General features: G+C 71.3%; 51 protein-coding genes and 1 pseudogene (2 of these 52 only partly in view). 13 read left to right on the top strand and 39 right to left on the bottom strand.

Annotated elements, in window-relative coordinates; translation table 11 throughout:
• The 3 genes from hrcA to IF64_RS0104730 form a co-directional block, all read right to left on the bottom strand.
• Window positions 1-149, bottom strand: the 5' portion of a protein-coding gene (gene hrcA, locus IF64_RS0104720) for a heat-inducible transcriptional repressor HrcA (RefSeq protein ID WP_030530760.1). Its footprint begins 877 nt before the window's first position; the window shows 149 of its 1026 coding nt (coding positions 1-149); its start codon is at window positions 147-149; its stop codon lies off the left edge, out of view.
• 100 nt (window positions 150-249) lie between these two features.
• A complete protein-coding gene (locus tag IF64_RS0104725) occupies window positions 250-1764 on the bottom strand; it encodes a CoA-acylating methylmalonate-semialdehyde dehydrogenase (protein ID WP_030530761.1) in 1515 nt (504 codons plus the stop codon).
• Window positions 1765-1900: 136 nt separating this feature from the next.
• Entirely contained in the window at window positions 1901-3202 is a 1302-nt protein-coding gene (locus tag IF64_RS0104730) for an aspartate aminotransferase family protein (protein ID WP_030530762.1), read from the bottom strand.
• Between the two features lie 106 nt (window positions 3203-3308).
• Between IF64_RS0104730 and IF64_RS0104735 the strand changes: the two genes are divergently transcribed.
• The 6 genes from IF64_RS0104735 to IF64_RS0104760 all read left to right on the top strand — a co-directional run bounded on the left by IF64_RS0104735 (window position 3309) and on the right by IF64_RS0104760 (window position 10546).
• Window positions 3309-4988 (top strand): PucR family transcriptional regulator, encoded by a 1680-nt coding sequence (locus IF64_RS0104735; protein ID WP_030530763.1) that lies wholly within the window; start codon window positions 3309-3311, stop codon window positions 4986-4988.
• A gap of 36 nt (window positions 4989-5024) precedes the next feature.
• On the top strand, window positions 5025-5420 hold the full coding sequence (locus tag IF64_RS0104740) for an SSI family serine proteinase inhibitor (RefSeq protein ID WP_030530764.1): 396 nt from the start codon (window positions 5025-5027) through the stop codon (window positions 5418-5420).
• 308 nt (window positions 5421-5728) lie between these two features.
• On the top strand, window positions 5729-7315 hold the full coding sequence (locus tag IF64_RS0104745) for an NCS1 family nucleobase:cation symporter-1 (RefSeq protein ID WP_030530765.1): 1587 nt from the start codon (window positions 5729-5731) through the stop codon (window positions 7313-7315).
• Window positions 7266-8108 carry a nitrilase-related carbon-nitrogen hydrolase gene (locus IF64_RS0104750; RefSeq protein WP_030530766.1) on the top strand — a complete coding sequence of 281 codons (843 nt, stop codon included), beginning with the start codon at window positions 7266-7268 and terminating at the stop codon, window positions 8106-8108. Before IF64_RS0104745 ends, IF64_RS0104750 begins: the two co-directional genes overlap by 50 nt.
• A 16-nt stretch (window positions 8109-8124) precedes the next feature.
• Complete coding sequence (hydA, locus tag IF64_RS0104755; RefSeq protein WP_030530767.1) at window positions 8125-9537, top strand: dihydropyrimidinase; 1413 nt, start codon at window positions 8125-8127, stop codon at window positions 9535-9537.
• 10 nt (window positions 9538-9547) lie between these two features.
• Window positions 9548-10546, top strand: a complete 999-nt coding sequence (locus IF64_RS0104760; RefSeq protein ID WP_030530768.1) for a TIGR03842 family LLM class F420-dependent oxidoreductase — start codon at window positions 9548-9550, stop codon at window positions 10544-10546.
• 173 nt (window positions 10547-10719) lie between these two features.
• On the opposite strand, the gene IF64_RS0104770 is transcribed toward IF64_RS0104760, so the two are convergent.
• The 8 genes and pseudogenes from IF64_RS0104770 to IF64_RS0104805 form a co-directional block, all read right to left on the bottom strand.
• Complete coding sequence (locus tag IF64_RS0104770) at window positions 10720-11667, bottom strand: D-2-hydroxyacid dehydrogenase family protein (protein WP_030530769.1); 948 nt, start codon at window positions 11665-11667, stop codon at window positions 10720-10722.
• A gap of 35 nt (window positions 11668-11702) precedes the next feature.
• Complete coding sequence (locus IF64_RS0104775; protein ID WP_030530770.1) at window positions 11703-12902, bottom strand: endonuclease/exonuclease/phosphatase family protein; 1200 nt, start codon at window positions 12900-12902, stop codon at window positions 11703-11705.
• 113 nt (window positions 12903-13015) lie between these two features.
• Window positions 13016-13867 carry a shikimate dehydrogenase gene (locus IF64_RS0104780; RefSeq protein ID WP_084705647.1) on the bottom strand — a complete coding sequence of 284 codons (852 nt, stop codon included), beginning with the start codon at window positions 13865-13867 and terminating at the stop codon, window positions 13016-13018.
• Window positions 13857-15518: an endolytic transglycosylase MltG gene (gene mltG / locus IF64_RS0104785; RefSeq protein WP_051757468.1), complete on the bottom strand. Its 1662-nt coding sequence runs from the start codon at window positions 15516-15518 to the stop codon at window positions 13857-13859. Before mltG ends, IF64_RS0104780 begins: the two co-directional genes overlap by 11 nt.
• Before the next feature lie 632 nt (window positions 15519-16150).
• Entirely contained in the window at window positions 16151-16642 is a 492-nt protein-coding gene (gene ruvX, locus IF64_RS0104790; protein ID WP_030530773.1) for a Holliday junction resolvase RuvX, read from the bottom strand.
• Window positions 16639-19302 (bottom strand): alanine--tRNA ligase, encoded by a 2664-nt coding sequence (gene alaS / locus IF64_RS0104795; RefSeq protein ID WP_030530774.1) that lies wholly within the window; start codon window positions 19300-19302, stop codon window positions 16639-16641. Before alaS ends, ruvX begins: the two co-directional genes overlap by 4 nt.
• A 309-nt stretch (window positions 19303-19611) precedes the next feature.
• A pseudogene (locus IF64_RS27860) lies at window positions 19612-19884 on the bottom strand (hypothetical protein); the annotation flags it as partial.
• The gene (locus IF64_RS0104805; protein WP_030530776.1) at window positions 19881-20285 is read right to left on the bottom strand and encodes a DUF948 domain-containing protein; all 405 of its coding nucleotides are present in this window, start codon (window positions 20283-20285) and stop codon (window positions 19881-19883) included. The gene IF64_RS0104805 and the pseudogene IF64_RS27860, both read right to left, overlap by 4 nt.
• Window positions 20286-20672: 387 nt before the next feature.
• Here IF64_RS0104805 and IF64_RS0104810 point away from each other — a divergent pair, with 387 nt between their 5' ends.
• Window positions 20673-22766, top strand: a complete 2094-nt coding sequence (locus IF64_RS0104810; protein ID WP_030530777.1) for a phosphocholine-specific phospholipase C — start codon at window positions 20673-20675, stop codon at window positions 22764-22766.
• On the opposite strand, the gene IF64_RS0104815 is transcribed toward IF64_RS0104810, so the two are convergent.
• From IF64_RS0104815 to IF64_RS0104835, 5 genes are all read right to left on the bottom strand, one after another.
• Complete coding sequence (locus IF64_RS0104815) at window positions 22767-24137, bottom strand: replication-associated recombination protein A (RefSeq protein ID WP_030530778.1); 1371 nt, start codon at window positions 24135-24137, stop codon at window positions 22767-22769. It abuts the gene before it with no gap.
• Window positions 24138-24184: 47 nt separating this feature from the next.
• On the bottom strand, window positions 24185-25117 hold the full coding sequence (locus IF64_RS0104820; RefSeq protein WP_246134725.1) for an SGNH/GDSL hydrolase family protein: 933 nt from the start codon (window positions 25115-25117) through the stop codon (window positions 24185-24187).
• A 124-nt stretch (window positions 25118-25241) separates the two neighbouring features.
• Window positions 25242-26549 (bottom strand): hypothetical protein, encoded by a 1308-nt coding sequence (locus IF64_RS0104825; RefSeq protein ID WP_030530780.1) that lies wholly within the window; start codon window positions 26547-26549, stop codon window positions 25242-25244.
• A gap of 150 nt (window positions 26550-26699) precedes the next feature.
• Window positions 26700-28538 (bottom strand): aspartate--tRNA ligase, encoded by a 1839-nt coding sequence (gene aspS, locus IF64_RS0104830; RefSeq protein ID WP_048807888.1) that lies wholly within the window; start codon window positions 28536-28538, stop codon window positions 26700-26702.
• A 186-nt stretch (window positions 28539-28724) separates the two neighbouring features.
• On the bottom strand, window positions 28725-29789 hold the full coding sequence (locus tag IF64_RS0104835; RefSeq protein WP_211252525.1) for an Rv2578c family radical SAM protein: 1065 nt from the start codon (window positions 29787-29789) through the stop codon (window positions 28725-28727).
• 834 nt (window positions 29790-30623) lie between these two features.
• Here IF64_RS0104835 and IF64_RS25185 point away from each other — a divergent pair.
• Window positions 30624-31877 carry a YibE/F family protein gene (locus tag IF64_RS25185; RefSeq protein ID WP_084705649.1) on the top strand — a complete coding sequence of 418 codons (1254 nt, stop codon included), beginning with the start codon at window positions 30624-30626 and terminating at the stop codon, window positions 31875-31877.
• 213 nt (window positions 31878-32090) lie between these two features.
• Entirely contained in the window at window positions 32091-32426 is a 336-nt protein-coding gene (locus IF64_RS27610; protein ID WP_211252526.1) for a hypothetical protein, read from the top strand.
• A 52-nt stretch (window positions 32427-32478) separates the two neighbouring features.
• On the opposite strand, the gene IF64_RS0104850 is transcribed toward IF64_RS27610, so the two are convergent.
• Both IF64_RS0104850 and IF64_RS0104855 read right to left on the bottom strand, forming a co-directional pair.
• A complete protein-coding gene (locus IF64_RS0104850) occupies window positions 32479-33090 on the bottom strand; it encodes a hypothetical protein (protein ID WP_051757487.1) in 612 nt (203 codons plus the stop codon).
• A gap of 164 nt (window positions 33091-33254) precedes the next feature.
• The gene (locus IF64_RS0104855; protein ID WP_030530786.1) at window positions 33255-33944 is read right to left on the bottom strand and encodes an MBL fold metallo-hydrolase; all 690 of its coding nucleotides are present in this window, start codon (window positions 33942-33944) and stop codon (window positions 33255-33257) included.
• Window positions 33945-34058: 114 nt separating this feature from the next.
• Between IF64_RS0104855 and IF64_RS0104860 the strand changes: the two genes are divergently transcribed.
• Window positions 34059-34829: a peptidylprolyl isomerase gene (locus tag IF64_RS0104860; RefSeq protein WP_030530787.1), complete on the top strand. Its 771-nt coding sequence runs from the start codon at window positions 34059-34061 to the stop codon at window positions 34827-34829.
• 7 nt (window positions 34830-34836) lie between these two features.
• Here the strand turns inward: IF64_RS0104860 and IF64_RS0104865 are convergent, their stop codons facing one another.
• From IF64_RS0104865 to IF64_RS0104930, 14 genes are all read right to left on the bottom strand, one after another.
• Window positions 34837-35610 carry an enoyl-CoA hydratase/isomerase family protein gene (locus IF64_RS0104865; RefSeq protein WP_030530788.1) on the bottom strand — a complete coding sequence of 258 codons (774 nt, stop codon included), beginning with the start codon at window positions 35608-35610 and terminating at the stop codon, window positions 34837-34839.
• A 30-nt stretch (window positions 35611-35640) separates the two neighbouring features.
• The gene (locus tag IF64_RS0104870) at window positions 35641-37923 is read right to left on the bottom strand and encodes a RelA/SpoT family protein (RefSeq protein WP_051757488.1); all 2283 of its coding nucleotides are present in this window, start codon (window positions 37921-37923) and stop codon (window positions 35641-35643) included.
• A 547-nt stretch (window positions 37924-38470) separates the two neighbouring features.
• Window positions 38471-38986 carry an adenine phosphoribosyltransferase gene (locus tag IF64_RS0104875; RefSeq protein ID WP_030530790.1) on the bottom strand — a complete coding sequence of 172 codons (516 nt, stop codon included), beginning with the start codon at window positions 38984-38986 and terminating at the stop codon, window positions 38471-38473.
• On the bottom strand, window positions 38983-40281 hold the full coding sequence (gene secF / locus IF64_RS0104880; protein ID WP_030530791.1) for a protein translocase subunit SecF: 1299 nt from the start codon (window positions 40279-40281) through the stop codon (window positions 38983-38985). Before secF ends, IF64_RS0104875 begins: the two co-directional genes overlap by 4 nt.
• A gap of 1 nt (window position 40282) precedes the next feature.
• Window positions 40283-42076: a protein translocase subunit SecD gene (gene secD / locus IF64_RS0104885; RefSeq protein ID WP_030530792.1), complete on the bottom strand. Its 1794-nt coding sequence runs from the start codon at window positions 42074-42076 to the stop codon at window positions 40283-40285.
• 267 nt (window positions 42077-42343) lie between these two features.
• Window positions 42344-42748 carry a preprotein translocase subunit YajC gene (gene yajC, locus IF64_RS0104890; protein WP_030530793.1) on the bottom strand — a complete coding sequence of 135 codons (405 nt, stop codon included), beginning with the start codon at window positions 42746-42748 and terminating at the stop codon, window positions 42344-42346.
• 177 nt (window positions 42749-42925) lie between these two features.
• Window positions 42926-44020, bottom strand: coding sequence for a Holliday junction branch migration DNA helicase RuvB (ruvB, locus tag IF64_RS0104895; RefSeq protein ID WP_030530794.1), 1095 nt, complete (start codon window positions 44018-44020; stop codon window positions 42926-42928).
• 9 nt (window positions 44021-44029) lie between these two features.
• The gene (ruvA, locus tag IF64_RS0104900) at window positions 44030-44629 is read right to left on the bottom strand and encodes a Holliday junction branch migration protein RuvA (RefSeq protein WP_030530795.1); all 600 of its coding nucleotides are present in this window, start codon (window positions 44627-44629) and stop codon (window positions 44030-44032) included.
• The gene (gene ruvC, locus IF64_RS0104905; RefSeq protein WP_036875796.1) at window positions 44626-45249 is read right to left on the bottom strand and encodes a crossover junction endodeoxyribonuclease RuvC; all 624 of its coding nucleotides are present in this window, start codon (window positions 45247-45249) and stop codon (window positions 44626-44628) included. Before ruvC ends, ruvA begins: the two co-directional genes overlap by 4 nt.
• A gap of 150 nt (window positions 45250-45399) precedes the next feature.
• A complete protein-coding gene (locus tag IF64_RS0104910) occupies window positions 45400-45936 on the bottom strand; it encodes a DUF4262 domain-containing protein (RefSeq protein ID WP_030530797.1) in 537 nt (178 codons plus the stop codon).
• Window positions 45937-46099: 163 nt separating this feature from the next.
• Window positions 46100-46852 (bottom strand): YebC/PmpR family DNA-binding transcriptional regulator, encoded by a 753-nt coding sequence (locus IF64_RS0104915; RefSeq protein ID WP_030530798.1) that lies wholly within the window; start codon window positions 46850-46852, stop codon window positions 46100-46102.
• Complete coding sequence (gene pdxT / locus IF64_RS0104920; RefSeq protein ID WP_084705650.1) at window positions 46849-47568, bottom strand: pyridoxal 5'-phosphate synthase glutaminase subunit PdxT; 720 nt, start codon at window positions 47566-47568, stop codon at window positions 46849-46851. The genes IF64_RS0104915 and pdxT overlap by 4 nt, the downstream gene beginning before the upstream one ends.
• A 133-nt stretch (window positions 47569-47701) precedes the next feature.
• A complete protein-coding gene (locus IF64_RS0104925) occupies window positions 47702-48025 on the bottom strand; it encodes an AzlD domain-containing protein (protein WP_425468435.1) in 324 nt (107 codons plus the stop codon).
• A complete protein-coding gene (locus IF64_RS0104930; RefSeq protein WP_030530801.1) occupies window positions 48022-48774 on the bottom strand; it encodes an AzlC family ABC transporter permease in 753 nt (250 codons plus the stop codon). The genes IF64_RS0104925 and IF64_RS0104930 overlap by 4 nt, the downstream gene beginning before the upstream one ends.
• Before the next feature lie 156 nt (window positions 48775-48930).
• On the opposite strand from IF64_RS0104930, the gene IF64_RS0104935 reads away from it, so the two are divergent.
• Window positions 48931-49458, top strand: coding sequence for a helix-turn-helix domain-containing protein (locus IF64_RS0104935; RefSeq protein WP_030530802.1), 528 nt, complete (start codon window positions 48931-48933; stop codon window positions 49456-49458).
• Window positions 49459-49510: 52 nt separating this feature from the next.
• Here IF64_RS0104935 and pdxS read toward each other — a convergent pair whose 3' ends face one another.
• Window positions 49511-50422: a pyridoxal 5'-phosphate synthase lyase subunit PdxS gene (gene pdxS / locus IF64_RS0104940; RefSeq protein WP_030530803.1), complete on the bottom strand. Its 912-nt coding sequence runs from the start codon at window positions 50420-50422 to the stop codon at window positions 49511-49513.
• A gap of 197 nt (window positions 50423-50619) precedes the next feature.
• On the opposite strand from pdxS, the gene IF64_RS0104945 reads away from it, so the two are divergent.
• Complete coding sequence (locus IF64_RS0104945; RefSeq protein WP_030530804.1) at window positions 50620-52731, top strand: elongation factor G-like protein EF-G2; 2112 nt, start codon at window positions 50620-50622, stop codon at window positions 52729-52731.
• Window positions 52732-52740: 9 nt separating this feature from the next.
• On the opposite strand, the gene IF64_RS0104950 is transcribed toward IF64_RS0104945, so the two are convergent.
• The 6 genes from IF64_RS0104950 to IF64_RS0104975 form a co-directional block, all read right to left on the bottom strand.
• On the bottom strand, window positions 52741-53166 hold the full coding sequence (locus IF64_RS0104950; protein ID WP_036875798.1) for an XdhC family protein: 426 nt from the start codon (window positions 53164-53166) through the stop codon (window positions 52741-52743).
• Window positions 53167-53373: 207 nt separating this feature from the next.
• On the bottom strand, window positions 53374-53907 hold the full coding sequence (locus IF64_RS0104955) for a hypothetical protein (RefSeq protein ID WP_030530806.1): 534 nt from the start codon (window positions 53905-53907) through the stop codon (window positions 53374-53376).
• Complete coding sequence (locus tag IF64_RS0104960) at window positions 53904-55043, bottom strand: glycosyltransferase family 4 protein (protein ID WP_030530807.1); 1140 nt, start codon at window positions 55041-55043, stop codon at window positions 53904-53906. The genes IF64_RS0104955 and IF64_RS0104960 overlap by 4 nt, the downstream gene beginning before the upstream one ends.
• Window positions 55044-55048: 5 nt before the next feature.
• A complete protein-coding gene (locus tag IF64_RS0104965; protein WP_030530808.1) occupies window positions 55049-56014 on the bottom strand; it encodes a phosphatidylinositol mannoside acyltransferase in 966 nt (321 codons plus the stop codon).
• Window positions 56011-56622: a phosphatidylinositol phosphate synthase gene (gene pgsA, locus IF64_RS0104970; protein WP_030530809.1), complete on the bottom strand. Its 612-nt coding sequence runs from the start codon at window positions 56620-56622 to the stop codon at window positions 56011-56013. The genes IF64_RS0104965 and pgsA overlap by 4 nt, the downstream gene beginning before the upstream one ends.
• Window positions 56623-56752: 130 nt before the next feature.
• Complete coding sequence (locus IF64_RS0104975) at window positions 56753-57340, bottom strand: MarR family winged helix-turn-helix transcriptional regulator (RefSeq protein WP_051757470.1); 588 nt, start codon at window positions 57338-57340, stop codon at window positions 56753-56755.
• 120 nt (window positions 57341-57460) lie between these two features.
• Between IF64_RS0104975 and IF64_RS0104980 the strand changes: the two genes are divergently transcribed.
• Window positions 57461-57671, top strand: partial view of a YceI family protein gene (locus IF64_RS0104980; RefSeq protein ID WP_030530811.1) — the beginning only. The gene runs 335 nt beyond the window's last position; the window shows 211 of its 546 coding nt (coding positions 1-211); its start codon is at window positions 57461-57463; the stop codon falls past the right edge of the window.

The following is a 57671-nucleotide window of genomic DNA, read 5'->3' on the forward strand; positions in this document are numbered from 1 at the left end:
GCCGCCATGTCGTTGCGGACGGTCGCGCTGGAGACACCGAGGTTGTGGCGATCGACCAGAGCCTTGGAACCCACCGGCTCCTGCTCGGACACGTAGTCGGCGACGATCGCGCGCAACACCTCGAAGCGCCGCTCCTCCGCGCTGGCCAACGAGCACCTCCTCACCGTCACGGGCTCCGCCGGCCGGGGACCGCGACGGCCCCGGCCGGTGACACCGTTCGAGTTTACGGTGCTGGGCAGCGACCGTGGGTCACGCGTTGCCGGGGAATCGCAGGTTGACCCCTCCGCCCGCGGGCTCGCCGGCCGCGCCGGAGGGCGCGGACGGCCACCGCGAGGTGACGACCTTGCGGCGGGTGAAGAAGTGGAAGCCCTCGGGCCCGTAGGCGTGGCTGTCGCCGAACAGCGAGTCCTTCCACCCGCCGAAGCTGTAGTACCCGACCGGCACCGGGATCGGCACGTTCACCCCGACCATGCCGACCTCGACCTCGCCGGTGTACCGGCGTGCCGTTCCGCCGTCGGTGGTGAACACGGCGGTGCCGTTGCCGTAGTGGTTGGCGTTGACGAGCGCCACGGCGTCGTCGAACGAGGCCACGCGCACGACCGACAGCACCGGCCCGAAGATCTCGTCGGTGTAGATCGACATCTCGGGCCGGACCCGGTCGAACAGGGTCGGGCCGAGCCAGAAGCCGCCACCGTGGATGTCCGGGTTCCTGCCGTCGACCACCAGCTCGGCGCCCTCGTCCACGCCCGCCGCGACGTACGAGGCAACCCGCTCGCGGTGCGCGGCGGTCACGAGCGGGCCCATCTCCGAATCGGGGTCCCTGCCGTCGCCGACGCGCAGTGCGCGCATCCGCTCGGTGATCTTCGCCACGAGCTCGTCGCCGATCGGGTCGACGGCCACGACGACGGACACGGCCATGCACCGCTCCCCCGCCGAACCGAAGCCCGCCGACACGGCCGCGTCCGCAGCACCGTCGAGATCGGCGTCGGGCAGCACGGCCATGTGGTTCTTGGCCCCGCCGAGGGCCTGGCACCGTTTGCCCGCCGCCGTGGCCTTCTCGTAGACGTAGCGGGCGATCGGGGTGGAGCCGACGAACGAGATCGCCTGCACGTCGCGGTGTTCGAGCAGCGCGTCGACGGCGACCTTGTCGCCGTGCACCACGTTCAGCACCCCGTCGGGCAGACCCGCCTCGGCGAGCAGTTCGGCGATGAAGAGCGATGCCGACGGGTCCTTCTCACTGGGCTTGAGCACCACGGTGTTGCCGCAGGCGATCGCGTTCGGCACGAACCACAACGGCACCATGGCCGGGAAGTTGAACGGCGAGATCACGCCGACGACGCCGAGGGGCCGGGCCGTGGAGTGCACGTCGATCCCGGTGGAGGCGTTCTCGCTGAACTCGCCCTTGAGCAGCTGGGGTGCACTGCAGGCGTACTCGACGTTCTCGAGCGCCCTCGCGACCTCACCCGCCGCGTCGGAGACGACCTTGCCGTGCTCGGCGGTGATGATGCGGGCCAGTTCGTCCTGCCGGGCGGCGAGCAGTTCCCGGAAGCGGAACAACACGCGGGAACGGCCCGCGAGCGAGGTGTCGCGCCACGCCGGGAACGCCGCGGCGGCCGCCCGCACGGCCTCGTCGATCTCGCCGGGTCCTGCGAAGTCGACGGTCGCCTTCACGGCACCGGTGGCCGGGTCGAACACGTCCCCGGTGCGTTCGGCGGGCCCGCTCCACGGCTTGCCCGCGATCCGGTGGGTGATGTGCTCGGTCACGAGAGAACTCCCTGCGTTCGCGTCTTGTGGTTTCGCGCCTTCGTGTGGTTTCGCGCCGTCGGTGGTTTCGCGCCGTCGGTGGGCCGGGGTTTCAGCGCGGGTTTTCAGTACGGGGTTTCCGTACGGGTCGAGAGAGTCACGCCGAGGCCGCCGCCAGCGAGTCGTCGAGGATCGCGAGCGCTTCGGCGCTCTCCTCGTCGGTCAGGGTCATGGGCGGGGCGATGCGCAGTACGTTGCCGTGCAGACCGCCCTTGCCGATGAGCAGTCCGCGCGCCTTCGTCTCCTCGAGGACCCGTGCAGCGGCCGCCGGATCGGGTTCGCCCGGTGCCTGCGAGCCCGGCCGCACGAGTTCGACACCGATCATGAGTCCCTTGCCCCGCACGTCGCCGACGACGGCACAGCGGGACTGGATCTCGCGCAACCCGGCCATGAGCGTGGCGCCCTGTTTGGCGGCGTTGCCCTGCAGGTCGTGGTCGAGCAGGTAGTCGAGCGTGGCGGCCGCACCCGCGGTGGAGACGGGGTTGCCGCCGAACGTCGAGATCGAGTTCGCGCCGAGGCAGTCCATGATCTCGCCCCTGGCCACGACCCCGCCGATCGCCAGGCCGTTGCCCAGCCCCTTGGCGAACGTCAACAGGTCGGGAGTGACGCCGTGCGCGTCCATGCCCCAGAAGTGCTCACCCGTGCGACCCCAGCCGGTCTGGACCTCGTCGGAGATGAGCAGGATGCCCGACTCGTCGAGCACCTCCTTGAACCGGCCGAACAGACCGTCGGGCGGGGTGGCGAACCCGCCGACGCCCTGGATCGGCTCGGCGATCAGTGCGGCCACGTCGCCGGAGGTGGTGGTGCGCAGCACGTCGCGGAGGTCCTCGGTGCACGCCTCGACGTAGGCGGCCTCGTCCAGGCCGGCGAAGGGACTGCGGTAGCGGTAGCCGCCGTGCACGTAGCTGACCTTCACCGGCGACAGTGCGCTGGCCGACCAGCCGCGGTTGCCGGTAATGCCCACGGTGCCGAACGCCCTGCCGTGGTAGGAGTTGCGCAGTGCCAGGATCTGGTTGCTGCGGCGGTACTGCGTCGCCAGCATCAACGCCGTCTCGTTGGCCTCGGTGCCGGAGTTGGTGAAGAACACCTTGGCGTCGGGGATTCCCGACAGCTCCGCGATCCGCTCGGCCAGCTCGACCTGCTTGCGGATCAGGTACAGCGTCGAGGTGTGCAGGACGCCGGTGTCCAGTTGGGTGCGCACGGCGTCGGAGATCTCGGTGACGTCGTAGCCGATCGCGTTGGTCAGGATGCCGGCGAAGAAGTCGAGGTAGGTCCGGCCCGATCCGTCGGTGACGCGCCTGCCCTCGGCACGCACGATCTCGATGGGTTCGTCGTAGTAGAGGGACACCCAGTTCGGCAGGACAGCGCGGTGCCGCTGCAGCAGGTCCGGTTCCGTCATGGCTTCGAGTCTCGGGGCCCCGCGGGCACCGATGCCACACGCAATCTGTACGGACTCCCCCACCGCGCCGTACAGTCTGCCCTTCCGTCACACAGGTGGGGGTGGCATGTATCCGACGGTCGCGGAGGTGCTGGCGCTGCCGGTCGTGCGGCAGGGCGGCCCGCACGTCGTCGCGGGGGCCGACGGCCTCGACGGGCGGGTGCGGTGGGTCCACGTCGCCGAGATCACCGAGATCGCCCCGCTGCTCAAGGGCGGCGAACTCGTGCTGACCACCGGCGTGGCGCTGCCGGACGACGACGACACCCTGGCGCGGTACGTCGACGATCTGGCCGCGGTCGGCGTGGCGGGGCTGGTGGTGGAACTGGTACGCCACTGGCACGAACGGCTGCCCCACGCGCTCGCGGCGGCCGCGGACAAGCACCGGCTCCCGCTGATCACGCTCTCCCGCGAGACGCGCTACGTCACCATCACCGAGGCGGTCAACGGCCTCATCGTCGACGCGCAGGTCGACGAGTTGCGCGCCGCCGCCCAGGTGCACGAGACGTTCACCGAACTCACCGTCGCGGGTGCGCAGCCGCACGTGGTGCTGCGCGAGGTGGCCCGGCTGACCGGGCACGCCGTCGTCCTGGAGACGTTGGCCCACGACGTGCTGGCCTACGACGCGTGCGGCACCGACCCGCGCGACCTGCTCAGCGACTGGCACCGGCGGTCCCGCGGCGTGCGCACCGGCGACCGCACCGGCTACGACACGCGCACCGGCTGGCTCGTCACGGTCGTCGGCGCGCGGGGCCGCGACTGGGGACGCCTGGTCGTGGTGTGCGGCGAGCGGCCTCCCCACCGCCACGTCGTGGTGGCCGAGCGCGCGGCGTCGGCGCTGGCCGTGCACCGGCTCGTCGACGGTGCGGCCGAGAGCCTGGAGCGGCAGGCGCACCGCGACGTGCTGGCGCAGCTGCTCGCCGGCCCGGCCACCCCGACACCGGGTCCCGGGCAGGTCGCACCGACGACCCCGCTGTCCGAGCTCGTGGCCCGCGCCGAAGCGCTGCACGTGCCGCTCACCGGCCGCCGGCTGCTCGCCGTGGCGATCCGGCCACGGCTCACCGGGGACAGCGGCGCCACCGCGTCGGCCGGTTCGCTGCTGCCGGACCTGGCCGAGGCGACCGCGCTCGCGACGCGGCGCGCGCGGGTGCCCGCGCTCGTGGCGGGCGTCGACGGCACGAGCGTGCACGCGCTGCTGGCCCTGTCCCCGCAGGCCGACGCCGATGCCGTGCTGCGCCGGCTCGGCAGGGAGGTCCGCCAGACCCGGCCGTCGGCGACGCTCGTGCTCGGCGTCGGCTCGGCCGTCGACACCCCGGCCGAGGCCGGCCGCAGTCTCGTCGAGGCGGGCCACGTCGCCGCGGCGGCGCTGCACCGCGACCGGTGCCCTCCGCGCGGCTACCACCGGCTGGACGACCTGCGACTGTTCGGCCTGCTGCACCTGCTCGCCGAGGACGACCGGCTCCACACGTTCGCCCGCCGCGAGCTCGGCCCGCTGCTCGACAAGGACGCGGCCACGGGCAGTCGCCTCGTCGAGGCGCTGCGCCGGTTCTGCGAGCACGGCGGCAACAAGTCGGCGGCCGCGGCGGCCTCACACACCTCCCGCACGGCGTACTACCAGCAGCTGGCGCGGATCGAGCAGACCCTCGAGGTCTCCCTCGACGACCCGGAGTCGATCGTCTCGCTCCACGTCGCCCTGCTCATCACCGACGTTCTCGCCCTATCGGGGGACAACGACCACCCGTCGGAGTAACACAGGCCGGTCGCCGGTCGTGCCGATATCGAGGTCATGCGTACGTTCAGCGCCCGCCTGTCCCGAACCGTCACGGCCGCCGCGTGCAGCCTCGCCGTTCTGTCCCTCGGAGGACAGGCGGCGGCCGACCCGCCCGAGTCGGCGCTGTCGCTGTCCCTGTCGAAGACCGACGGCACGATCGCCTTCACGCAGCTGTTGTGCGGTCCCGCGGGCGGCACCCATCCGACGAGCGCCCAGGCGTGTGCCGCTCTCGAGGAGGCCGACGGCAAGCCCGCCGCGCTCGAGACCACGGCGCAGGCCTGTCCGATGATCCACGAACCGGTGCGCGCCTCGGCCCACGGCCACTGGCGCGGCAAGCCGGTCCACTTCACCACCACGTACAACAACAGCTGCCTCGCCGACGCCGAGTCCAACGGCGTGTTCGGCTTCTGAGGCGGGCCAGGATCACCGCGGGGGCGGGACTGTCTCGCCCCCGCCCCCGCGTACTCCGTCCGAACCGGACTGCGGATCGCCCGGACGCCTCCGGCTGCTGCTCCGTTCGGACGCCCGCCGCCACGCATGCGCCTACGGCACCCCGAATCCGGACAGCCGATTCGCCGCGCTATTGTTTCCGCGCGATTTCCGCACCGCTACCGCGAGCTTTCCGCGCATTCCGCAATCGAAATTCTGTGCTCGCACACCGCCAACGGTGAACACTCTGCCAGTGCCCGCCGCGTCCCCGCGGCGCGCACGATTCGCCAATGGCGTCGACAACGGCACAACTCCGCCACCCCGACGGGCGGGTGGAGCTCCGCGATCCGTCGTCACTGGCCGGCAGCCGGAACTTCAACGATGAGCTAGCCCCGGTGCCGCTCGAGCGGCGAACCTGGACCACCTACAACTACTTCGCACTGTGGAACGGAATGGCGTTCAACCTTCCGTCCTACCTTCTCGCGTCCGGACTCATCGCGATCGGGATGAACTGGGTGCAGGCGTTCATGACGATCGCGATCGGCAACCTGATCGTTCTGGTGCCGATGTTGCTCAACAGTCATGCGGGCACGAAGTACGGCATTCCGTTTCCGGTCTTCACCCGCGCGTTCTTCGGAATCCGCGGTGCGAACCTCGCCGCACTGATGCGGGGGCTGGTCGCGTGCGGCTGGTTCGGCATTCAGACCTGGGTCGGCGGGCAGGCGATCTTCGTCATCGTCGGCAAACTCGCCGGTTCCGGGTGGACCGACGCCGCGGTCGTCTACGACCAACCGTGGACGCTGTGGCTGTGCTTCGCCGTGTTCTGGGCGTTGCAGATGGGCATCATCTGGCGCGGGATGGAGGCGGTGAAGCGCCTCGAGAGCTGGGGCGCGCCGCTGGTCAGCATCGGCTTCGTGATCCTGCTGATCTGGATCCTCGTCGAGGCGGGCGGATTCGGCCCGATCTTCTCGCAGGAGTCCCAACTGGGCTGGGGCACCGAGTTCTGGTCGGTCTTCGCCCCGTCGCTGATGGGCATGATCGCGTTCTGGGCGACGCTGTCGCTGAACATGTCGGACTTCACGCGGTTCGGCAAGGGCCAGCGTAAGCAGGTCTGGGGACAGATCCTCGGACTGCCGACCACGATGTCGTTCATCGCGATCATGTCGATCATGATCACCTCGGGCGGCATCGTCGTCTACGGCGAGGCGATCTGGGATCCGGTGCAGCTCGCGAGCCGGTTCGACTCACCGATCGTGGTGGTGGCGGCGCTCATCGGCATCGTGCTGGCGACCGTGACGACCAACCTGGCGGCGAACGTCGTCAGCCCGTCGTACGACTTCTCCAACGCCTTCCCGCGCCGGATCAGTTTCCGCACCGGCGGCCTGATCACCGGGGTGATCGGCATCGTGGTGCAGCCGTGGCGGCTGATCTCCGATCCCAACATCTACATCTACGCGTGGTTGAGCTTCTACGGCGGCGTGCTCGCCACCATCGCCGGTGTGCTGGCCGCGGGCTACTGGGTGAAGGCACGCCGCATGCTGTCGCTGACCGACCTGTTCGCCGAACGCGGCGGACGCTACTGGTACACGGCTGGCTGGAACTGGCGGGCCTTCGTCGCCACGGCGGTCGGTGCCGTGCTCGCCGTCGGCGGCGCCTACTCCGCGCCCGGTGCGGGACCGTTCCCCGAACACGGACTGATCCCCTTCCTGCAACCGCTCTACGACTACAGCTGGATCGTCGGCCTGGTGTCGGCCTTCCTGGTCTTCCTGGTGCTGTCCCCGTCCGCGCACGGCGCGGCGTCCACTCCGATACTCGAGGAGGAGATTCATGAACGACGTGATCAGAGCAGGATTGATTCAGCAGCGCTGGACCGGTGACAAGGACTCGATGATCGCGGCGTCCGTGGACGCCATCTCCCGTGCTGCCTCGCAGGGAGCTCAGGTGGTGTGCCTGCAGGAACTGTTCTACGGGCCGTATTTCTGCCAGGTGCAGGACAACGAGTACTACTCCTACAGCGAGTCCATTCCGGACGGTCCGACGACGGTGCTGATGCAGGAGGTCGCCGAACGGCACGGGGTCGTGCTCGTCGTGCCGATGTACGAGCAGGAGCAGCCCGGCCTGCTCTACAACACCGCGTCGGTCATCGACGCCGACGGCACCTACCTCGGCAAGTACCGCAAGAACCACATCCCTCAGGTGAAGGGATTCTGGGAGAAGTTCTACTTCCGGCCGGGCAATACGGAGTATCCGGTGTTCGACACCGCGGTCGGCAGGATCGGCGTGTACATCTGCTACGACCGCCACTTCCCCGAGGGCTGGCGCGCACTGGGGCTGGCGGGTGCGCGGATCGTGTTCAACCCCTCCGCCACGAGCCGCGGCCTGTCGCAGTACCTGTGGCGGCTGGAACAGCCCGCGGCGGCGGTCGCCAACGAGTACTTCGTCGGCGCGATCAACCGCGTGGGCGTGGAACCGTTGGGCGACAACGACTTCTACGGACAGTCCTACTTCGCCGATCCGCGTGGACAGCTCGTGGGTGAGGCCGCCTCCGACACCGACGACGAGGTCGTCGTCCGCGATCTCGACATGGGCCTGCTGGCCGAGGTGCGCGACCTGTGGGCGTTCTACCGCGACCGCAGGCCCGACTCCTACGACTCGCTCGTCACGCCGTGAGGAGGGTGATCCCGCAATGCGCACACTGATCACGAACGGCACCGTCCTGAGCTCCACCGGCGCCACCCCCGCCGACGTACTCGTCGACGGCGACACGATCGCCGCCGTCGCCGCACCCGGCTTCTTCACATCCGGCACCGACCAGCGTCCGGACGAGGTCTTCGACGCCGTGTTCGACGCCACCGGCAAGTACGTCATGCCCGGCGGCATCGACGCCCACACCCACATGGAGATGCCCTTCGGCGGGACGTTCTCCGCCGACACCTTCGAGACGGGAACCAGAGCGGCCGCCTGGGGCGGGACGACCACCATCATCGACTTCGCCGTGCAGCCCAAGGGTGGTTCCCTGCTGTCCACACTGGACTCCTGGCACGAGAAGGCCGACGGCGACTGCGCGATCGACTACGGCTTCCACATGATCGTCTCCGACGTCAACGACACGACGTTGAAGGAGATGGACTCGTGCGTCGAGGCCGGGGTGAGCAGTTTCAAGATGTTCATGGCCTACCCCGGCGTGTTCTACTCCACCGACGGGGAGATCCTGCGCGCCATGGACAAGGCCGCCGAGATCGGCGGAACCATCGCCATGCACGCCGAGAACGGCATCGCGATCGACCAGCTCGTGGCGAAGGCGCTCGCCGACGGCAAGACCGAACCGCACCAGCACGGCCTGACCCGGCCACCGGAGCTGGAGGGCGAGGCGACCTCGCGGGCGATCACGCTCGCGGGCGTGACGGGCGCGCCGCTGTACATCGTGCACCTGTCAGCGGCACAGGCATTGTCGGCGGTGGCCGAGGCACGGGACACGGGCCAGAACGTGTTCGCCGAAACCTGCCCGCAGTACCTCTATCTGTCCATCGAGGACCTGGCCGCGCCCGACTTCGAGGGCGCCAAGTACGTCGCCTCTCCCCCGCTCCGCGAGAAGCACCACCAGCCGGATCTGTGGCGTGGGCTGCGCACCAACGATCTGTCGGTCGTCTCGACCGACCACTGCCCGTTCTGTTTCAAGGACCAGAAGGAATTGGGCCGCGGCGACTTCACCAAGATCCCCAACGGCATGCCCGGGGTGGAGCACCGCATCGACCTGCTGCACCAGGGTGTGGTGGCCGGGGAGATCTCCCTGGCTCGCTGGGTCGAGGCGTGCGCGACGACACCGGCGCGGATGTTCGGGCTGTATCCGCGCAAGGGCGTCATCGCGCCGGGAGCGGATGCCGACATCGTCATCTACGACCCGGCGGCACACCAGACGATCTCGGCCGAGACCCACCACATGGCCGTGGACTACTCCGCCTACGAGGGCATGAGTCTCACCGGCCGGTGCGAGACCGTGTTCTCCCGCGGCAGCGTCGTGGTCGACCGCGGCACCTACCTCGGTTCGGCCGGGCACGGCCGGTTCCTCGCCCGCGATCTGTGTCAGTACCTGAACTGAGGGAGGCGCTGTGGACTTCGGAGTGGTACTGCAGACCGACCCGCCCGCTCGCGAGGTCGTGCGGACGGCCGCGGCGGCCGAGCAGCAGGGATTCCGCTACGCGTGGACGTTCGACTCGGTGGTGCTGTGGCAGGAACCGTTCGTCATCTACTCGCAGATCCTCGCCGCGACCTCGTCGTTGACCGTCGGGCCGATGGTCACGAGCCCGGGTACGCGCGACTGGTCGGTGCTGGCCTCACTGTTCGCAACCCTCAACGAGATGCACGGCGACCGCACCGTGTGCGGGATCGGGCGCGGCGACTCGGCACACCGCGTCATCGGCAAGCCACCCTCCACATTGGCCACCCTGCGGGACTGCATGCGCACGGTGAAGGACCTCGCCGAGGGCCGCCCGGCGACCCTGCGCGAGTTCGAGGTGCGGTTGCCGTGGGTGTCGGGCGGCAGGCTCGAGATGTGGATGGCGGGCTACGGCCCGAAGGCGCTCGACACGGTCGGGCGGCACGCCGACGGGTTCATCCTGCAGTGCGCCGATCCGGCGATCGCGCGATGGACGATCGGGGCGGTGCGGGACGCGGCGAGCGCGGCGGGCCGCGATCCGGAGGGCATCACCATCTGCGTGGCGGCACCGGCCTACGTCGGCGACGACCTGCCCCATCAACGGGACCAGCTGCGCTGGTTCGGCGGCATGGTCGGCAACCACGTCGCCGACCTCGTGGCCCGGTACGGCGACTCGGGGCCCGTGCCCCGCGAACTGACCGACTACATCGCCGCGAGGGAGGGCTACGACTACGCCCACCACGGCAGGGCGGGCAATCCGTCGACCGACTTCGTGCCCGACGACATCGTCGACCGGTTCTGCCTGCTCGGTCCCGCCGAGGAGCACGTGCGCCGACTCGAAGAGCTGGCCGAGCTCGGCGTCGACCAGTTCGCGATGTACCTCATGCACGATCGCAACGAGGAGACGCTGGAGGCCTACGGCCGCGACGTCGTCGGCAAGCTCGGCGCGTGACCCACGCCGACGCGGTCAGCCGAAGGTGACCGCGTCGGCGTTCCACGTCTCGGCACTGCGCGTCTCGGCACTGCACGTCTCGGCACTGCGCGTCTCGGCCCTGCGGCCGGGCTCGGCCTGCAAACACCAGTACAGGCTCGTGTGGGCGACGACGTCGGCAACCGGATCGCCGGCTACAGGGACATGACGCGGATCGGTTCCCCGGCCTGGTAGGCGGCGATATCCTCGACGGCGTCGCGGTAGAAGACCTCGTACAGGTCGCGCACCACGTAGCCGACGTGCGGGGTCAGCACCGTGTTCGGCAGGTCCCGCAGCGGGTGGTCGGCCGGCAGCGGTTCGGTGTCGTAGACGTCGAGTGCCGCGCCGCCGATCCGCCGCTGCCGCAGCGCCTCGATCAGGGCCGCCTCGTCGACGATCGGCCCGCGCGAGGTGTTCACCAGCCAGGCGGTCGGCTTCATCGCCGCGAGCTCGGCCGCCCCGATCAGGCCGCGGGTCCGGGAGCTGAGCACCTGGTGGATGGTCACGACGTCGGACTCGGCGAGCAACCGCTCCTTGCTCACGGCCTCCACGTCGTGTTCGGCGGCCTTCTCCTCGGTGAGGTTGGTGCTCCACGCGATGGTGCGCATGCCGAAGGCCTGGCCGATCCGCGCGACCCGGGAGCCGAGCCTGCCGAGGCCGACGACGCCGAGGGTCGCGCCCTGCACACTGCGACCCACGGTCGTCTGCCAGCCACCCGTGCGCAGCGAACGGTCCTCGCCGGGCAGACCGCGCATCGCCGCGAGAATCAGCGCCCACGTGTGCTCGGCCGTCGGATGCGGCAGGTATCCGGTGTGCGAGACGACGATGCCGAGTTCGGCCGTCGCCTTCAGGTCGATCGACGGGTTCCGCGGCCCGCCGAGGCTCACGACGAGCCGCAGGTCGGGCAGTCTGCGCAACACCTCGGCAGGCAGTGGTGTGCGTTCGCGCATGGCCACCACGACCTCGCATCCGGCGAGGCGGTCCACGAGGGCGTCGTGGTCGGCGATGTGCTCGGTCAGCACGTCGACCTCGGCGCCGAGCGAGTCCCAGTCGGCGAGTTCGCGCGCGATGTCCTGATAGTCGTCCAGTACCGCGATCTTCATACCGACACGCTAATGCGTCGGGCCTGCCGATCGGGTCACGGCACGAGCAGGTCCACGCGCACCAGGTGGTGGTCGGAGGCGTCGTTGAGGCGGGCCAGCTCGGTACCGGGCACGGGCCAGAACACGCCACCGCCGCGGGGGATCAGTCCGCGGGACGGCAGGACGTAGTCGACCCGCAGGTTGCCGGGTGATTCGGCGGCGAAGTCGGCGGTGTCGAGCCATGCCGGGCCGACGTGGTCGTCGTTGGCGCCGCCCTCCTGTCGGCCGGCCACCACGGCGCCGACGCTGCCCGGGCGGGTGTCACGCACGCGCGGTGCGTCGAGCAGCTGGGTCGCGGCCGCATCGACGCTGTCGCCGTCGTGCGGGTCGGCGTTGTAGTCACCGGCGATGACGAACCGTTCGCGGGGGTCGAGGCCGCCGCGGACACCGTCGTCGTCGTAGATGTAGTCGCCCTTGCCCGGCGTGACGTAGTCGGCCCAGAACCGGATCTCGTCGTGGTTGCGGGTGCCGTTGCGGTCCTCCTCGCCGTCGAAGCTCGGCGGCGTGGGGTGGGCGGTGAGGAAGTGCACGGTGCGCCCGCCGATCTCGATCGGCAGATCCCAGTGGGACTTCGACGACAACCGCAGCACGTCGAGGATCTCGTCGGAGTACCAGTCGCCCTCGTCGGGCGTGGCCGGGTCACTCGGCAGCGTCGCGCCGGGCATGTCCTTCCACAGGAAGTTCCGGAACGTCCGCACGCCGTCGGTGTCGATCGGGTGCTTCGACAGCACGAGCATGCCGTACTGGCCTTCGAAGTCGCCGAACCCGTGGGCGTCGTCGGGCCCGTCGGTGCTGCCGTCGCGGTTGAGATCGAACCCGGTCGGCACGCCCGTGTTCACCGGCGCGGTGTAGGCGTGCGGGTAGTCGATCGGCTCGGCGCCGTTCTGGCCCACCTCGAGGTAGTTGTCCCGGAACGCGTCGGCCGCGGCGCCGCCTGCGACGTAGTCGAACTCGTTGATCAGCAGGACGTCCGGCCGGTTGCGCTGGATGACCTCGGCGACCTTCTGTGCCTGCTCGTCGTCCGGTGTGGACAGATCCGTGAGCAGTTCGCCCTCGGCGGCGCGGTTGAGCGAGGCGTTGAACGTCGCGAACCGCACGTCCTGCGGACCGCCGCGCTCTTCCGGCTGGGCGGTGTTCGCCGCGGCGGGCGACACGGCCAGGCCGGCCGACAGGGCCAGGCCGACGGACACGGACATCCAACGCGATCGACGCACGGTTACCTCCCAGAAGTCGGCGCCCACCTTACGAGTGACAGGTGAACTCCGGGAGGCTTTCGGGCAACGACCCACCGTTCGTCGGCCGCGCCGGTCTAGACGGGAAGTTCGAGCACGCCGCCGGTGGCCTCACGCAGGGCCCGGCGCATCTCCTCGCGCGGAGCCGTCCGGCCGGTGAACTGTTCGACCTGGCCGAACGCCTGGTGCAGCAGCATGTCCAGGCCGGTGGCGATCCGCCCGCCGCGCGCGGCCACCGCGTCGGCGAGCGGAGTCGGCCACGGGTGGTAGATGACGTCGAGCACGCAGCCGACCCCGGCGATCGCCTCGAGGTCCGCGGTGAGCGCCTCCGAGGGCACGGTGCTGACGAGGACGTCCGTGTCGGCCGTCAGCGCCGCCATGTCCACCTCGGACCAGCGGAGCACGTCGACGTCGAGTCCGGCGCGGCGCGCCGCCTCGGTCGTCTCGCCTGCCCGCGCCGGCTCGCGCACGACCAGACGCACCGACGTCACCCCGAGATCGGCGAACGCGACCACCGCCGCGGCGGCCGTACCACCGGCGCCGAGCACGACCGCCCTGGTGCCGCCGTCGTAGCCACCCGCCACCCGCAACGCGCCGGTGACGCCGTCGACGTCGGTGCAGTCGGCCCGCCAGCCGTCGCCGACCGGCACGAGCGTGTTGGCCGCACCGACGGCCTGCGCGCGGGGCGTCACCTCGGCGGCGTGGGCCAGTGCCGCGCGTTTGCCCGGCATCGTCACCGACAGGCCCGCCCACTCGGGACCGAGCCCGTCGACGAATCCGGGCAGCCCGTCGGCGTCGATCTCGATGCGGTCGTAGGTCCAGTCGGGCAGGCCGAGCGCGCGGTAGGCCGACAGGTGCAGCACCGGCGACAACGAGTGGTCGACGGGCGAGCCGAGCACGGCGGCGCGGCGCGCGTGGTCAGTAGACACCGTTCTCCCGTGCCCGTTTCGCGTTCTGTTCGTGCTCGGCGTGGTTGTCGCTGAAGCACGACAGGCCGTTCTTCTCGCACACCACGAAGTAGGTCCACGGCCCGTCGGCGGGCTCCTCGGCGGCGGTGATCGCGTCGGTGCTGGGCGCTCCGACGGGGGTCGGCACCAGGCCCGGGTTCAGGTAGGTGTTGTACGGCCCCGGCTGCGACCGCCACCGCGACTCGGTGCGGATGTTCGGGTCCTTCTGCACGTAGTTGATCGTCGAGTCCATCTGCAACGGCATGTCCTGGTCGAGCCGGTTATAGATGACCCTGGCGATCTTGCTGAAGTCGTTCTGCACGCCCTCGCCCTCGATGATCGAGGCGATGATCAGGATCTCGTACGGCGAGTAGCCCGTCGCGCCCGCCGCGTTCGGCAGGCCCGCCGCCTCCATCCGGGTGGCCGACGTCGACAGCACCTCGGTGAGGATCCGCTTGGCGTCCCAGCCGGGTTCGACGTCGTACACGCCGGGCGAGATCAGGCCTTCGAGCCGGTGTTGCGCGTCGTGTTTCTGCGCAGGTTCGGCCGCCCATTCGGGCACGCCCAGCTCGGTCAGGTCGGTCGAGGCGATGGTCTTCTGCAGCTCCTCCGGGCTGACGCAGGTGCTCTCGCCGTTCAGCTCCGCACACGAGGCCTGCGACAGCAGGGACAGGACCCCGGGCTGCACCTCGTCGCCGCTGCCCTTGTCCGACAGGCGCGTGCCCGCGCGGATCTCGACCTGGCCCACGCGCGCGTCGGGCTGGACCAGGGTCTCGACGGCACTCTCGCCGGAGGCCTTCGTCTTGACCACGTAGTAGCCGGGCTGGATGGACAGCACGCGTTGGTCGTCCTCGCTGGCCGCGACGAACGCCGAGGAGCTGGCGACGACGTCGAGCTTGTCGAGTTTGTTGGCGATCGTCCTGGTGGAGTCGCCGTCCTGGACGTGCAGCAGTACGTCCCTGTCGCCGGTGCCCTCGTAGTCCTCGTAACCGAAGCCGAGCAGTTCACGCGCTCCGATGTAGGCGCCGCCCGCGAGCAGCGCCAGCACGGCGAGGGCGGCGATCCAGCGGAACGCACGCCTGCCGCGGCCACGCCGGGTCCGCGGGGGTTCCTCGTCGTCGGGGCCGCCGGGGATGTAGGCCGGTTCGGCGCGGTCGCCACCGCGCCGATCGTCGTCCTCTGCGTCGTAGTCGCCGTAGTCGTCGCCCTCGTCGTACTCGCCGTACTCGTCGTAGGCGTCGTAGGCGCCGAGCTCGTCGATCAGCCCGTCGTCACCGCGTTCGTCGCCGCGGCCCCAGTCATCCGGGGTCCGATCGTCCGGGGCCCTGTCGTCCGGGGCCCGGTCGAAACGCGGGTCGGCGTACCCGGACCCGTACTCGGGGTCGTACTGGTCGTCGTAGGGGACGCCGTGTCTGCGGTCGGCGTGGCGGTCGTCGTAACGGTGGTCGCGGTTCATGGCGTCGTCGGTCTCGTCGTACGGGTCGGGGTGGCCGTCCAGGCCGTGGGCGACCGACCCGAGGGCGAAGGTCTGCGTGGGGCTCTCGTCGGCGTCCACGCCGTGGTTCGGGTGGAGTGCGCGCCTGGCGCCGCGACGCGGCCCCGGCGGCGGTTCGGGCAGGCCCCGCTCCGGCATCGCGCGTTCCTCACCGGGAGGCGGCACCGGCGGCATCGACGGCCGGGAGGCCGAATGCGGAGCCGGGCCGGGCGCGGCCGGCGGAGGCGGCACCGGGGGCATCGCGGGCCGCGACGGCGGATGGTCGGGATGTCTCGGTCCACCTGCGCGCGGATCCGGACGCAGTGCGTCCTGGTCGGGTGCCTCGGGTCGGGGAAGGTCGGGGCGGGGTTGGTCCGGCCTGGCGGCGGGGGGCCTCGGCCGGGCCTGCGGTCTCGCCGCCGGGGGCATACCGGGTTCGGGGGCCGGTGCTCCCGGGGCGGGCGTGTCGGGGGCCGCGTGCCGCGGGCGCCGTTCGGGGAGCGGCTGCCTGCGGGGGTGCTTGGGCGGCGGCCCCGGGGGCGGGCCCTGGTCGCGGGCATGACCGGGACCAGGCTCGCGGGCGGGCGGATCGCCTGCCCGCTGGTCGTTCACCGGGCGCCGGGCGGCGGGTGGCCGCCCCGGCCGCTCCCTTCGGGGCAGCTCCGGCCGTGGCGGTTCGTCGGCGGGGACGCGGTCGTCGAACCACGCCCCGTCGCCCGGCGCGGGCGGTTCGGCGGCCTGGGCACGGCGCGGCGGGCGGGACCGCGGGTCTCCGCCGTCGTGTGGGGTCGTCATGCGGGGCCCGCTCCCCTCGCGATCGCGGAGCTGCGCGCATCGATCCACGCCTGGAGGATCTCCACCGCGGCCGCCTGGTCGACGACGGCACGCTGCTTCTTCCCCTTCACTCCGCGTTGGGAGAGCATGCGACTCGCGGTGACCGTGGTCAGCCGCTCGTCGGCCAGGCGCACGGGAACGGAAATCCGGTCGGTGAGCCGGCCTGCGTAGTCCGCCGCGGTCTCGGCGGCGGTGCCGTGCCGGTCGGCCAACGTCCTCGGGAGTCCCACGATCACCTCGACCACATCGTGTTCGGCGACGAGCGAGACGAGCTCGCCGATGTCGGTATCCCCCTCCGGATCCCTCGTGAGGGTAACGAGCGGAGTCGCCAGGATCGGACTGGGATCGCTCAGCGCCACGCCGACCCGTACGGATCCGACATCCACGGCAAGCCGACGGCCGGCGCCGGGATCGTCGATCCCGGGCCGGTCCGGTTGGATCTCACTCACCCGTTCGCGAGGGCGTTCCGCAGCGCGGCGATCGCCTGGTCGATACCGGCGGGGTTGCTGCCACCGCCCTGGGCCATGTCCGGCTTGCCGCCACCGCGCCCGCCGACGGCCTCGGCGAACGAGGGAACGAGCTTGCCCGCGGCGTGGCCTGCCTCGCGCGCGGCCGCGGTCGTGGCGACGACGAAGCTGACCTTGCCGTCGTCGGTCGGCGCGAACAGCGCGACGATGCCGGGACGCGAACCGAGCCGGTTGCGCACCTCCGCCGCCAGCGCACGCACGCCACCCGCGTCGATGCCGCCGTCGAGCCGCTTGGCCACGAGCGACACGCCGCCGATCTCCTCGGCGGCGTCGGCCAGCGATCCCGCCGAGCCGAGCACCTGCTGGGTCTTGAGCTGCTCGATCTCCTTCTCGGCGCTGCGCAGCCGCGAGAGGACGTCGTCGATCCGCTCGGGGATCCGCTCGGTCGGCACCTTCAACGTGCCCGCGAGCTGGGACACCAGGAGCTGTTCCTTGCGGACGTGCCGCAGGGCGTCGGTCCCGACGAGCGCCTCGACGCGATGCACACCGGACCCGATCGAGGCGTCCGAGACGAGCTTGACCAGACCCAGCTCGCCGATGCGGTCGACGTGCGTGCCACCGCACAGCTCACGCGAGTAGTCGCCCATGTCGACCACGCGCACGTCGTTGCCGTACTTCTCGCCGAACAGGGCGATGGCGCCCAGTTCGAGGGCCTTGTCCTTCGTCGTGGTGTAGGCCGCGACCTCGACGTCGGTTTGCAGGTAGTCGTTGACCTCTTCCTCGACCTCGGTGAGCACGTCGGACGACACCGACCCCGCGGTCGTGAAGTCGAAGCGCATGCGACCGGGAGAGTTGAGCGAACCGGCCTGCGCGGCGCGTTTGCCGTAGGCACCGCGCACCGCGGCGTGCACCAGGTGGGTGGCCGAGTGCGACCGCGCGATCGACCGGCGGCGCGTCTCGTCGACCGACGCGGTCAGCTCGGTGTCGACGGCCAGTTCACCTCCGGTCACCTCGACGCGGTGGACGAACAGTCCCGGCACGAGCTTCTGCACGTCGGTGACCTTCACCTCGACCCCGTGGCCCACCAGCACCCCGGTGTCGGCGATCTGACCACCGCTCTCGCCGTAGAACGGCGTGCGGTCGAGGATGACCTCCGCCTTGCGGCCCTCGCCGACCACCGGCACGGGCGCGCCGTCCTCCAGCAGGCCGACCACCCGGGCCGTGGCCTGCAGATCGGTGTAGCCGAGGAAGTCGGTCTCGCCGTGCTGTTCGAGCAGCCGGCGGTAGACCGACAGGTCGCCGTGGCCGGTCTTGCGGGAGGCCGCGTCGGCCTTGGCGCGCTGCCGCTGCTCCTCCATGAGGGTGCGGAAACCCTCCTCGTCGACCGACAGGCCCTGCTCGGCCGCCATCTCGAGGGTCAGGTCGATCGGGAAGCCGTACGTGTCGTGCAGCTGGAACGCCTTGTCCCCGGCCAGGATCGAGCCGCCGGACCGCTTGGTCTCCTCGGCGGCCAGGTCGAAGATGCGCGACCCGCTGGTCAGCGTGGCCAGGAAGGTCTCCTCCTCCTGGCGCATGACGTCGCTGATGCGGTCGAAGTCGCGGGCGATCTCCGGGTAGGACGGCGACATCGCGTCGCGCACGACCTTCGCGAACTCCGGCAGCACCGGCTCGTGCACGCCCAGCAGGCGCACGGCGCGCACGATCCGGCGCAGCAACCTGCGCAGCACGTAGCCGCGGGCCTCGTTGCCGGGCGTGACGCCGTCGCCGATCAGCATCACGCCGGAGCGCGCGTGGTCGGCGATGACGCGGAACCGCACGTCGTCGGCGTGGTCGGCACCGTAGCGGCGGCCGGAGAACTCCTCGGCACGCTGGATCACCGGGCGGACGAGGTCGGTCTCGTAGACGTTGTCGACGCCCTGGAGCAGGAACGCCACGCGCTCGATGCCCATGCCGGTGTCGATGTTCTTCTGCGGCAGTTCGCCGATCGGCGGATGTCCGAGCTTGGGGCTCTGCTCGCCGCGGACGTCCTGCATGAACACGAGGTTCCAGATCTCGAGGTAGCGGTCCTCGTCGACCACCGGACCGCCGTCCCGGCCGTACTCCGGCCCGCGGTCGTAGTAGATCTCGGAGCAGGGCCCGCCGGGGCCCGGCACACCCATGTCCCAGTAGTTGTCCTTGCCGTCCCGCACCTGGATGCGGTCCGACGGGATCCCCGTGATGTCCCGCCACAGGCCTGCTGCCTCGGCGTCGTGCTCGTAGACGGTCACCCACAGCCGGTCGGGGTCGAACCCCAGGCCGCCGGCGTCCTGCGACGACGTGAGCAGGCCCCACGCACGCTCGATGGCGCCTTCCTTGAAGTAGTCGCCGAACGAGAAGTTGCCTGCCATCTGGAAGAACGTGTTGTGCCGGGTGGTCTTGCCGACCTCGTCGATGTCCCCGGTACGCACGCACTTCTGCACGCTGGTCGCACGCGGGTACGGAGGCGGCACCTCGCCCAGGAAGTACGGCTTGAACTGGACCATGCCCGCGTTCACGAACAGCAGCGTCGGATCGTCGAGGATCAGCGACGCGCTGGGCACGCGGGTGTGGCCGTGGCCCTCGAAGTAGTCGAGGAACCGCTTGCTGATTTCGTGTGTTTCCACTGGAGCTTCCTCGCAGGATGTGGCGGACGGATGTGGGGCCGCACCGGGGCCCCGGCCGCCGTGTCGAACGTCCGGCCGCGTGCGGCGGCCGGCGCTGGGCCGGAACGGGCGAAGACGGCGAAGGGCTCGCCTGCTGTGCGCGGGAGTGTTCCCGGCGGCTCAGCCCTCCGCCCGGGGAGCTCGCGCCCTGCGGGTCGCGGCGGAACGCTCACCCTGGGCCCGGCGGGGCTGCTCGGCACGCACCGGACCGGTCGCGGGCGCGCCGGACCGCGGCGCAGGCCGCTGCTGCGGCGCCCGCTGCGGCTGTGGACGCGCGGCCTGGGCCGGACGAGCACCTGCCTCCGGGGGCCGCGCCGGGGTCACCGGCCGTTGCACGATCTGGTTCAGTTCCTGCTCCCGCTCGGACATTCCGGCACGCACGTCGGCTCCGAACGCGCCGAGGGCGCCTGCGAGCTCTCGCACGGCGTCTCCCACGTTCGAGGCTAACCCCGCCGGAGTGGCTTGACGAGCGGTTTCGCTGGCCTTGCGGGACAGCGCGACCCCCGCGGCCACGCCGACCCCGAGCCAGAAGACGCGTTTCATTTCCTGCTCTTCCTCCCACGCCGGAGCGAGTGCTTGCCGTTCTCGGCCTTCGCCGCACGCCGCGCCTTGATGGCCTTGCTCATGCCGTACGACAGCGCCGCCGTCTTCACGAGCGGGCCGCCGAGCGTCGCGGTGAACACCGACGACAGCGCCGAGACGTTGCCCGTCACGGTCTGCGCGTTGGACGTGATGCCGTCGACGCGTTCGAGCTGTGTGTTGACGTGCGTGATGGTGTCGCTGGCGCCGTGCAGCAGTGGATCGGTGTTCTCGTGGGCCTTCCGGATGGCGACCGTGGCCTCGTCGAGCGTGCGGCCGAGCTTGACCAGCGCGATCGCCAAGAACAACACCAGCAGCACGAAGGCGCCCGCGGCGACCAGTGCGGCGATCTGCCCTGCCGACACGTGCCCTCCTCATTCATGGATCGATGGCGACAACACATCGGTCGTCACATCGGGTCGTGGGTGGGGACCGATGGGACTGTGAGGCTACCGTGCGTCGCCCCCGTCACCCTGGCGGCCCTCGCCGAGACCCCGCGTGGCGTGTCGCCCGCAACGATCTCCCACGGCGATCTCCCACGACCCACGGCGATCTCCCACGACGGTCGCCCGCTCGTGGGCCACGCGTCAGCTGTCGATCATCGCCGGTTGACGTCGACGGACGACGGTGAGCACATGCCGTCCTCCTCCGGATCTCCGCAACATCCACAGCGCCCGCAGCGCCCACAGCACCCAAGCCACCCACACCACCCGCAGCCAGCCCAGTCCTCTCGGCGAGGGCTCACCTCAGCAGTGTCCCGCCGCGGCGTGCTCGCCGCAGGCGCGGCCGGTGCCGCCGCCTCGATGGTCCCGCCGTCGGTGCACGCCGCACTGGCCAGGCCCATGCGCACCGGCGGACTCGCCGCCATGGAGCACGTCGTGGTGCTCATGCAGGAGAACCGCTCGTTCGACCACTACTTCGGCGCGCTGCGCGGGGTGCGGGGATTCTCCGACGCGCACCCGCTCGAACTGCCGGGCGGCGGCCCCGTGTTCGCCCAGCCGCGGGCGGGCGGGTCCCCCGTACTGCCGTTCTCGCTGCGCAAGCAGGCCGCCAGGGAGGGCCGCGAACCGGGCGAGATCCAGTACCTCGACGACCTGGACCACAGCTGGGACGGCAGCGGCGCCGCATGGGCGCGGGGGTGGAACGACGGGTGGATCCCGGCGAAGACGCCGGCGACGATGACCTACTACGACCGCGCCGACCTGGCGCTGCAGTACGAACTCGCCGACACGTTCACCGTCTGCGACGCCTACCACTGTTCGGTGTTCGGCTCCACCAACCCGAACCGGAACTACCTCTGGACGGGCACCACCGGCATCGAACCGGTCACCGGTGGACGGGCCGTCGGCAACGACGCCTACGAGTACGACCACACCGGCTACGACTGGCCGACCTATCCCGAGGCGCTCGAGCAGGCGGGCGTGTCGTGGCGGATCTACCAGGAGTGGGACAACTTCACCGACAACGCCGTGGAGTTCTTCGTCCCGTTCAAGCGGGTCGCGTCGAAGGCGCTGGCCGCGGTGGACGGCGAGTTCCGCACCGCGGGTGAGTTCTACGACGTCGTGGCCGAGGCCGACGAACCCGAGCGGCGGAGGCTCCTCGGCCGGCTCGAGGCCGGGCTCGCCACCTTGTCCCCTGCCGAACGCAGCCTGTTCGACCGCGCGGTGTACCGCAGTGAGCCCGGCACCCTCGTCGACCGGCTCCGCGCCGACGTCGCCGCAGGGACCCTGCCCGCGGTGACCTGGCTCGTGCCGCCGTCGACCGCGTCGGAGCACCCCAGCGCCTCGACGCCGCTCGAGAGTGCCCGCCTCATCCACGACGTGCTCGACGTACTGGCCTCCCACGAGCGCACGTGGGAGCGCACCGCGCTGCTGATCAACTTCGACGAGAACGACGGTTACTTCGACCACGTGCCGCCGCCCGTACCCCCGTCCGACGGTGCCGGTGTCGGTGGCGGCGCCGGCGACGAGGACCGGTTCGCCGGACGGCCCATCGGCTTCGGGCCCCGGGTGCCGATGACGATCGTGTCGCCGTGGACGGTGGGCGGATTCGTGGACTCCACCGCGTACGACCACACGTCGGTGTTGCGCCTGCTGGAGCGCTGGACCGGCGTCGAGGCAGCCGGCATCAGCCCGTGGCGGCGCACCGTGGCCGGTGATCTGACGAACGCGTTCGACTTCGCCAGGCAGGCGCGGCCACCACGGGTGTCCGCGCCGGGGCCGGTGCCGGAACCGGTGCCGCGGTGGCACCCAGAGGTCCCGGACGAGCAGGTGATGCCGACGGCCGAACCCGGCACCCGCCCCGCCAGGGCGCTGCCCTACCAGCCCTCGGTCTCCGGCCGGTGGGCCGACGGCACGCTGGCGGTGCGGTTGCGCAACACCGGGTCCGCATCGGCCCACTTCGCGATCTACCCGTACGCGGGCGAACTGGACGAGCCCGCGCACCACGACGTCCGGGGCGAGCACACCGTGCACCTGTCCCCGTCCGGGAACGACTACCGCGTGGTGGTCCAGGGGCCGAACCGCGCCTGGTGGGAGCTGCGCGGGGACGCGCAGGGCGCCGCGGCAGGCGTCGAGGTCACCTCGCGGGCCCTGCCGCGGCGCCTCGGCATGGAACTCACGATCACCAACCACGGCACCGAACGGCTGACGTTCCGCCTCCGTTCCCGCCACCACGCCCCGGCGACCCGGTTCGTCGTGGTCGGCGCGGGCCGGTCGGTCGAGGTGCCGTGGCGTACGCACCGCGGCTGGTACGACGTCGAGGTCACGACCGAGGCGGATCCCTCGTTCCTGCGCAGCCTCACCGCGAGGGTCGAGAACGGGCGGCCCGGGGTGAGCGGCGGCTGATCAGGAGCCGCCGCGGATCGTGCGCCGCAGTTTCGGCACCCGTTCGGCCAGGGTGCGCTCCGCGCCGCGCGACGTGGGGTTGTAGTAGTCCCGCCCGACGAGCTCGTCGGGCGGGTACTGCTGCGCCAGGACGCCCTCGGCGACGTCGTGCGGGTAGCGGTAGCCCTGTGCGTGGCCGAGTTTCGCGGCACCGGCGTAGTGCCCGTCGCGCAGATGTGGCGGCACCGTCCCGATCCCGCCGCCGCGCACGTCCGACAGGGCGGCGTCGATCCCGGCGATGACGGCGTTCGACTTCGGCGCCGTGGTCAGGTGCACGGTGGCCTGCGCCAGCGCGAGCCTGCCCTCGGGCATGCCAATGAACTGGACCGCGTGCGCCGCGGCGACGGCGGACTGCAGCGCCGTCGGATCGGCCATGCCGATGTCCTCGCTCGCATGCACCACCAGCCTCCTGGCGATGAACCGCGGGTCCTCCCCCGCCTCGATCATGCGGGCCAGGTAGTGCAGCGCGGCGTCGACGTCGGAGCCGCGAATCGACTTGATGAAGGCACTGATCACGTCGTAGTGCTGATCGCCGTCGCGGTCGTAGCGCACGGCGGCCTTGTCCACGGTCGCCTCGACCGTCTCCAGATCGATGACGCCGTGGTCGGTGACGCTCGCGGCGTCGGCCGCGGCCTCCAGGGCCGTCAGCGCGCGCCGGGCGTCCCCCGAGGCGAGGCGGATCAGGTGCGCCCGCGCGTCGTCGGTGAGCTCGAGGGTGCCGCCCAGGCCGCGCTCGTCGGTGAGCGCACGGTCGACGAGCCCGGCGATGTCGTCGTCGGTCAGCGGACGCAGCTGCAGCACCAGCGAGCGCGACAGCAGCGGCGAGACGACCGAGAACGACGGGTTCTCCGTCGTCGCGGCCACGAGCAGCACCGTGCGGTCCTCGACGGCGCCGAGCAGCGCGTCCTGCTGGGTCTTCGAGAAGCGGTGGACCTCGTCGATGAACAGGACCGTGTCCTCGGAGTTGTACTTGCGGCGCCGCCGGGCCTCCTCGATGACCCCGCGCACCTCCTTGACGCCCGCGGACAGGGCCGACAGCGCCACGAACCGCCTGCCGGTGGCGGTCGAGACGAGGTTGGCGAGCGTCGTCTTGCCGGTGCCGGGCGGTCCGTACAGCAGCACCGAGGCCGGTGCGGCCCCTTCGACAAGCCTGCGCAGCGGTGCGCCGTCCCCGAGCAGGTGCTGCTGGCCGACGACCTCGTCCAACGTCCGGGGCCGCATACGCACGGCCAGCGGCGAGCCGGGCGGGGGCTGCGGCGGGGAATGGGGCTCGTCGGACACCGGAGGCGGGGCCACGTCCTCGTTCACCGTGAACAGTTCGTCTTGCTGCACACCTCCGACGGTATCCGGCCGGGGTGACGATCCGGGCGCCGCCGGGCTCAGACGGTCCTGGGCTCCCACCCGTCGGGTTCCCACACCTCGGCGAGCGGCTGATCCGGTTCCGGGGCGCGGTCCCTGCGCAACAGACCGCGCACGAGGATCCCCGCGGCGTACGGCACCAGGTCGCGTCCGCGGCGCCACAGCCACGGCACGCCCTTGCCGACGAGCCAGGCCACGTGGTCGACCGTGCTGGAACGGGCACCGCCCGCGCAGGTCAGCGACACCGGCTCGCGCACCGCGTATCCGCGGACGCCCACCGCGTCGGTGACGCCGCGTGCCAGCAGCCGGTGGCCGAACTCCGAAGGGTGCAGCCGGTCGACGCTCCACGCCCGCAGGTCGTAGGCGCCCGGGACCTGGTCGAGGTCGACGCACACCGCGTCGTGGCGGGCCACGACGGTGTCGACGACGCGGTTGAGCGCGTCCACCCGCGCGGCGTGGGCTCGGCGCAACGGCCCCGGCATGCGGAACACCCGGCCGTGGTCGTGGTAGCGCATCGTGACCGGCAACGCCCCGGCGTCCCTCAGCGCGGAGAGGGTCGCGTCCAGGTCGGCGGTCAGCGCCGCGGGGTCGAAGTCGGACCGCAGCGTGTCGTTCATCCCGACGATCACGACGGCGACATCGGGCGTGTGCTCGAGCGCGGCGGGCAGCTGCACCGTGCGCACGCAGCGCACCCGGGCGCCGGTGAAGGAGGTGTTGACGTACGCGTCGGGCTCGACACCCAACGCGGCCGCGACGAGCGGGCCGACACCCCGCCACCGCCCTCCGGGCAGCGGATCACCGAGCCCGACGGCGGTCGAGTCGCCGAGCACGGCCAACCTGCGCACCGGACGCAGTTCGGGCCCAGCGGGCACAGCGGGCGAATCGGGAACGGCGGGTTGGGCGGGAACGGGGGTCGCGGGGCGGTGGGTCTGCGAAATCTCGTCGATCGCCACACCCGGCACGATCGCGCGCCGGTGCGCACCCGCGGTGAGCCGCGGGTAACGGCGTGCGAACGGTCCGGCGAACCTTGGCCGCGGGCGGGAGACGCCGCACGCGGCGGCCGTCGCCCGCTCACGCTCAGCGGAACGCCGGGTACAGGGGAAGTTGCAGGTCCGGCCCGAAGCGCGCGTCCAGGGCCGTGGCCACGGCCTCGGCGTGCGCCGAGATCGCAGGCCCGTCCGCGGGGTCGCCCTCTCGGTCGGCGTGCCTGCCGAGGTCGCGCCACCACGTGGCGAGCGCGGCGGCGCGCTGCCGCGGCGGCGCGGCCGTCATCCGTTCCGCACCGCCGGAGGAACCGTCCTGCCCCGCGGCGGCGAGGTCGGGCAGCCACCGCCACGTGGCCTGCCAGACGAGCAGCAGGCCCGCGTCGAGGAGATACCGGCTGAGGGTGTCCTCCTCGGTCAGCGACGGCCACAGGTCCGCCACCTCGGCACGCCACGACGCGATCATCGCCTCGCTCATGCCGCTCGGCAGCGCCAGCGGTTCGGGCCCGGACACGAACGGCACGAGCATGTGGGCGGCGTCGACCAGGGCACTGCGCACCCGGCCCCGTTCGAAGTCGAGGAACCGCACACCGTCGCCGGTGACGAGGTTGTTGTCCGGCCAGAGGTCGACGGGGCTGAACGCCCGGAACGCCGCCGAACGGGCCTGCTCCGCGGCGCGCTCGGCCACCGCGACGACCTCGGGCGCGGTGTCGACGCCGAGCGTCTCGCGCAGCAGCGCGGGCGCCGCCGTCACGGCGTCGGCCGGGTCGCCCGCGGCGTGCGCGGGCGGAGCCGCGGGGACCACCTGGCCGTCGTTCTGTGCCGAGGCACCCGAGCCCGCCTTGCCGAGCCTGCGCAGCAGCGCGTTGAAATCGGCCTCCCGATTGGCGGTGCTGAAGTGCATGCGGCCGAGCGAGCGGGCCCACGAAAGCAGTGCCGTCTCGGCGGCACGCGCGTCCGATCCGCGGAGCTTGTCGTCGAGGGTCGGTGCCCGCCCGAGGTCGTCGATCACCAGCACCCGGTGCTCTGCGTTGTGGGCGAGAATCTCCGGACACGTGCGATCGGCCGCCGACAGCGCCGTGAACAGCTGGTAGCTGGCAGCTTCGCGCGCGAACGCGTCGTCCTGGCCCGCCTCCGGCTCGCCGGGATAGTGCTTGATGACGAGCGTGCGGGGCAGCGCGAACGACGACGAGGCGACCCGCGCCCTGACCACCGTCGCCGGTCCGCTTCCCGCGAGGTCCTCGGCGTCGACGAGGGAGACGGTGCTGCCGAACCGCTGTGCCAGCACCGCCTCCGCTGCGGATACGGCGGCTGTAACCGCGGCCTCCGCGGTGTCACTGGAAGGAGTGTCCGCTCCGGTGCCGACGGTCGAGTCGTCGGCTGGAGGGGTGTCCACAGTCATTGGCTCCGACCCTACTAGTGCGACGGGAAAGCTGACCACATTCCGGTGACCGCAATCCGCGCCACGAACGGACATTCGGCGCATCCCGGTGCCCGCGTCGGCGGCTGCGGCCGCCGCACCGGACTACCCGGGGGCGGCCCTGACGCGTCGTCAGGCGCTGCCCTGCCCGGCGGCGTTCCGCTGCTCGGTCGCGGGCTCCGCCCCGGCCGCCTTGGCGGCGGGCTCGGGCTGCTTGACCGGCTTGGCGTCCACCCCCGCCTCCTTACGCTGCTCGGCCGTGATCGGCGCGGGCGCGCTGGTGAGCGGGTCGAAGCCGCCGCCGGTCTTCGGGAACGCGATGACGTCCCGCAGCGAATCGGCCCCGGCCAGCAGCATCACGATGCGATCCCAGCCGAAGGCGATGCCGCCGTGCGGCGGCGGGCCGTACTGGAAGGCGTCCAGCAGGAAGCCGAACTTCTCCTGGGCGTCCTCCTGCGAGATGCCCATGACCTCGAAGACGCGCTTCTGCACGTCGGCCCTGTGGATACGGATCGATCCGCCGCCGATCTCGTTGCCGTTGCACACCAGGTCGTAGGCGTAGGCGAGCGCGTTGCCGGGGTCGGAGTCGAACGTGTCGATCCACTCGGGCTTCGGCGAGGTGAACGCGTGGTGCAGCGCCGTCCATTGACCGCTGCCGACCGTCACGTCGTCGGTCTCGTCGGCGGCCTCGAACATCGGCGCGTCGACGATCCAGACGAACGACCACGCGTTGTCGTCGATCAGGCCGAGCCGGTCGGCGATCTCGCCGCGCGCGGCGCCGAGCAGGGCACGCGCGCTGTTCGGCGTTCCGGCGGCGAAGAAGATGCAGTCGCCAGGGTTCGCCCCGACCGCCTCGGCGAGCCCGGCCTTCTCGGACTCGGAGATGTTCTTGGCGACCGGGCCCGACAGCGTGCCGTCCGCACCGACGAGCACGTAGGCGAGGCCCTTGTGGCCACGCTGCTTGGCCCAGTCCTGCCACGCGTCGAGGGTGCGGCGCGGCTGGTCGGCACCGCCCGGCATGACGACCGCGCCGACGTAGGGCGCCTGGAACACCCGGAACGGGGTGTCGGCGAAGAACTCCGTCAGCTCGGTGAGTTCGAGACCGAAGCGCAGGTCGGGCTTGTCCGAGCCGTACCGGGCCATGGCCTCGGCGTAGCTCATCCGCGGGAAGGTCTCGGGCAGCTCGACGTCGATGAGCTTCCACAGCGCACGTGCGATCCGCTCGCCCAGTGCGATGACGTCGTCCTGCTCGACGAAGCTCATCTCGATGTCGAGCTGGGTGAACTCGGGCTGCCGGTCGGCGCGGAAGTCCTCGTCGCGGTAGCAGCGCGCGATCTGGTAGTAGCGCTCCATCCCGCCGACCATGAGCAGCTGCTTGAACAGCTGCGGCGACTGGGGCAGCGCGTACCACGAGCCCGGGCGCAGCCGGGCCGGCACGAGGAAGTCGCGGGCGCCCTCGGGGGTGGACCGGGTCATGGTCGGGGTCTCGATCTCGACGAAACCGTCGTCGTGCAGGACGTTCCGTGCGACCCGGTTGGCCTCGCTGCGCAGGCGCATGTTGCGGGACTGGCCCGCGCGGCGCAGGTCGAGGTAGCGGTGCTTGAGGCGCACCTCCTCGCCGACGTCGAGGCGCTCGTCGACGGGGAACGGCAGCGGCGCGGCCTCGGACAACACCTCGAGCTCGCTGACGTAGACCTCGATGTCACCCGTGGCGATCTCCGGGTTCTCGTTACCCTCGGGGCGCGGGGAGATCTCGCCGGTGACCTTGATGCAGTACTCGGCGCGCAGCTGGTGGGCACGCTCGGCCATCTCGCCCTCGCGGAACACGACCTGGGCCACGCCGCTGGCGTCGCGCAGGTCGATGAAGATCACTCCGCCGTGATCGCGCCGCCGCGCCACCCAGCCGGTGAGCGTGACGGTCTGGCCGGCCTGCTCGGCACGCAACGTGCCGGCGTCGTGGGTGCGAAGCACTTCGCGGGATCCTCTCGGGCATGCGGTGACGGACGGTACGAGGCAGCATTCGCCGACGGTCGTCGACGAGGAGCCACCGAACGCTCAGGCTATCCAACGTGGCGGAAGGCTCCGCGAGCAGGTTTCGCCCGGGAGCCGGCCACTCCCAGCAGACAGTGCTCACACCACGCTCACAGCAGACAGTGCTCACAACAGACTCAGCTGCTCGGCCCTCGGTCTGCCCCGCGTGCCGCCGGCGTCCTCGTGCGGCAGGCCCGGGGGCGCGCCCTCCTGCGCACCGTCCTGTGCGCCGTCCCCGGCACGCCGCAACGAGCCCGGCGGGTCGACGAGGCCGTGGGCGCGGGCCAGCGCCTCCACCCGCTGCCGCAGTCCGCGCCGGTACTCCGGATCGGCGTAGCTGCCCCTGCCGTACAGGCGGCGGTAGCGGTCGACGAGCTCCGGGTGGTGCTCGGCGAGCCAGCGCGCGAACCATTCGCGGGCACCGGGACGCAGGTGCAGTGGAATGGCGGTGACACTGCTGGCTCCCGCCTCGGCCACCTGCCCGAGCAGCCCGTCGAGCGCCTCGTCCGAGTCGGTCAGACCGGGCAGGATCGGGGCGAGGAACACGTCGCAGGGCAGCCCCGCATCCCTGGCCTTGCGCACGAGCTCGAGCCGCGCCTGCGGGCTCGGCGTTCCGGGTTCGAGGCTGCGCTGCAGTTCCCGGTCGAGCAGTGCGATCGACACCCCCAGCCCGACCGGGACGTCGCCGCCCACGTCCCGCAACAGGGACAGGTCACGTGCCAGCACGGTGCCCTTCGTGAGGATCGACAACGGCGTCCCCGAGTCGGCGAGCGCGCGGATGATGCCCGGCATCAGCCGGTACTTGCCTTCGGCCCGCTGGTACGGGTCGGTGTTGGTGCCCATCGCGACGTGCTCGCGTGCCCATGACCGCCTCCGCACCTGCGCGGCCAGCACCTCGGGGGCGTTCACCTTGACGACCACCTGGGTGTCGAAGTCGGTCCCGGCGTCGAAGTCGAGGTAGGTGTGCGTCCCTCGCGCGAAGCAGTAGGTGCAGGCGTGTGAGCAGCCCCGGTACGGGTTGACCGTCCAGCGGAACGGCACGCGCGAGGCGGCGGGCACCTTGTTGAGCACCGACCGCGCATGCACCTCGTGGAACGTCACCCCGGCGAAGTCGGGTGAGTGCACGGTGCGCACCAGTCCGGGCAGAGCCCGCGCGGCCAGCTCCTCGTTGCGTTGTCGTTCCCATCGCACCCCTCCACTCGAACACATGTTCTATCTCGGTGTCAAGGCGCCGGCCGGTGCGCACGCGCGGTGGCCGGGCCCACCGGCGACCCGGCGGTCACCGCGAAACCGCCTGGCCGCGAAGATGTGGCCGTGCCACGCGACAACCCCGACAACCCCGACGACCACGTGTCCGACGACACCGGACCGGTCCTCCCGGAACCGATCCCGCCGCGCGCTCCCCGCCGCGGCGAGCGCGCAGACCCGCGGCGCTCCCCGGCCCAGGGGGAATCCCTGCCGCCCCGGCGGTCCCGGGACGGCGGCGTCGCCGGCGTCGAGGGCGGCGCCGCGGGGACCGGTGGGCAGAGGCCCCCGCGGCGACCTCAGCGGGAGCGCCGGCACCGTCCCGCCGATCCCGCCCCGCGCGGCACACCGGAGCAGGACGACAGTGCGCCCGGAGACAGCGCCCCATCCGGCGCAGGGCGATCCAACAGCGGACGATCGGACAGCGGACGATCGGACAGCGGGCGATCCAACAGCGGACGATCGGACAGCGGGCGATCGGACAGCGGGCGATCGAACAGCGCCCGGCCGGATGCACCGCGCACCGACGGGCCGCGGGCAGCCCCGCGGGCGCGCCGCGCACCCCGTGGTCCCAGGCGCACCGACGGAGCCACGGCCGGAGCCACGGCCGGAGCCACGGCGGGGGCCACGCAGCACAGCGCGTCCGCGGCCGGCGATGCACCCACCCGCGTCCCGGCGCCGGACCCCGCGCGCGGCCAGAGTCACGACCACGGCCACGGACATGGCGATGGGCACGGGCATGGGCACGGGCACGGACCCGCCGAACCCGCGTCGGCCAGGGTGCGCAGACTGCTCGCGGTCCTGCTCGCACCGTTCGCGCTGGCCGCGCTGACCTCGGTGATCCTGCTGTACCCGTGGGGCGAACCGGATCCCACGGGCCACGCGGTCGGCGAGCCGGTCAACGGCGAGGTCGTCTCCTCCGAGCTCGGCCCCTGCCTGTCTCCGGGACAGGTACAGGTCGGCGACACCGGCGACGCCGACGCGGAGAACGGCCCGCGATGCCAGACCGTCCGGGTCACCCTCACCGACGGCCCCGCCGAGGGCATGGCCATCACGAAGAACCTGCCCGCAGGCCAGGGCAACCCGACGTTCGCCGCGGGCGACGACGTCGTGCTCGCCTACAGCGGTGCCGACCCCAGGGACGCCGACGCGTACCAGGTGCAGGACTTCCAGCGCGGCCTGCCGCTGACCCTGCTGGCCGTGGTCTTCGCCGCCGCTGTCGTGATTCTCGGCCGGTGGCGCGGCGCCGCGGCGCTCGGCGCACTCGTCGTCACCGGTCTGATCATCGGGCTGTTCGTCCTGCCCGCCATCCTGCACGGCGCGAACCCCCTGGCCGTCGGTATCGCCGGATCCGGGCTGATCATGTTCGTGGCCCTGTACACCACCCACGGCTTCTCGGCCCGCACATCGGCGGCCGTGCTCGGCACCATGGTCAGCCTGTCGCTGATCGGCGTGCTGGCGACGATCTTCTCCGCGGGCGCCCAGCTGACCGGACTCGACGAGAACACCTCGACGCTCATCGGTTCCCTCGGCCAGGAGATCGACACGCGGGGCCTGCTGCTGGCCGGGATCGTCATCGGCGCGCTCGGTGTCCTCGACGACGTCACCGTCACCCAGGCGAGCGCGGTGTGGGAACTGCACCGCGCCAACCCCCGGCTGTCGTGGCGGGAGCTGTACGGCGCGGCACTGCGCATCGGCCGCGCGCACGTGGGATCGGCGGTCAACACCCTGGTCATGGCCTACGCCGGCGCCGCACTCCCCGCGCTGCTCCTGGCGTCGCTGTCCGATGTGGGACTCGGCTCGATCCTGACGTCGCAGGAGATGGCCGCCGAGATCGTCCGCACCCTGGCGGGCAGTATCGGCATCATCGCCGCGGTCCCCGTCACGAGCGTGCTCGCCGCGTTGATCGTGGTGCGCGAGGAGAACCACGTCGACACCCACCTCGACCACCGCATCGAACCCGGCATCGAACCCGGCGCCGAACCCGGCGCCGAATCCAGCGCGCCGCGGCGACGGCCGCATGAGCACCAGTGACCACATGCGTCACCTGCGCCCTGACAGTCCCTCCGGTCCCACGAGTCACGCCTGAGCACACCAGCACCACAACGCCGGGGCGGTCGATCTCGCCGCCGGGCCGTGGGATAGGAACGGCAGCACACAACACGGCGGAATCCGCAGCGCGCCGGCCGGGTCCGGAGGCCGCGCGCTGGGGAACGCCGCGGTCCCCGCCCGTCCCCGGAGCCGCCCATGCCCGGCCCAGTGCCGTTGCCCGACCTTCCCGCGCTGGTGCGCACGCCGTTGATCACCGTGTACCGAACGGTGCGCGGAACGATCCGGGGCGGCCGCGCCGTCGCCACGGCCGTGACCGCGCTGCCCGGCCTGGCGAGCGCGCTGACCGGCCTGCGTGACGCAGCGGCACATCTCGAGCAGCTCGCCACGTTCACCGCGGGTGAGCTGCCCGAGGCCGTCTACCAGCTGGAGACCATCGGCGAACAGCTCGACGCGGTTCGCGAACAACTCACCGCGATCGAGCTCCAGCTGGCCGCCCTGCGCCCGGTCACCTCGACACCCGACCAGGACTGAACGGCACACTCCCCCACGGCGGTGTCCTCCCACAGGGGACGGGCGCCGCGGCTCAGTCCAGGGAAGCCACGAACCGGCTGACGGCCTCCATCGTGAACCGCTGGGCCAGTTTGCCCTGGGGTGCGGCCGAGGCGATGCGGTACAGCGGCCGGTCGGCCGCGCCGTCCCCGCGCGCCTCCGAACGCAGCTGCGCAACGAGCAGCTCCGAGAACACCAGGCCGTTGGCCTCGACGTTGTCGGCCAGCGCGTCGGCGAGCCGGCGCAACGCCAGGATGCCGAGTTCCCGCCCGCCCGTGCCCGCGTAGACGGCGAGGTCGATCTTCACGGCCTTGTTCGCACTGTTGGTGACGAGCAGGCTGACCGTGCGCGTGCCGCGCACGTCACTGAGCAGCAGGTCGATCCGCGGAGCGGTCTCCAGGTCGACGCGGCGCCTGCCCCAGCTGCGCATCACCACGGTGCGCCCTTCGAGCCACACCTGCCTGCGCGCGTTGGACACGATCACGAAGCCCAGCAGCAGCGCGATCACCCCGGCGACGACGAGCCCCGGCCCCATGCCGCCGATCAGCCCCGCGATCCCGCCGAACGCGGCGGCGAACAGCACCACGCCCACCAGGCCGGCCGCCACCCGCTTGCGGCGCAGGGCAGCGTCCTGGCCGTAGAGCATGATCCGGTCCGGCTCGGCGGCCCTGCGCGCGGCTCCGGGGTCCGGGGAGCCCGCCTCCCCGGCACCCTCAGCACCGCCGGCGCCCTCGGGACCGCCTGCCGCGTTCGCGGGGTCCGGCGTGTCGGGCGTGCGGGACGGGTCGGGGTCGCCGTGCTCGGGGTCGGTCATCGTGGTTCCTTCTCGCGGTTCGTGTTCCCCAGAAACGGATTGGAGGCCCGTTCGCGTTCCATCGTCGTGCTCGGCCCGTGTCCCGGCAGCAGAACGGTGTCGCCAGCCAGCGTGTCGGCCAGCAGGTCCAGCGAACGCCGCAGCGCCTGCCCGTCACCTCCCGGCAGATCGGTGCGCCCTGCGGTGCCGGGCAGCAGGGTGTCGCCGGTGAGCGCGATCCGCCCGCCCTCGCCGGTGGTGAGGTGGAAGACGACCGAGCCGGGCGTGTGCCCCGGGGTGTGCAGCACGTCGATCCGCAACCCGGCCGTCTCGACCGGATCCGCACCGAGTTCCTCGACGCGGTCCGGTTCGGTCCAGGTGCCCGCCAGCAGCGCGGACTCCGCACCCGGCAGCTGCTCGGTGTCGACACCGGCCCGCGGATCGGTCAGCAGAGGACGGTCCTCCGGCCGGATCCACACCGGTACGCCGTGGACGCGGGCGAGACCGGCCGCGGCGTGTACGTGGTCGGGGTGGCCGTGGGTGGCGAGGATGGCGGTGGGTGTCAGCGCGTGCTCGCCCAACGCCCGGTCGAGTGGTTCCGCGGCGCCCTCACCGGGGTCGACGATCACGCACCCGGCACCGCGCCCTGGGGCGAGCACGTAACAGTTGGCCTGGAACGTCCCGGTCGGAAAGCCTGCGACCAGCACGTTCTCACCTCCACGTCCGAGATGGATCACAGCCTAGCGGCCCCTCTACGGCGTTCTCACAGACCGTGCCCATAGACTGCCGCCAGCCAACACGTGGGTGAACGAGGAGGCCAGGTGGGGACGAACCAGCAGCGCCGTGAGGCCGCGAAGCGCAAGCTGGAGCGGCAACTCGCTCGCAGGGCCGAACGCGCCAAGCGCCGCAAGATCATCGGCATCGGCGTGGCGGCGGGTGTGGTGATCATCGCCGCGGGCCTCGTGGTGGTCCTCACCGGCCAGGACGACGACTCCGAGGGTGCCGCGACCGCCCAGGGCGGCCGTGACTCGTGCCAGTATCAGAAGGGCGGCGAGGCGGCCAAGGACGTCGATCCGCCGAAGGACACCGACCCGCCCGCCCAGGGCACGGTCGACGCGCACATCGACTCGTCGGCGGGGCCCATCGACCTCACGCTGGACCGCAAGCAGGCGCCGTGCACGGTGAACAGCTTCGTCAGCCTGGCCGAGCAGGGCTACTTCAACGACACGACGTGCCACCGCATCAGCACCGAGGGCCTGAAGATGCTGCAGTGCGGCGACCCGACCGGCACCGGTTCCGGCGGCCCCGGCTACACGTTCGCCGACGAGGTCGACCAGAACACCACGTACCCGCGGGGCACGGTCGCGATGGCCAACTCGGGGCCGAACACCAACGGCAGTCAGTTCTTCCTCGTGTTCGGCGATGCGCAGCTGCCGCCGCAGTACACGGCGTTCGGCACCATCAGCGAGAAGGGCCTGCAGACGATCGACGACATCGCGAAGGCGGGTCACGACGGTTCGCTCGACCCCTCCCCCGGCGGCGGCAAGCCGAACAAGGAGGTCCGCTTCCGCGAGGTGTCGGTCTCCGCGTGAGCGCGGCTCAGCGGTGGGTGAACCGCGGCGCCCTGCGCTCGAGGAACGCGGCCACGCCCTCGGCGTAGTCCGCGCCGCGGGCCGCCTCGTCCCGCAGCGACTCCGCCTGTACGGCCGCGTCCTCCGTGCCTGCGGTGATCGCCGCGATGATGCGGTTCATGCCCCGCACGGACGTCTGCGACCGGGAGCACAGGGTCGCCGCGAACTCGGCGGTCTGCGCCTCCACGTCGTCGAACACGTCGGTGACGAGCCCGATCTCCCTGGCACGGCCCGCGTCGACGAGCGCGCCCGACAGCAGCAGATAGCGGGCCTGTGCCGGGCCGACGAGGTCGATCAGCAGCCGCGTGGACTCGTAGTGGTAGACGATGCCGAGTTTCGCCGGCGTGATGCCGAACCGGGCATCGGGTGCGGAGAACCGGAAGTCGCACGCCACCGACAGCTGACAGCCGCCGCCGATGCAGTTGCCCCGGATCAGGGCGATGCTCGGTTTGGCCATCGTCGCGAGCGCGTCGACGGCCGCGTCGACCGCCTTGTCGTACGTGGCGACACCCTCCGGGGTCGCGCGCAGGTCGCGGAACTCGCCGATGTCGGCGCCCGCCGAGAAGTGCTCCCCCTCACCGGTCAGCACCAGCACCTTGACGGCCGGGTCGGCCTCGAGCTCGGCAACGATGCCCGGGATGGCCGACCACATCTCGTAGGTGATGGCGTTCATCTTCGCCGGCCTGGAGAAGGTCAGGCGGGCGACGTCCCCGTCGGTCGTCAGCGCGAAACCCTGCGTCATGGACGGGAAGCCTAGAAGCCCGCGGCCTGCTCAGGCGGCCGACGTGACCCGGTACACGTCGTAGACGCCCTCGACGTTGCGGACCACCTTCAGCACGTGGCCGAGATGCTTCGGATCGCCCATCTCGAAGGTGAACTTGCTGACCGCGACGCGGTCGTTCGACGTGGTGACCGACGCCGACAGGATGTTGACCTTCTCGTCGGCCAGCACCTTCGTGACGTCGGACAGCAGCCGGTGGCGGTCGAGCGCCTCCACCTGGATCGCCACCAGGAACACCGACGACTCCGACGGCGCCCATTCGACGTCGACGAGCCGTTCCGGCTGGGCGCGCAGGTCGTCGGCGTTCGTGCAGTCGGTGCGGTGCACGCTCACCCCGCCGCCCCTGGTGACGAAGCCGAGGATCTCGTCGCCCGGCACCGGGGTGCAGCAGCGGGCGAGCTTGGTCCAGATGTCGGTCTGGTCCTTCACCACGACGCCCACGTCGCCCGAACCGCGGCGGCGGGTGACGGTCGACGGGGTGGCGCGTTCGGCCAGCTCCTCCTCGGCCTCCTCGACACCGCCGATGAGCGCCATGAGCCGCTGGACGACGTGCTGGGCGCTGGTGTGTTTCTCGCCCACCGCCGCGTAGAGCGCGCTGATGTCGTTGTAGCGCAGTTCCTTCGCGAGCGCGCCCATGGAGTCGGCGGACACCAGGCGCTGGATCGGGAGGCCGACCTTGCGGACCTCCTTGGTGATGGCCTCCTTGCCCGCCTCGACCGCCTCGTCCCGGCGTTCCTTGGCGAACCACTGGCGGATCTTCGCTCGCGCCTTCGGCGATCCGGCGAACTGCAACCAGTCCCGGCTCGGGCCCGCACCCTCCGCCTTGGAGGTGAAGATCTCGACGACCTCGCCGTTCTCGAGCTTGCGCTCCAGGGCCACGAGCCGTCCGTTGACGCGGGCACCGATGCACCGGTGGCCGACCTCGGTGTGCACCGCGTAGGCGAAGTCCACGGGCGTCGAGCCGACGGGCAGGGTGATGACGTCGCCCTTCGGCGTGAACACGAAGATCTCGCGCGTGGCGAGGTCGTAGCGGAGCGATTCGAGGAACTCGCCCGGGTCGGCCGCCTCTCGCTGCCAGTCGAGCAGTTGGCGCATCCACGCCATCTCGTCGACTTCCACAGCACCGCCGGCGCTCGCCCGATGCGTTCCCTTGGTCTCCTTGTACCGCCAGTGCGCCGCGATGCCGTACTCGGCGGTGCGGTGCATCTCGTGGGTGCGGATCTGCACCTCGAGCGGTTTGCCGTCCGGGCCGATCACCGTGGTGTGCAGCGACTGGTACACGCCGAACCGCGGCTGGGCGATGTAGTCCTTGAAGCGGCCGGGCATCGGCTGCCACAGCGCGTGCACCACACCCATCGCGGCGTAGCAGTCCCGCACGTCGTCGACCATGATCCGCACGCCCACGAGGTCGTGGATGTCGTCGAGCTCGCGGCCGCGCACGATCATCTTCTGGTGGATCGAGTAGTAGTGCTTCGGCCTGCCCTCGACCTTCGCCGACACCCGGGAGTCGGCGAGATGCTTGTTCAGCTCGCTGATCACCCCGCGCAGGTAGGTGTCGCGGGACGGTGCGCGGTCGGCGACGAGGCGCACGATCTCGTCGTACTTCTTCGGCTGCAGGATGGCGAACGCCAGGTCCTCCAGCTCCCATTTGACCGTCGACATGCCGAGCCGGTGCGCCAGCGGCGCGAGCACCTCGAGGGTCTCCTTGGCCTTGCGGGCCTGCTTCTCCGGCGGCAGGAACCGCATGGTGCGCATGTTGTGCAACCGGTCGGCGAGCTTGATCACCAGCACCCGCGGGTCGCGCGCCATGGCGATGACCATCTTGCGGATCGTCTCGGCCTCGGCGGCGGTGCCGAGCTTGACCTTGTCGAGCTTGGTGACGCCGTCGACGAGTTGGGCGACCTTGTCGCCGAAGTCGTTGCCGAGTTGCTCGAGCGAGTAACCGGTGTCCTCGACCGTGTCGTGCAGCAGGGCCGCGACGAGGGTGGTCGTGTCCATGCCGAGTTCGGCGAGGATCGTCGCGACGGCCAGCGGGTGCGTGATGTACGGGTCCCCGGACTTGCGCCGCTGCTGCCGGTGCAGGTGTTCGGCGACGTCGTAGGCGCGCTGCAGCAGGGCCAGGTCGGCGCTGGGGTGCAGTTCGCGGTGGATCGCGGCGAGCGGTTCGAGCACCTGCTTCACCGGCGCCGCACGCTGTGCGGTGATGCGCCGGGCCAGGCGAGCGCGCACGCGGCGGGTCGGCGACGGCGCGCGGGTCGCGGGGTGCGCACCCACCGGGTCGCCGACGGCGGGCGCGGCGCTGCGCGACGGCCCGCCGTTCCCGGTCGAGCTGTTCCCTGTGGAGCCGTTCCCCGTCGAGCCGTTCCCCGTCGAGCCACTGCCGGTCGAAGCACCGCTCGACCCAGCACCGCTCGAGTCAGTGCCGGTCGAACCGCTGCCGGTAAAACCACCGCCGGTCGAGCCGTGACCCGCGGAGCCGTTCGCCCCGCCGCCTGCGGTGCCCGATGCGCTCGTGCGCGATGCGCCGGTGCCGCTGCTGTTCGCGGGCGTACCGGTCTGCCCTGCGGGGGTGGTGCCGGTGGCACCCGAGCCGGCGGAGCCGCCGTGTTCGCGCGCGGGACCGTCGGCGTCGTTCGTCCGGGCTGCCACGGAATCGAGCTCTCGGCTCACCCGTACCTCCAGCTCATCGCGCGCGGGTGCGTATGGGTCCAGGGTAGACCCCGCGCGAGAGCTGCCGGCGGCCCGGCGTTCACGATCGGTTGGGCGACCGGTTACGCCCCGGCCGCCGGCCTGCGGAAACGGCCGGTCCCGCGTGGCGCGGTCACACCGTGCGCAGCACGTGCAGCGGCAGGTCGCCGAGCTTGTCCCGGCCGCCCAGCGCCGCCAGTTCCAGCACCACGGCCACGGAGCGGACGTCGGCGCCGGCCTCGGTCAGCAGCTCCCGGGTCGCGGCGACGGTGCCGCCGGTGGCGAGCACGTCGTCGACGATGGCGACCCGCTGGCCCGTCCGCACCGCGTCGGCGGGCAGTTCGAGCGTGGCGGTGCCGTACTCGAGCTGGTAGTCGACGCGACCGGCGACCGACGGCAGCTTGCCCGCCTTGCGCACGAGCGTGACGCCGATGCCCTTCGCGTAGGCGACGGCGGCGGCGAGTACGAAGCCGCGCGCCTCGACCGCTGCGAGCTGGTCGACCTCGCCGACGGCGTCGGCGAGTGCGTCGATCACCACGGAGAAGGCCTTCGGGTGGCCGAACAGCGGCGTGAGGTCGCGGAACACGACACCCGGTTCGGGGAAGTCGGGCAGCTCGGCGATCTGGTCGAGTGCGTCGTCGAGCTTCATGACCTCTTCCGTTTCCCGGACGGCGTGCCGGACCGGCGCGGACGCTGGTTCCGGTGCCGGTCCTTCGCCTTCGGCGTGCGAGCAGGCACCGACGCGGCCGCGGCGTACGCCCGTTCCTTGCGCAGTTCGGTTTCCAGCTGTTCGTCGTCGCCGGGGTCGAAGTCGTCGTCGACGTCGGTCTCGGAGCCGCCGGCGGCCTCCTCCCGCGCAGCCGCGCGGGAGGACTGTGCGCGCCGTTCGGCGACGCGCTCGGCCTGTTCACGGTAGGCCGTCTCGCGCATCTTGAACGTCACCAGCAGCGGCGTGGCCAGCAGCACCGAGGACACGACGCCGACCAGCATGCCCGTGAGCTGCACCAACGCCAGATCCTGCAACGTGCCGGACCCGAGCAGGAGGTAACCGACGACCATCAGGCCGAGCACCGGAAGCAGCGCGATGACCGAGGTGTTGATCGACCGCATCAACGTCTGGTTGAGCGCGAGGTTGGCGGCTTCGCCGTACGTGCGCTTGGTCAGGTTGAGCAGGCCACGGGTGTTCTCCTTGACCTTGTCGAACACGACGACTGTGTCGTAGAGCGAGTAGCCGAGGATCGTCAGCAGACCGATCACGGTCGCCGGCGTCACCTCGAAACCGACGATCGCATACACGCCCGCCGTCACGACGATGTCATGGATCAGCGTGATCAGGGCCGAGACGGCCATCCACTTCTCGAAGTAGATAACGAGGAAGATCGTCACCAGCACCATGAACACGGCGAGCGCGATCAGCGCCTGCTGGGAGATCTCCCCACCCCAGGACGCGCTGACCGCGCTATCACTGATGACGGACTGACTCGGCTGGCCGGTGGAGGCCAGCGGCTGGAACTCGTCGAACAGGGCACGTTTGGCCTCGACAACCTGGTTCGCGTCGAGCGTGCTCGAACGGACCTGGATGGTCGCCGACTCACCCACACCGACGACCTGGGCCTCAGCTGCAGCGACGCCCGTGACCTCGCTGATGACGTTGCTGGCCTCGTCCTCGTCGATCTGCCCCTGTGCGCCTCGGGCGGGCAGCTGGATCTGGGTGCCGCCCTCGAACTCGATGCCCAGGTTGAAGCCCTTGAGGCCCATTCCGCCGATGCACACGAGGACCAGCACGGCGAACGCGATGTACCACTGCTTGCGGTGGCCGACGATGTCGAAGGCGCCGGTTCCGGTGTAGAGACGCTGGAACACCGACGTCTTCTTCGGCCCTCCGGACTGCGTGGGTGCCGCCTCGGCCGGGCTGCCCGTGGCGTTGTCGTTGTTCTCGGGCACCTCACGCCCCCTTCGTCGCACTGATGTGGACGCCGCCGCGCCGTTGCTTGCCGAGCCGCTGCACCGCACCGAGTCCCGAGAGGGTCGGGCTCGAGAGCTTCTTGGACTTCGACACCATCGCCACGAGCGGGTGCGTCACGAGGAACACGACGATCAGGTCGAGCACGGTCGACATGCCCAGGGTGAACGCGAAGCCGCGGACCTCACCCACCGCCAGGGCGTAGAGCACGCCCGCGCACAGGAACATGATCGCGTCGGAGGCGAGGATCGTGCGTCTCGCCCGGCTCCACGCTCGGGGCACCGCCGACCGGAAACTCTTGCCGTCGCGCATCTCGTCCTTCAGACGTTCGAAGTAGACGACGAACGAGTCGGCGGTGATGCCGATGGCGATGATGAATCCGGCGACACCGGCGAGGTCGAGGGTGAAGCCGATCCACCGTCCGAGCAGCACCAGTACGCCGTAGACGATCACCGCGGACAACGCGAGCGACAACACGGTCAGCACGCCGAGCATGCGGTAGTAGACCAGGCAGTACACGAACACGAGCGCGATACCGATCGCACCCGCGATCAGGCCCGCCTCGAGCGAGGCAAGCCCGAGCGTCGGCGACACCGTCGTGGCGTCGGACGACTCGAACGACAGCGGCAGCGAGCCGTACTGCAGGATGTCGGCCAGATTCTGTGCCTCGGCCTCGGTGAATTCACCGCTGATCTGTGTCTGGCCGTTGGGGATGGCGGAATCGATCCGCGGCGCCGAAACGACACGGCTATCGAGCACGAACGCGGCGGACTGGCCGACGTTCTGCGACGTGTAGTCGGCCCAGGTCTCCGAGCCCTTGCCCTTGAACTGCAGGTTGACGACCCATCCGCCCTGCTGCGGCTGGAACGACGCCGACGAGTTCTCGATCTCGGTGCCTTCGAGGAAGACCGGGCCGAGGACGTACTTCTCGGTGCCGTCCTCGTTGCAGGTGACCAGCGGCCGGTTCGGGTCGTCGTTGCCAACGAGCGGGTCGTTGGGGTTGCACGTCAGGCCGGCCATGGCCTGCTGCTGGGCCTGCTGCGCGGCGGCCGCGCCCGCCTGGTCGCCCGGTTTGGGCATCAGCGCGGGGTTCTGCCGCTCCTGCTTGGCCCGTTCGATCTCCTGGGCGATCTCCTCCTCGGACTGCGGTCCGTTGGAGGCGGAGCCGGCGTCGGCGTCACCGCTGCCGCCGTCACCGCCGTCGCCCTGGGGTTGACTGCCACCGCCGCCCTGCGGGCTCTGCGCCGCGCCGGTGTCGCCGCCCTGGCCGGCCGAACCGTTCTGGGCGTCACCGGAGTTCTGTCCACCGGCGCCGGGTTGTCCCGGCTGGCCGCCCTGCTGTTGTTGCTGGTCCTGCCCGCCCTGTTGGTTCTGCTGGTTCTGGCCGGGCTGCTGGACCTGCTGGGCGTTGAGCACCGTGCGGAATCCGAGTTTGGCGGTGCGGCCGAGGTTCTTGGCCTGTTCGCCTTCCTCGCCGGGCACGGTGATGACGACGTTGTTGCCGTCGAGCACCACCTCGGCACCGCTGACGCCGATGCCGTTGACGCGGGTCTCGATGATCTGCCGCGCCTGTTCGAGCTGTTCGGCCGACGGTGCCTGACCGTCCGGGGTTCGTGCGGTCAAGGTGACCCGGGTCCCGCCCTGAAGATCGATCCCCAGCTTCGGCGTCGGCTCCCGGTCACCGGTGAAGAACACCAGTGAGTACAGCGCGACGACGATGAGGACGAAAAAGCTCAGATAGCGTCCCGGGCGGATCTTCCCGGCCGGTGGTGCCACGTCGGTGGTTCTCCTCGAGATGTACAGCGGCTTGAGGTGTGCAGCGGCTCGCGTCGGCTCCGCTCGCTGCCGTGCGCCTACCGCGATGCGGGCCCGTGCACGCACGGTCCACACGCGGCTCGTGGCCGGCCCGCCGAACGAGGCGGACCGACCACGTACGCACGCAGCACCGAGACACTACTCGGCGCTACGTGAACACTGTGTGCGGAGCGGCGAATTCGCGTCTGCCGATTCAGTGAATAACCGACGGACGTCGCGAATCCGGCTCTACTTCTTGTGCTCGAGCGGCTCGGCGACCTGGGCCGTGGAGCCGTTGTTGTCCGTGGTGGACGTCGCCGACACCTCGACGGCGGACTCGTCGGCGCTCTCGGCGGTCTTCTCGGAGCTGTCGTCGGCGTCCTCGTCGGGCATCGGGTCGATGCGCTCGCGGATGGCCTGACGCAGCCAGGTCGTCACGACGCCGTCGGCGATCTCGAGGTCGATCGTGCTCTCGTCGCTGGTGTCCGCGACGGTGGCGTACAGCCCGGACGTCGTCATCACACGGTCCCCGGGAGTCAGGCTGTTCTGCAGCTCCTGCTGCTGCGCCACCATCTTCTTCTGCTTGCGCGTGCCCATGATCAGCGGGACCGCGAGCACGAGCATGAGCAGGAGCGGCAGGAAAAGGCCTTCCATGGTTCTCCATTCGAAGGACGTCTCCGCCGTGCGGTACGTCCACGTTGTCTGGATGGGCTCTCTCGAGTGTGCCAGGTGTGGCCGCCCGAACGGGCGACCCCCTTGCCCACTGCACCCCGGTGACGGGCGACGCCGTCGCGACGGGGCTCCGTACGCGGCGTGCGGAGCCGCCTCCCGTCAGTCGAACAACGTCGGTGCACCGGCGTCGACCCCGGCCGCGTCCGGCGGGGGCGCCAGCCCGAGGTGCTCCCACGCGGCCGCCGTAGCGATCCGGCCACGCGGGGTACGCGCGAGCATACCCGCACGCACGAGATACGGCTCACACACCTCTTCGACGGTCGTGGGCTCCTCCCCCACGGCGACGGCCAGCGTCGACACGCCGACCGGACCGCCACCGAACGACCGGACGAGCGCGGTCAGCACGGCGCGGTCGAGCCGGTCGAGGCCCAGCTCGTCGACGTCGTACACCTCGAGCGCGGCGCGCACCACTTCGAGCGTGGCCGCACCGTCGGCGCGAACCTCGGCGTAGTCGCGCACGCGGCGCAGGAGCCGGTTGGCGATGCGGGGCGTACCGCGGGAGCGGTGGGCGATCTCCGCCCTGCCCGCGTCGTCGATCGTGATGTCGAGCAGCGCCGCCGACCGCGCGACGACCTCGCCGAGTTCGGCGGGGCTGTAGAACTCCATCTGTCCGGTGAAGCCGAACCGGTCGCGCAGCGGACCGGTGAGCGAACCGGACCGCGTGGTGGCGCCCACGAGCGTGAACGGCGCGATCTCCAGTGGAATGCTCGTCGCACCGGGGCCCTTGCCGACGACGACGTCGACGCGGAAGTCCTCCATCGCGAGGTACAGCATCTCCTCGGCGGGGCGGGCGATGCGGTGGATCTCGTCGATGAACAGCACGTCGCCCTCGGCGAGGTTCGAGAGCATGGCAGCCAGGTCGCCCGCGCGCTCGAGCGCGGGCCCCGAGGTGATGCGGATGGCCGCGCCGAGCTCGGCGGCGATGATCATGGCCAGGCTCGTCTTACCCAGACCGGGTGGACCGGACAGCAGGACGTGGTCGGGCGGCACACCACGTTTGCGCGCGCTTTCGAGCACCAGTTGGAGCTGCTCGCGCACGCGGGGCTGGCCGACGAAGTCACCGAGCTGTTTCGGGCGCAGCGCCGTCTCGACCTCCCGGTCACCGGCCTGAGGGAACGCCGAGAGCGCCGCCTCGGAGGGCGGGTCGAGGTCGTCACCGAACGGTGCGGAGGACGTCATGTCGTCATCGTGCATGGTGGGTGATCAGCGCTTGGTGCCGAGGGTGGTCAGCGCCGCCCTGAGCAGGCCGGAGGTGTCGGCGTCGGCGTTCTCGGCCGCGACCTTGTCCACGGCCTGCTCGGCCTGCTTGGCGGCGAAGCCGAGCCCGACCAGCGCCTCGACGACCTCCGTGCGCACGGCACCGGCGGCGTGCTGGGCCTCCGCGCCCGCAGCGGCCGGATCCGCGGCGAGCACCTTGTCCCGCAGCTCCAGCGTGAGCCGCTCGGCACCCTTCCTTCCGATGCCGGGCACCTGCGTCAGCACCGTGATGTTGCCGTCGGCCAGCGCCGTACGCAGCTGGTCCGGGTCGAGCACGGCCAGCGCGGCCAACGCCAGGCGCGGGCCGATCCCCGACACGGTCTGCAGGAGGGCGAACAGGTCCCGCGCCTCCGTGTCGGCGAACCCGAACAGCGTCAACGAGTCCTCACGCACGACCAGCGAGGTCGCGAGCCGCGCCTGTTCGCCCCTGCGCAGCGTGGCCAGCGTCGCGGGCGTAGCCTGCACGGCCATCCCGACGCCGCCGACCTCGACGACCGCATGGTCCAGCCCGACCGACAGGACCTCGCCCTTCACCGAGGCGATCACCGGCGTGTCTCCCTTCGCGTGCGCGCGACGTTGGCGGATCCGGTGTTCCCGGCGCCGCCGCGGGCCTTGGCCGCGGCGGCGAGCTTGGCCTTGTGTGCGCGGGCGAGATCGGCCGCACGCGCCTCGGCCTCGGCGAGGCGTCCACGCATCGGCTCACGCCACAGGTGGCAGATGGCCAGGGCGAGCGCGTCGGCCGCGTCCGCGGGCTTCGGGCGCGCCTCGAGCTTCAGCAGCCGGGTCACCATGCCGGTGACCTGTGCCTTGTCGGCGCGGCCCGAGCCGGTGACGGCGGCCTTGACCTCGCTCGGCGTGTGGAACACGACCGGCAGCCCGCGTCGCGCCGCGCCCAGCGCGACCACCCCGCCCGCCTGAGCCGTACCCATGGCAGTGCGCACGTTGTGCTGGCTGAACACCCGCTCGACGGCGATGGCCTCGGGCCGATAGGTGTCGAGCCACTCCTCGACGGCCTCGGAGATACGCAGCAGCCGCCGGGAGAGTTCGTCGTCGGCGGGGGTCCGGACGACGTCGACGGCCACACACGCCACCTGACGGCCGATGCCGCCGTCGACGACGCCGAGACCGCACCGGGTCAGTCCGGGATCCACACCCAGCACGCGCAACGGGTCTCCCCTGTCCGGGAACATCAGTTCGAGATCGCAAGACTACCGGCCCGATCCCGGCCGGAGAGTGCAGGCGCGCCGGGCCGGGAGGCTGCGGGATCGGTCACGGCCGGGTGCGTCCGCCGACCCACCCGCGGCGGCTGCGCCGGTTCAGGGTCCGTCGACGCCGGGGGTCCAGCTCTCCGGCCTGCCGCTGGCGGTGAGGACCGGCTGCCACGACGCGAAGCCCTCGGGCGCCGAGCCGGTCCACGGCCAGTGTCCGTCCGGGGTCGGCACGATGATCTGCAGCGCGGGGAAGTCGCCCTCCGGGTAGACGACGAACGCACTGCCGAAGAACTCCGGGTAGTGCCCGGGCGCGACCTTCTCGAACGTGACGGGCACACCGTCGAAGAAGTCGTGGTAGAGCTCGCCGCACCGGAACTCCTCGCCGGTCGCGGCGCGGTCGACGTAGGCGTCGAGCAACACGGGAGCCAGCTGCGGGGGCAGACCGACGACGACGGCCTCGGGCACCCCGTGCATCGCCCAGGCGCACACGGTGAAGGCGTATCCGGCGCCGCGTTCGTCGGCCGCGACGCTGATGACCGCGTTGCCGCGCCTCTCGGCTTCGGCGACGATCCACTCGCGCAGTTCGTCGTCGGGGTCTGCGGTGTTCGCTGGCTCCGGCGTCTCGACAGTCACGGCGTGCATTCTGCCGTATGCACCCGGCCGGTTCCCACCACCCGGGGCCAAGAATCTCCGCCGGGACGCGGAAGTCCCGGCACCGCAACGAAAAACGCCCGGCGGCACGCGTGCCGCCGGGCGTCCCGGTCTCGGCCGCACACCCGGATCGCGAGGTGCGGGCCCGCCTCCGTCATGCCGTCGCTTCGGCCATGACCTCGTCGCTGACGTCGAAGTTGGCGTAGACGTTCTGCACGTCGTCGCAGTCCTCGAGCGCATCGATCAGCTTGAAGATCTTCTTCGCGCCCTCGGCATCCAGCGGCACGTTCACCGACGGCTGGAAGCTGAGTTCCGCGGACTCGTAGTCGTAACCCGCCTCCTGCAGCGCGGTGCGGACGGCCACGAGGTCGCCGGGCTCGCTCACGATCTCGAAGCTCTCGCCCAGGTCGTTGACCTCCTCGGCGCCCGCGTCGAGGACGGCCATGAGCACGTCGTCCTCCGTGGCGTCCCCCTTGGACATGATCACGATGCCCTTGCGCGTGAACAGGTAGGCCACCGAGCCGGGGTCGGCGAGCGAGCCGCCGTTGCGGGTCAGCGCGGTGCGCACCTCGCCAGCGGCACGGTTCTTGTTGTCGGTGAGGCACTCGATGAGCACGGCGACGCCGTTCGCGCCGTAGCCCTCGTACGTGATCTCCTCCCAGTCGGCGCCGCCGGCTTCCTCACCGGCGCCGCGCTTGCGCGCGCGCTCGACGTTGTCGGCCGGAACCGAGTTCTTCTTCGCCTTCTGAATGGCGTCGAACAGCGTCGGGTTCGCGTCCGGGTCGCCCCCGCCCGTACGCGCAGCGACCTCGATGTTCTTGATCAACTTCGCGAACAGCTTGCCACGCTTGGCGTCGAGGGCGGCCTTCTTGTGCTTTGTGGTGGCCCACTTGGAGTGGCCGCTCATCTCTCCTCCAGATCAACCAGATCTACGTCGTCTTCAGCGTCTTCCGCGCCGTCAGCGTCTTGCGCGTCTTGCGCGTCTTCCGCATCTTGCGCGTCTTTCGCGATGCCCACGAACAGTCGGTGCACTCTCTCATCCCCGGTGAGTTCGGGGTGGAACGCGGTTGCGAGCACCGAGCCCTGGCGGACCGCGACGATCCTATCGGCAGCGTCCCCCGCATCCGCGGTGTGCGGCACCCTGGCCAGCACCTCGACCCCGGCACCGGCCTGCTCGACCCACGGCGCGCGGATGAACACCGCGTGCACGGGCTCGCCCGAACCGCCCGCGCCGGTGAACTCGAGATCGGCCTCGAACGAGTCGACCTGCCTGCCGAACGCGTTGCGCCGCACGACGATGTCCAGCGCGCCGAGCTGCTGCTGGTCAGGCCTGCCGTCGAGCACCTGACGGGCCAACAGGATCATGCCGGCACACGAGCCGTAGGCGGGCATGCCCGCGGCCAACCGGTCGCGAAGCGGTTCGAGCAGGCCGAACGAGACCAACAAGCGGGACATGGTCGTCGATTCCCCGCCGGGCAGGACGAGACCGTCGACGTCGGCGAGCTCCTCGGGCCTGCGCACCGGCACCGCGCGTGCACCGGCGCGTTCGAGCGCGCCGGCGTGTTCGCGCACGTCACCCTGCAGGGCAAGCACACCGATCGTCGGCCGGGCGGTCACGGGCATCGTCGTTGTCGTCCTCCTGGTCCGGCCACCTGGCGAACCCAGGGAACCGCGGGCGCCTCGAGCGTCGAGGCAAACGTGCAGGTCACGGTCCACCCAGCTTACCCGGGTCGATGATCGGAGCCCCGGAGCCGGGTCACGGAACGCCGAGGAGGCGCAGCCCGGCGGCAGTCGCCGCGGCGGCGACCACCACGACCACGAACGGCGCCTTGCGCCAGGCGAGCACGCCGCCCACCACGACACCGGCGGGCCGGGCCACGCCCGCGAAGCCGCCGTCCTCCACGAGGGCGGAGGTGGCCACGAGCGCGGCCAGCAGCACGACGGCCGAGGTCGCCATGAGCTGCTCGACCCTCTCGGACAACTCCACCCGGCTGCGCAGCGCAGGTCCGGCGAATCGGAACGCGAACGTGCCGACACCGAGGACCACGGTGGCGACGACGAGCGCGAGCGGACTGATCACGAGGCACCCTCCTGCGTCGACTCCTGCTCGCGGCTCTGTTTGTGGCTCTGTTCGCTGCGATCGGCGTTCCGCGGCCTGCGCACGGTGAGCAACACCCCGGCCAGCGCGAGCAGCACGGGTACGCCGGCGGGCAGCAGCGGGGTCGCGGCCAGTGCGAGGACGACACCCACCAGCACCGCGATCCGCGTCGAACGGTCCTTCAGCGACGGCAGGACGAGCGCGAGCAGTACAGCGGGGAACGCGGCGTCCAGCCCGAGGGCGTCGGTGTCGGAGATGACCGTGCCACCGAAGGCGCCCGCGACGACGCCGAGGTTCCAGCACCCGAACAGGCCGATGCCGCAGGTCCAGAACGCGGTCCTGCGCTTGTCGGCGTCCCGCTGGGCGAGGGCGAACGCCACCGTCTCGTCGATCATCAGGTGGGCACCGACCGCGCGGCGCAGGAGGCTGCGACCGAACACGTCACCGACGGCGAACCCGAACGGCAGGTGCCGCGCGTTGACCAGCAGTCCGGCGAGCACCGCCGCGACGGGGTTGCCACCGGAGGCGATCAGCCCGACGAACATGAACTGCGCCGCGCCCGCGAACACGACGACGGACATGAGCATCGGAAGCCACAGGGGCAGCCCGGAACTGACGGTGATGGCACCGAAGGAGGCACCGACGAGTCCGTCGGCGGCGCAGACGAGCGCGATGTCCCGTAACAGCCGCGGACCGAGCCGATTTGTTAGTGTTCGCCATATCGAACGCATCGCCCGTCATAGTGAACAGTCAGATGGGCGTTCGTCAAGCCGAACGACCGGACCGCTGGAGCGAACATCGTGGACGACAGCGCTGACGACGACACCACCGCCGCAACCGGGGAGACCGGAGACTCCGGGGAGGGGCAGACGTCCCCGCTCGCACACATCTCCGCGGCGCTGCGCAGGGAACGAGGCAAGGCCGGACTGTCACTGTCCGAACTGGCCAAACGCGCCGGTGTCGCGAAGTCGACGCTGTCGCAACTGGAATCCGGCGGCGGCAACCCGAGCATCGAGACCCTGTGGGCACTGAGCGTGGCGCTCGACGTGCCGTTCGCGGCCCTGGTCCAGCCGGCTCGGCCCCACGTGCGGCTCGTGCGCGCGGGCGAGGGACCGCGGTTCTCCGCCGACCGCGCCGACTACCTGGCGACGGTGCTGTCGACGTGCCCGCCGAACGCGCGCAGGGACCTGTACCTGATCACCGCCGAACCCGACTCGGCGCGCGAATCCGACCCGCACATGCCGGGCGTGGTCGAACACGTCGTGCTCAGCGCGGGCCGCGCCCTGGTCGGACTCGCCGACGAACCCGTCGAACTCGCCCCCGGCGACTACATCGCCTACCCCGGCGACCTCCCGCACGTGTTCCGCGCACTCGAACCGGGCACGGCGGCGGTCCTCGTCTCCGAACACGTCTGAGCCACCTGGGAGATCAGGCCCGGGCCACACCGCCGATTTCGCGGAACGCGCATCACCAGCCGCGCTCGGCGAGGCGGTGCGGTTCGGGGACGTCGTCGACGTTGATGCCGACCATCGCCTCGCCCAGTCCGCGGGAGACCTTCGCGAGCATGTCCGGGTCGTCGTGGAAGGTCGTGGCCTTGACGATCGCCTCGGCGCGGCGCGCCGGGTCCCCCGACTTGAAGATCCCCGAGCCGACGAACACGCCCTCGGCGCCGAGCTGCATCATCATCGCCGCGTCGGCGGGCGTCGCGATGCCGCCCGCGGTGAACAGCACCACCGGCAGCTTCCCGGTCGCGGCCACCTCGCGCACCAGCTCGTAGGGCGCCTGCCACTCCTTCGCCGCGACGTAGAGCTCGTCCTCCGGCAGCGCGGCGAGCTTGCGCAGTTCGGCGCGGATCTGCCGCATGTGAGTGGTCGCGTTGGACACGTCGCCCGTACCGGCCTCGCCCTTCGAGCGGATCATCGCCGCGCCCTCGGTGATGCGCCGCAACGCCTCACCGAGGTTGGTCGCCCCGCACACGAACGGCACGGTGAAGGCCCACTTGTCGATGTGGTTCGCGTAGTCGGCGGGCGTGAGCACCTCCGACTCGTCGATGTAGTCCACGCCGAGCGACTGCAACACCTGCGCCTCGACGAAGTGCCCGATCCGCGCCTTCGCCATGACGGGGATCGACACCGCGTCGACGATGCCGTCGATGAGGTCCGGATCGCTCATCCGCGCGACGCCGCCCTGTGCGCGGATGTCGGCGGGCACCCGCTCGAGGGCCATCACCGCGACGGCACCCGCGTCCTCGGCGATCTTCGCCTGTTCCGGCGTGACGACGTCCATGATCACGCCGCCTTTGAGCATCTCGGCCATGCCGCGCTTCACGCGCGCGGTGCCGGTCTCGGACACGGGGGTGGACACGCCGGACTGGGACACGGAAGAACCTCTCTCCTCTACGTCGGATTCACCGTCAGCGTAGGTCGCACGTGGCCCTTCCGAAGTGGCCATTCACGACCGTTCTCGGAAGGCCACTTCAACCGACACGTCAACCGGAGCGTCCACCCACCTTGCCGTCACGGCGCCACGGGTGTGTGATCGAGCACACAGGTGCCGGTGACCGCGAGGAGGCCGTGATGACCGAGAAGCAGAGCAGGGGCGGCGACTCGGGCGCCGCACCGGTGGACGACCCGCGCAGGCTGCGCAACGTCGCGCTCGTCGGGCCGTCCGGATCGGGCAAGACGACGCTGGCCGAGGCGTTGCTCGTCGCGTCGGGCACGGTGCCGCGCGCCGGTGCGGTGGTCGACGGCACGACCGTGTGCGACCACGACCCCGTCGCGGTGCGCCAGCAGCGTTCGGTCGCGCTGTCGGTCGCCCCGGTGCGTCACGGCGACACCAAGATCAACCTCATCGACACCCCCGGCTACGCCGACTTCGTCGGGGAACTCCGGGCCGGACTGCGCGCGGCCGACGCCGCGCTGTTCGTCGTCTCCGCCGGGCACGGCGTGGACACCGCGACCGTCGAGCTGTGGAACGAGTGCGCGCGGGTCGGCATGCCGCGAGCGGTGCTGGTGTCCCGAGTGGACCACGCCCGCGCGGACGTCGACGCCGAAATCGCCGCGTGCGCGGAGGCGTTCGGTGCGGGAGTCCTGCCGCTGTACCTGCCCGCGTCGGACGGCACCGCGCTGGTCGGTCTCATCACGGGCAAGCGCTACGACTACGCGGGCGGTCATCCGCCGGTCGTGGGCGAACCGGACCCCGGCGATCTCGACCGGATGCACGCGGCGCGGGCGGAGCTGATCGAGGGGATCATCGCCGAGAGCGAGGACGAGACGCTCATGGATCGCTACCTCGCCGGCGAGGAGATCGCCGAGGAGACGCTGATCGCCGACCTCGAGACCGCCGTGTCCCGCGGTGCGTTCCACCCCGTGATCCCGGTGTGCGCCGAGACCGGGCTCGGACTGGCCGAGGTGCTCGACGGCATCGTGCGCGCCTGCCCGTCACCGCTGGAACGCGCGGTGCCGATCGCCGCCTCCCCCGAGGGCATCCCGCACCCGCGCCTGGCCCCCGATCCCGACGGGCCACTGGCCGCCGAGGTCATCCGCACCACCGTCGACTCGTTCGTCGGCCGCGTGTCGCTGGCGCGACTGTTCTCCGGGCGGCTGCAGGCAGAACGGCCCGTGCACGTGTCCGGCCACGGCCTGACCGACCGTGGCCACGCCGACCACGACACCGACGAACGCGTCGCCCACCTGTACAGCCCGCTGGGCGCCACGCTGCGGGAGGTTCCGTACGCGGTCGCGGGCGACATCTGCGCACTGACGAAGATCTCCTCGGCCGAAACCGGCGACACACTGTCCACACCGGACGATCCGCTGCTGATCGAACCGTGGGCGATGCCCGAACCACAGCTTCCGATGGCGGTGGTGGCCGCGACGCGCAGTGACGAGGACGCACTGGCCCGCAACCTCGGCAGGCTCGTGGCGGCCGACCCGACGCTGCGGCTGGACCGCGTCGCCGAGACCGGTCAGCTCGTCGTGTGGTGCACCGGCGAGGCACACGCGGACGTCGTACTCGCCCGCCTCCGCGACGGCGGGGCGGATGTGACGACCGAGCCGGTGCGGATTCCCCTGCGTGCCACGTTCGGCGCGGCGGCCACCGGCCGCGGCCGCCATGTCAAACAGTCCGGAGGGCACGGGCAGTACGCCGTCTGCGACATCGAGGTGGAACCGCTCCCCCGCGGCGCGGGCGTCGAGTTCGCCGAGCGAGTGGTCGGCGGCGCGGTGCCGCACCAGTACATCCCGAGCGTGGAGAAGGGAGCGCGGGCACAACTGGCCGAGGGCATCGCCGGTGGCCCGCCCGTCGTGGACGTGCGGATCACCCTGGTCGACGGCAAGGCGCACAGCGTGGACTCGTCCGACGCCGCGTTCCAGACGGCGGGCGCGCTCGCGGTGAAGGACGCCGCCGCGAACGCCACGCTGCGCACCCTGGAACCGCTCGACGAGGTGGAGGTGCACCTTCCGGACCAGTATCTCGGCGCGGTGCTGGGTGATCTGTCCTCCCGCAGGGGCCGCGTCCTGGGCACCGAGGCCGCGCCCGGCGGGGTGACGGTGATCAGGGCGGAGGTGCCGGCGACCGAACTGCTGCGCTACGCGGTGGACCTGCGCTCGATCACCTCGGGCACGGCGAGTTTCAGCCGGCACCATGTCCGCTACGACCCGGCACCGGACGCCGCGGCGGTGCGCTGACGCACCGGATCAGCCGAACTCGAAGCCGCCCGCGCGGCCGTTGCGGTCGGCGAGCAGGCCCGCCAGCGTGGCGATCGCGATCTCCGGCGGGGTGCGGGAGCCGATGTTCAGGCCGATCGGCCGGTGCACCCGCGCGATGTCCTCGTCGGACACTCCGAGTGCCTGCAGCGCCGCGACGTGCGGGCCGGTGTGCTTGGGGTTGCCCATCACACCGACCCACCTGGCCGGCTGGGCCAGCGCGTCGCGGAGCACGACGCCGAGCTCGTCGCGATGGTGGTCGGTGACGACGACGTCGGCGGTGTCGTCGAGTTCGGGCATCGCGGTCAGGGCGTCGGCGACCCGCTTCTCGTCCGGTTCGACCAGCAGTGTGCGGAAACCGGCGTCGGCGCCGTAGCGGAGCAGGAAGTCGGCCACCGGGGTGGCGAAGACCGCCACGAGGGTGCGGGTCTGCTGCCCGGAGTCCGCGCCACCGTGGGCGACGTCGCACGGATCCGCTGCGGTGTCCGGAGTCGACGTGTCCGGAGTCGACGTGTCCGGAGTCGACGTGTCCGGGGCCGGGCGTGTGGTCGACGGGGTCGAAGGGGTCGAAGGGGGCATTGCCATACCCGTCAGTGTGACACTCGGCGCGGGGGTGCGGCGCGTTCAGGCCGCGGGCGGACCTGCCGGGAGGTCGGGCTCGGCGATCTCGAAGTACTCGGGCCGGGGCGCAGTGCCCGCCAGGCGGAAGTAGCGCACCTTGCGGCGTCTGCGCAGGGCGAGGGTGTCGCGCACGGCGTCGTTGTAGACGCGGCGGGCGATGATCATCCGGTGTTCGGCGTCGGCGAGTTCGTCGGCCAGCGGACGTGGCAGGGCGGCACGGTCCACCTGGTCGAGCAGTCGGGTGAGCGTGTTCTCGGCGGGTTCCCGCTCTCCCCACGGCGCTTCCTCGGCCGCGCGAGCTGCCTCGGCGAGCCCGGCGGTGGAGTCGGGAGTGGTGGCGTCGGGGGCGGCGTCGGGTGCGCCGGCGGCGATGGTGCGGGCCACGACGGCGCGTCGGGCCAGCGCCGCGTCGAGGGCCGCGCGGCCCGCGTCCATGCGCACGTGCAGCCGGTCCAGACGGTTGGCCGTGGCCACGAGATACAGCCCCGCCGCCACGACGAGCACGGCGACGACCGCCAGCACCGTCAGCAGGGTCATGAGACGTCCTGGTCCGGACTGACCTTGCGCGGGTCGGCGGCGATGGCGGTCTCGTAGACGCGCTGCACCTGCGTCACGACGGTGCGCCAGTCGTAGCGCGCCACCCGCTCGCTGCCCGCGGCCGACAGGCGCGCGCGCCGGTCCGGGTCGGCCAGCAGGTCGCGCAGCGCCGCACCGAGCGCGGCCGCGTCCCCGGTCGGGGTCAGCACGCCGGCGCGGCCGTCGTCGAGCACCCTGCGGAACGAGTCGAGGTCGCTGGCCAGCACGGGGGTGCCCGCCGCCATCGCCTCGGTGAGGATCATGCCGAAGCTCTCCCCGCCGGTGTTGGGGGCGCAGTAGACGTCGACGCTGCGCAGCACCCGTGCCTTGGTGGCGTCGTCGACCTGGCCCAGCACCTCGAGATGCCGGTTCAGCGTGGGACCGGCCTCGCGCCGCAGGGTGTCGGCATCGCCCCTGCCCGCCACGAGGAGCCGGACGTCGGGACGGTCCGGCACCACTGCCCTGAGCGCCTCGAGCAGCACTCCCATCCCCTTGCGCGGTTCGGTGTAGCGGCCGACGAACCCGACCGTCCCGCCCTCGCGGGGGTAGCCGTCCAGCGGTGTGGCGTCGGCGAACCACGGCACGTCCACCCCGTTGGGGATCTCGACGGCGTCCCCGCCGAGGTGTTCCACCTGCACCCGCCTGGCCAGGGCCGAGACGGCGATGCGCGCGGTGATCTTCTCCAGCAGGGGCCGCAGCACCGGCTGGAACGCCGAGAGTGTGCGGGAACGCGGGGTCGAGGTGTGGAACGTCGCGACGATGGGTCCGTCGGCGACCTTCAGCGCCAACAGCGACAGGCTCGGTGCCGCCGGTTCGTGCAGGTGCAGCACGTCGAACCGGTTGTCTCGCAGCCACCGGCGCACGCGTGCGTAGGACACCGGCCCGAACTGCAGGCGCGCCACCGACCCGTTGTACGGGATGCCGAGGGCGCGCCCGGCCGGGTGTACGAAGTCCGGCACGTCGGCGTCGGCGTCGGCCGGGGCCAGCACCGACACGGTGTGCCCGAGCCCGCGCAGTGCCTTCGCCAGATCCACCACGTGCCCCTGGACGCCGCCGGGGACGTCGAACGAGTAGGGGCAGACGATCCCGATCCGCATCGCGTTCACCTCGGGTCCGCGTCCGCGCTCGTCCCGTCGGTTCCGGTGCCGGCCGCACCCGCGCCGCCGCCGGCCGGTTCACCGGGGTCGACGATGTCCTCACGGTCGGCGGGCCAGAACGGCTGGAGCATGTGCCAGTCCGTGGGGTGTGCGGCGATGTCGCCGGAGAACACGTCGGCGAGTGCCTGGGTGGCGGCGGCGGCCTCACTGCGGTTGGCCACGCGCACGGGCGGATGGATGCGCAGGCCCCAGCCCTCGTCGGTGAACCACGAGCCCAACGGCAGCAGTGCGGCGCCGGTGCTGGCGGCCAGCCGCGCCGGCCCCGCGGGAAACCGGGCCTGCTCGTCGAAGAACGTCACGGGCACGCCGGTGTTGTTCAGGTCGCGATCGCCGACGAGGCACACGACCTTGTTCTCGCGCAGTCGTTGCAGCAGCAGCCGGAACGACACACTGCCGTCGGCGGGCACGACCTCGAACCCGAGCGACTCGCGATACTCCACGAACCGCCGGTACAGCGACTCGGGTTCGAGGCGTTCGACGACGGTGGTGAAGTCGCCGAGGTGGTCGACCGCCCACAGGCCCGCGACGTCCCAGTTGCCGCTGTGCGGAAGCGCCACGACGGCGCCGTTGCCCTCGGCCAGCGCGGCCTCGAGGTACTCGACGCCGGTGATGTCGACGTTGGCCAGCACGGCCGCGCGCTCGGTGCTGGGCAGACGGAACGCCTCGTGCCAGTAGCGGGCGTAGGAGTGCATCGCCCTGCGGGTCAGCTCGTCGAGTTCGGCCTCGCCCGCCTGAGGGACGACCCGGCGCAGGTTGGCCCGCAACTGCGTGGCGCTGCCCCCGCCGCGGCGGGCGACGAGATCGGCCGCCGCCCAGAAGGCGACGCCTGCCGCCTTCGTGGGCAGTTTGGGCACCAGTCGCCAGCCGGCGGCGTAACCGGCGTCGACGAGGCGTCCCGCGAGGCCACTCACGACCGCGGCTCCCGTGCAGAGTGGGCGACACCGACGATGCGCTGGAGGAACGTGATCGCCGAGAGCGCGACCAGCAGCCACTGCGACACCTCGACGGCGAACGAGACGCCGAGCCCCTGCAGTCCGGTGCCGACGAGGGCGATGATCAACCGTTCCGCACGTTCGACGAGCCCACCGTCGGCCGAGGTGAACCCGGACGCCTCGGCCCGCGCCTTGACGTACGAGATCACCTGCGCCAGCACCAGCGAGATCAGCGCGGCGACGGCGATCCGCTCGTTGCCCTCGACGGCGAAGGCCCACCAGGCGATCGCGGCGAACAGGGCACCGTCGACGAGCCGGTCACACGTCGCGTCGAGCACCGCGCCGAACGGCGTGCTGCCGCGCGCCCGGGCCATGGCGCCGTCCAGCAGGTCGAGCATGACGAAGCCCCAGACCGTGAACGTGCCCCACAGCAGCATCCCGGAGGGGAAGAACGCGAGCGCGCACACCAACGCACCGGTCGTGCCGATGAGCGTCATGGCGTTGGGCGTGAGCCCGATCCGCACCAGCGCAGCACCGATCGGATCGGTGACGCGGGATACCGAGGCGCGCGCGAAGATATTGAGCATCTGGTCCTACGGGGCGGCGAGCGGTTCGGGGACAGGGTCGTTCACGGACAGGTGATCTGGTGTGCCGAAGGAACCCTATCGACTTGCCCTGACGGCCGCCGGGACGGATACCCCGGTACGCGCCGGGACGTCAGGCGCGTGTGGCCGTCGACACTCCGTGCGCGGTTGCCTCCCCGGCATTCCCGTCGGCCGCGTCGCCCACCGCACCTTCGGCGACCTCGCCCAGGTCGTCCTCGACAAGGCGGCGTTCGACCTCGGGACAGCGCGGCATGAGCCCGTTCTGGATGGCGAGGCTGATCTCACCGAGCTGGCGAACCTGCTCGGAGGTCAACTGGTCGAACACGGCAGTCCGGACCGCTTCGACGTGGCCCGGCGCGGCCGCCTTGATGGCGGTGAACCCCTCCTCGGTCAGGTGCGCGAACGCGCCGCGCTTGTCGGTCGGGCACGCCTCCCGCCGCACCCAGCCCTTGGCCTCCATCTTCGAGACCGCGTGCGACAGCCTGCTCCGGGACGAGCGGGTCGCGACGGCGAGGTCGCTCATGCGCATCGCCTGATCAGGTGCTTCCGAGAGTTCGACGAGCACTTCGTAGTACGCCTGCGGCATTCCGGCCTCACGCTGGAGTTGTGTCTCCGTGTGGGCGTTGAGCATGCCGACGGCCTCCCGGAACGCACGCCAGACGCGCTGCTCCTCGTCACTCAGCCATCGCGGTTCGTCCATACGGCCATCATACCCCCGGTTGAACGCTCAACCAATATGCGTTACAGTCGTAGTTGAGAGCTCAACCATGCGGGGTCACCGCACTCTCCACACAACACCGTGAGACACGAGGAGAACGCCATGAGCGCACCCACCCAGATCCCCGGGTACATCGTCGGCACCTGGACCATCGACCCCGTCCACTCCGAGGTCACGTTCATCACCCGCCACCTCGGCGTGTCCAAGGTGCGCGGCCAGTTCACCGACTTCGAGGGCAAGATCACCACCGGTGAGACCTTCGCCGACTCGTCGGTCAACGCCACCATCAAGGCCGACAGCATCTACACCAAGA

This window comes from Prauserella rugosa, from assembly GCF_000719975.1.
Lineage (GTDB): Bacteria > Actinomycetota > Actinomycetes > Mycobacteriales > Pseudonocardiaceae > Prauserella > Prauserella rugosa.

What these genes read in the sequence shown, in the direction of transcription:
- IF64_RS0104730 (WP_030530762.1), bottom strand. Translation starts at nt 3,202, where the DNA reads ATGACGGAACCGGACCTGCTGCAGCGGCACCGCGCTGTCCTGCCGAAC.
- yajC (WP_030530793.1), bottom strand. Translation starts at nt 42,748, where the DNA reads ATGGAAGGCCTTTTCCTGCCGCTCCTGCTCATGCTCGTGCTCGCGGTC.
- IF64_RS0104735 (WP_030530763.1), top strand. Translation starts at nt 3,309, where the DNA reads ATGTATCCGACGGTCGCGGAGGTGCTGGCGCTGCCGGTCGTGCGGCAG.
- IF64_RS0104910 (WP_030530797.1), bottom strand. Translation starts at nt 45,936, where the DNA reads ATGCACGCCGTGACTGTCGAGACGCCGGAGCCAGCGAACACCGCAGAC.
- IF64_RS0104875 (WP_030530790.1), bottom strand. Translation starts at nt 38,986, where the DNA reads ATGAAGCTCGACGACGCACTCGACCAGATCGCCGAGCTGCCCGACTTC.
- IF64_RS0104745 (WP_030530765.1), top strand. Translation starts at nt 5,729, where the DNA reads ATGGCGTCGACAACGGCACAACTCCGCCACCCCGACGGGCGGGTGGAG.
- IF64_RS0104825 (WP_030530780.1), bottom strand. Translation starts at nt 26,549, where the DNA reads ATGACTGTGGACACCCCTCCAGCCGACGACTCGACCGTCGGCACCGGA.
- pgsA (WP_030530809.1), bottom strand. Translation starts at nt 56,622, where the DNA reads ATGCTCAATATCTTCGCGCGCGCCTCGGTATCCCGCGTCACCGATCCG.
- IF64_RS0104865 (WP_030530788.1), bottom strand. Translation starts at nt 35,610, where the DNA reads ATGACGCAGGGTTTCGCGCTGACGACCGACGGGGACGTCGCCCGCCTG.
- ruvB (WP_030530794.1), bottom strand. Translation starts at nt 44,020, where the DNA reads ATGCACGATGACGACATGACGTCCTCCGCACCGTTCGGTGACGACCTC.
- IF64_RS0104740 (WP_030530764.1), top strand. Translation starts at nt 5,025, where the DNA reads ATGCGTACGTTCAGCGCCCGCCTGTCCCGAACCGTCACGGCCGCCGCG.
- IF64_RS0104770 (WP_030530769.1), bottom strand. Translation starts at nt 11,667, where the DNA reads ATGAAGATCGCGGTACTGGACGACTATCAGGACATCGCGCGCGAACTC.
- IF64_RS0104775 (WP_030530770.1), bottom strand. Translation starts at nt 12,902, where the DNA reads ATGTCCGTGTCCGTCGGCCTGGCCCTGTCGGCCGGCCTGGCCGTGTCG.
- IF64_RS0104945 (WP_030530804.1), top strand. Translation starts at nt 50,620, where the DNA reads ATGACCGAGAAGCAGAGCAGGGGCGGCGACTCGGGCGCCGCACCGGTG.
- hydA (WP_030530767.1), top strand. Translation starts at nt 8,125, where the DNA reads ATGCGCACACTGATCACGAACGGCACCGTCCTGAGCTCCACCGGCGCC.
- IF64_RS27610 (WP_211252526.1), top strand. Translation starts at nt 32,091, where the DNA reads ATGCCCGGCCCAGTGCCGTTGCCCGACCTTCCCGCGCTGGTGCGCACG.
- IF64_RS0104750 (WP_030530766.1), top strand. Translation starts at nt 7,266, where the DNA reads ATGAACGACGTGATCAGAGCAGGATTGATTCAGCAGCGCTGGACCGGT.
- IF64_RS0104930 (WP_030530801.1), bottom strand. Translation starts at nt 48,774, where the DNA reads ATGCGTTCGATATGGCGAACACTAACAAATCGGCTCGGTCCGCGGCTG.
- IF64_RS0104955 (WP_030530806.1), bottom strand. Translation starts at nt 53,907, where the DNA reads ATGACCCTGCTGACGGTGCTGGCGGTCGTCGCCGTGCTCGTCGTGGCG.
- pdxT (WP_084705650.1), bottom strand. Translation starts at nt 47,568, where the DNA reads ATGCCCGTGACCGCCCGGCCGACGATCGGTGTGCTTGCCCTGCAGGGT.
- IF64_RS0104960 (WP_030530807.1), bottom strand. Translation starts at nt 55,043, where the DNA reads ATGCGGATCGGGATCGTCTGCCCCTACTCGTTCGACGTCCCCGGCGGC.
- mltG (WP_051757468.1), bottom strand. Translation starts at nt 15,518, where the DNA reads ATGCCGGAGCGGGGCCTGCCCGAACCGCCGCCGGGGCCGCGTCGCGGC.
- IF64_RS0104915 (WP_030530798.1), bottom strand. Translation starts at nt 46,852, where the DNA reads ATGAGCGGCCACTCCAAGTGGGCCACCACAAAGCACAAGAAGGCCGCC.
- IF64_RS0104975 (WP_051757470.1), bottom strand. Translation starts at nt 57,340, where the DNA reads ATGGACGAACCGCGATGGCTGAGTGACGAGGAGCAGCGCGTCTGGCGT.
- IF64_RS0104850 (WP_051757487.1), bottom strand. Translation starts at nt 33,090, where the DNA reads ATGCTCTACGGCCAGGACGCTGCCCTGCGCCGCAAGCGGGTGGCGGCC.